Origin of the sequence: Hydrogenophaga sp. (assembly GCF_051858985.1) — a bacterium.
Classification (GTDB): domain Bacteria; phylum Pseudomonadota; class Gammaproteobacteria; order Burkholderiales; family Burkholderiaceae_C; genus Hydrogenophaga.
Map to the genome: position 1 here is coordinate 336,086 of NZ_JBHYGM010000003.1, position 55,377 is coordinate 391,462.

The window sequence follows — 55,377 nt, forward strand, 5'->3', positions numbered from 1 at the left end:
TGTCCTGCGTGCGCAGATCGCGGCGAAACCACATCAGGCCCTTGTCGTAATGGTTCATGGTCGAGTGTTGATCCCGCCTTGCGGCGCCCTGCAGAGTGGGCGGCTTAAAATCCCGCCATGTCCGCTGATTCTGCCTCCATCAATCTGACCAATCATTTCCTGATTGCGATGCCCAGCCTCAGCGACGAGCTTTTCGGCCGCAGCGTGGTGTTCATGTGCGAGCACAGCGAACGCGGCGCACTGGGGCTCGTGATCAACAAGCCCAGCGACATTCTCCTGCCCCGCCTGTTCGAGAAGGTGGACCTGCCCATGGGCCGCGACGACCTGGCTTCGCTGCCCGTGTTCCAGGGGGGTCCGGTCCAGACCGAGCGGGGTTTTGTGCTGCACGAGGCGGTCTCGGGCGAGGGCGAATCGGTCTATGCCTCCACGTTGTCCATTCCGGGTGGGCTGGAGATGACGACCTCCAAGGACGTGCTCGAGGCCATGGCGTCGGGCGCTGGTCCGCGCCGGGTGTTCGTGTCGCTGGGCTATGCCTCGTGGGGGCAGGGTCAGCTCGAATCGGAAATCACCGAGAACAGCTGGCTCACCGTGGAAGCCGACCCGAGCCTGATCTTCGATGCGCCGGTGGCCGAGCGCTACGAACGCGCCATGGGGTTGCTGGGGCTGCAACCGTGGATGCTGTCTCCCGACGCGGGGCATGCATAGGCATGGTGCCCCCACGCTCCGCCGCTGCGCGGGTCGCTGCCCCCCAAGGGGGCTCGGCCCGCCTTGGGAGCGGCCCGGCGGCGGGCCCCGTTTATGTCGACGTCCCGGCGCATTGCCAGATGTTCCTTGCATTCGACTTCGGTCTCAAACGAATCGGCGTGGCCACCGGCAACCGCCTCACCCGCAGCGCCACACCGCAGCCCACCATCGCCGCTGAAGGCGATGCCCGCTTCGAGCAGATCGCGCTGCGCCTGAAAGAGTGGCAGCCCGATGCACTGGTGTTCGGCGTGCCGTACCACCCGGATGGTGCGGCGCACGAGAACACCGCCCGCGCGCTGAAGTTCGCCCGTCAGTTGCGGGGCCGCCACGGTCTGCTGGTGTTCGAGGTGGACGAGCGCTACAGCACCACCGAAGCCCACAGCCTGGGCGCCAGGGACGCCGATGCGGCGTCCGCCTGCATCATCCTGGAACAGTTCCTGAGGAGCCTGCCTTGACACCGTCGCAGTCCCACCTGCCCGATGCCGAAACGCTGTACAGCGAACTGCTGGCGGCCGTGAAGTCATTGATGGGCGCGCCACCGGCGTCGACTGTGCTGGCGGGCATCACCTCCGGCGGTGCATGGCTGGCCGAGCGCCTGCAGCGCGACCTGGGGCTGCCGGGCCCTGCCGGCGTGATCTCGTCGAGCATGCACCGCGACGACTTCGCGCAGCGCGGCCTGGCCTCCAGCGCACAGACCGTGCTGCCCTTCGACGTGAACGGCGCGCACGTGCTGCTGGTGGACGACGTGCTCTACACCGGCCGCACGCTGCGCGCGGTGATCAACGAACTCTTCGACTACGGCCGCCCGGCCAGCGTGCGCCTGGCGGTGCTGGTGGACCGGGGCGGGCGCGAGCTGCCGATCGAGGCCACCGTGTGCGCTGCGCGCATCGACGTGCCGCCAGGGCAGTCGCTCGAACTCGCGCGCGACGACGGGGGTCGATTGAGCTTCGTGCTGGAAAACAAGGAAGCCTGAACGTGACGCAACGCAACCCCCAGCTCAACAAGAACGGCGAACTGGTTCACCTGCTCTCCACCGAGGGCCTCTCGCGAGAGATCCTCACGCAGATCCTGGACACGGCGGCCAACTTCGTGAGCGTGAGCAACCGTGAAGTGAAGAAGGTGCCGCTGCTGCGCGGAAAAAGCGTGTTCAACCTGTTCTTCGAGAACAGCACCCGCACCCGGACCACCTTCGAGATCGCCGCCACGCGCCTCTCCGCCGACGTGATCAACCTCGACATCGCGCGCAGCTCCACCGCCAAGGGCGAGTCGCTGCTCGACACCATCGCCAACCTCAGCGCCATGGCCGCCGACATCTTCGTGGTGCGCCACAGCGAGTCGGGCGCGCCCTACCTGATCGCGCAGCATGTGGCGCCGCACGTGCACGTGATCAACGCTGGCGATGGGCGGCACGCGCACCCCACGCAGGGGCTGCTGGACATGTACACGATCCGCCACTACAAGCAGGACTTCACCAGGCTGTCGGTGGCCATCGTGGGCGACGTGCTGCATTCGCGCGTGGCGCGCTCCGACATCCATGCCCTGACCACGCTGGGCTGCCCCGACGTGCGCGTGGTTGGCCCGCGCACGCTGGTGCCGAGCGATCTGTCGCAGATGGGGGTGCGTGTGTGCCACACACTGGAAGAGGGCATCAAGGGCTGCGACGTGGTGATCACGCTGCGGCTGCAGAACGAGCGCATGAGCGGCGCACTGCTGCCCTCCAGCCAGGAGTACTTCAAAAGCTTCGGCCTCACCCCGGAGCGCCTTCGCTGGGCCAGGCCCGACGCCATCGTCATGCATCCGGGGCCGATCAATCGCGGCGTCGAAATCGATTCGGCCGTGGTGGACGGGCCGCAGAGCGTGATCCTGCCGCAGGTCACTTACGGCATCGCGGTGCGCATGGCGGTGATGGGAATAGTCGCTGGCAACGAGGCATGACAAGATGAAGATCCTGATCCAGAACGGCCGTGTCATGGACCCGGCCACCGGCCGCGACGAGATGGCCGATGTGGCGATCGCCGCCGGCCGCATCATTGCCATCGGCAACGTGGCGCCCGACTTCCACGCCAACCGCACCATCGACGCCACGGGCTGCGTGGTGGCCCCCGGCCTGGTGGACCTGGCGGTGCGGCTGCGCGAGCCGGGCCAGGAACACGCCGGCATGCTCGAGAGCGAGATGGCCGCGGCCGTGGCCGGCGGCGTGACTTCGCTGGTCTGTCCGCCCGACACCGACCCCGTGCTCGACGAGCCCGGCCTGGTGGACATGCTCAAGTTCCGTGCCGAGAAACTGCACCTGGCGCGCGTGTTCCCGCTGGGTGCGCTCACGCGCGGCCTGCAGGGCGAAGTGCTCACCGAAATGGCCGAGCTGACCGAATCCGGCTGCATCGGCTTTGGCCAAGCCGAGGTGCCGATCGTCAACGTGCAGGTGCTGCAGCGTGCGCTGCAGTACGCCGCCACCTTCGGCTACACGGTGTGGCTGCGTCCGCAGGATTTCTGGCTGGGCAAGGGCGTGGCCGCCAGCGGTCCGCTGGCCACGCGCCTGGGCCTGGCCGGTATTCCGGTGGCGGCCGAAACGATTGCGCTGCACACCCTGTTCGAACTCATGCGCGGCGTGCAGGGCAAGACGCCCGGCAGCCCCAACGCGCGCGTGCACCTGTGCCGCATCAGCAGCGCCGCCGGCCTCGCGCTGGTGCGCCAGGCCAAGGCCGAAGGCCTGCCCGTGACCTGCGACGTGAGCGTGCACAACCTTCACCTGACCGACGTGGACATCGGGTTCTACGACAGCCGCCTGCGACTGCAACCCCCGGTGCGCCAGCAGCGCGACCGCGATGCGCTGCGCGCGGGCCTCGCCGAAGGCACCATCGACGCCCTCGTGTCCGACCACAACCCGGTGGACAGCGACGCCAAGACGCTTCCCTTCGCCGAGGCCGACCCCGGTGCCACGGCGGTGGAGCTGCTGCTCGGGCTGGCATGTACGTGGGCGCAGCAGGACGGGCTGGGTTTGATGCAGGCGCTGACCGTGGTCACCAGCGGCCCGCAGGCGGTGCTGGGTGCCAGCCTGGGCACGCTGGAGGCCAGCGTGGGGCGACTGGCGGTGGGCGGCGTGGCCGACGTCTGCATCTTCGACACCCACAGTCCCTGGACGGTGAGCCCGGCAGCGCTGCGCAGCCAGGGCAAGCACACGCCCTTCGGTGGCCACGAGCTGCCGGTGTCGGTGCGCGCCACGCTGGTGGGCGGTCAGGTCGCACATCAGGCCGAAGGGGTTGCGCCCCTGTGAAAGCGCTGCGCGCGCTCTGGCGCGTGTTGCGCGCCACAGGCCACGTGGTGCGCGGGCTTTGGATCATCCGCACCGAGTTCGGTCGCCTCACGCCGCCGCAGATCGAGTTGCTGGTGCGCGAATGGTCCCGCCAGATGCTGCGCATCATGGGCGTGGAACTGGTGGTGCGCGGCGATCCGCCCACCAGCGGCCCGCTGCTCCTCGTGGCCAACCACATGTCCTGGCTCGACATCCTGGTCATGAACGCCGGGCAGCCCGCCCGGTTTGTCTCCAAGTCGGACGCGAAACACTGGCCGCTGCTGGGCTCGCTCATCACCGGCGCCGGCACGCTCTACATTGAACGCGGCAACCGCCGCGATGCCATGCGCATGGTCCACCACATGGCCGAGCGACTGCGCGAGCGCGACATCCTCGCCATCTTTCCCGAAGGCACGACGGGCGATGGGCGTGCCCTGCTGCCCTTTCACGCCAACCTGTTCCAGGCCGCCATCTCGGCCAATGCGCCCGTGTTGCCCGTGGCGCTGCGCTTCGTCGACAGCCGCACCGGCGGCCCGCACGACGCGCCCGTGTTCGTGGGCGACACCACCTTGCTGGCCTCGATCTGGTCAACACTGTGCGCCGATGGCGTGAGGGTGGTGGTGCGCTATGGCGAAGCGCAGATGCCGCAAGGGAGGGACCGCCGCACCTGGGCGCGCGACATGCAGGACGAGGTGGCGCGCCTGCTGGCCTCCTAGTTCGCGCCGCTTTCCGCCCCACGGCCCTTCTGCAGCCGGCGGTACAGCATGCCGCGTGAAACACCCAGGGCGCGCGCCGCTTTGGCGATGTTGCCCCCGCATTGCGACAAGGTGGTCTCGATCAGGCGCTGGCTGTGGTCCACCAGAGTGGAGCGAGGCAGCGTGGTGTCCGGCTCAGCGGCCGGCATGGCCGCCTGCAGTTGCGGCTGGGTACCTGCGGGAATCTCTGGCCTGGAGACCGCCACCGCGTGCTTGAAGTCGGCGCCATCGCGTGCCGTCAACTGCCCCTTGATCCACACACCCAGTCCGTGCGGAAGGTGCAGGGTCTGAAGGGAAGTCTGCCGGGGCAGGCCGAGCAGCCAGCCCAGCGTGGTGCCGAACACGTCTTCCACCATGGGCTGGCCCTGCAGGGAACACCCGGTAAGGCGTCGGGCCACCGCGTTGAGCCACAGCACGCGCCCGCCGGCGTCGATGCCGGCCAGCGCTTCGAGCGGGGTGTCCAGCAGCGTTGGGCTGGCCTGGAAGTGCAGCACGAGGTGTTCGACCGACTGCAGCTGGAGCAGGCGGTTCTCGATCGTGGTGGCGTACAGCCCCACCACAGAGGCGGCGTCGAAGTGGAACGGGCCGCCCTCCACGGAAATGTCGAGTACGCCGGCGAGCTGGCCGTGGATGTCGTGGATGGGCGCCGCCGCGCAATGCAGGCCTTGCAGGCACTGGAAAAAGTGCTCGGCACCGGCCACCGTGCAGGCCTCGCCGCTGCGCACCACGATGCCTGGTGCGGTGGTTCCGATGTGCGTTTCCGCGATGTTCACGCCCACGCGGGACGCGGTCTTGAGCAACGGCTGTCCCGTGGCCGGCGCGAGTTCGGTGGCGTGGATGATCACTCCGTGAGCGTCGGTCAGCAGCACACGGCAGTCGGTCCCGCTGAGAGCGGCCTCCATGTGGTTGAGCTCGTGGTTGCCGGCCTGCATGAGCTGGCGGTTGCGGTTCAGCGTGGCATGCGCGCGGCTGCGCGTGACCTGTTCGAAACTCACGCGCTCCCTGGGGTCCTGGTGGGCCTTGCAACAGCGCAGCCACGACTGGATGACCGCCTCGCCCACCAGACCCGAAGGGCGCGCGCCTTCGTCGAAGAACTGCTGTCGCGCCAGCGCCGTGCGCTGCTCTGCGGTGTTGAAGAAAAGCTGGTGTGGCGCGTGCTGGCGTCCCGTCGATGTCTGGGGCATGGCGGTTTCCTCGCGGGGCTTTCGTTGTCTCCACGCGCAGTATCCGGCCCATCGAAACCGTCACACATGCGGGAAAGCCCTTGGCCTCCTCGGCAGGTGTTCCACGCCGGAACACATTCGCTTAGGGGAAATCCCGAAGGTGAAACGGCGGCGCCAGAAGGTGACGATCTGGCTGCCCTGCGCTGGGTTGCAGGGCACCCCACGCCAGGCCCGTTGCCATCGGGCCGCACCAGGAGACACCATGAAACCGATCCCATTCCACGGCACCGGGCGGCGCGCGCTGGCCTGCCTCCTCACCCTGCTGATCTTTGCCGGCAACGCGCTGGCGCAACAGGCCCCGGCCAAGGGTTCTGCGGCACACATCAGCACCACGGTGAACAAGGTCAACGCGACCTTCATGAAGAACAACGCGCGGCAGACCGCCGACTGGCCCAGCTACGGCCTGGACTACGCCGAGACTCGCCATTCGAAGCTGAACCAGATCAACGCTTCGAATGTGAAAGAGCTCGGCCTGGTGTGGTCCTACAACCTCGAGTCCTCGCGCGGCGTGGAGTCCACGCCGCTGGTGGTGGACGGCATCATGTACGTGACGGCGTCCTGGAGCGTCGTGCACGCAGTGAACGTGCGCACGGGCCAGCGAATCTGGACCTTTGATCCCCAGGTTTCGCGCGAAGCAGGCTACAAAGGGTGCTGCGATGTGGTCAACCGCGGCGTGGCGCTGCATGAAGGCAAGGTGTTCGTGGCCGCGTACGACGGCCGCCTGATCGCGCTGGACGCAGCGACCGGGGCCAAGGTGTGGGAGAAGGACACCATCGTCGACCGCAAGTTCAGCTACACCATCACCGGTGCGCCTCGCGTGTTCAAGGGCAAGGTGATCATCGGCAACGGCGGCGCCGAGTACGGCGTGCGCGGCTACATCACCGCCTATGACGCGAAGACCGGCGATCAGAAGTGGCGCTGGTTCACCGTGCCGGGTGACCCCAGCAAGCCGTTCGAAGACGAGTCGATGGCAAAAGCCGCCAAGACCTGGGACCCCGCTGGCAAGTGGTGGGAAGCGGGTGGCGGCGGCACCGCATGGGACGCCATGGCCTTCGATCCCGAACTCAACCTCATGTACATCGGTACCGGCAATGGCTCTCCCTGGGCGCAGAAGAAACGCAGCCCGGCCGGTGGTGACAACCTCTACCTGGCGTCCATCGTCGCGCTCAACCCCGACACCGGCAAGTACGTGTGGCACTACCAGGAGACCCCGGGCGACAACTGGGACTACACGTCCACGCAGCCCATGATTCTGGCGGACATCAAGGTGAACAACCAGCCGCGCAAGGTGATCCTGCATGCGCCCAAGAATGGCTTCTTCTTTGTCATCGATCGCGTCAACGGCCAGTTCATCTCGGCGAAGAATTTCGTGGAAGTGAACTGGGCCACGGGCTACGACAAGAACGGCCGCCCGATCGAGACGGCGGCCGCGCGCACCGCCGACCGCCCGCGCGAGATCATCCCCAGTGCCTTTGGCGCGCGCAACTGGCATTCCATGTCGTACAACCCGGCCACCGGCCTGGTCTACATGCCGGTGCAGGGCGTGCCGCTCACGCTCATGGACAACAAGGACTGGAAGTTCAACGCCGATCGACCCGGTGAACCACACGCCAACATGGGCTGGAACCTGGCCACCTTCGCCAACGTGGAGCCGCCCACCAGCAAGCCCTTCGGCCGGCTGGTCGCCTGGGACCCGATCAGGCAGGAAGCGCGCTGGACCAAGGAGCAGATCTCGCCGTGGAACGGTGGCACGCTCACCACCGCCGGCAACCTGGTGTTCCAGGGCACCGCAGACGGGCGCTTCATCGCCTACAACGCCGCCACCGGAGAGCAACTGTGGGAGACGCCTACCGGCACCGGCGTGATCGCCGCACCTTCCACCTACCTGGTGGATGGCAAGCAGTACGTGTCCATTGCGGTGGGCTGGGGCGGCGTGTACGGCCTGGCCCAGCGCGCCACCGACCGCCAGGGCCCCGGGACGGTCTACACCTTCGCGGTGGGCGGCAAGGCGCAACCCCCGGCGTTCGTGAACTACCAGCTCGGCAAGCTCGTGGCCGGCGTGAAGTACGACCCCGCCCATGTGCCCGCTGGCACCGGTCTCTATGTGAGCAACTGCGTGTTCTGCCATGGTGTCCCTGGTGTGGATCGAGGGGGTAACATCCCCAACCTCGGCTACATGGACGCCTCGTTCATCGAGAACCTCGACAAATTTGTCTTCAACGGCCCTGCCCAGGCACGCGGCATGCCGGACTTCACCGGAAAACTCACACCCGACGATGTCCAGAAAATCAAAGCCTTCATTCAAGGCACGGCCGATGCCATTCGGCCCAAGAACTAGTGCCCCCACGTTCCCTCTCTTCGCGGGTCGCTGCCCTCCAGGGGGGTTGGGCCTGCCCTGGGGCGGCCCAGCGGCTGGCCCGCTGCGCTGGCTCCGGCTGGGAATCGCGAGCGCTGCCCTGCTGACCACCGCTGCCTTTTCTCAGGAACGCCCGGACACCGCTGGCGCCCTCGCACCGGTGATCGTCACCGGAGAGAGCGCCTGGCAAAGCAGCTGGCGTTCGCCCGGGTCGGTGGAGGTGGTCGACGGCGAGGAGTTGCGCGCCGGGCAGTTGCAGATCAACCTCTCCGAGGGCCTGGGCCGCGTGCCCGGCCTCGTGGTGCGCAATCGCCAGAACTATGCGCAAGACCTGCAGATCTCCGTGCGCGGCTATGGGGCGCGCGCGCCGTTCGGTGTGCGCGGCGTGCGCCTGTACGTGGACGGCATTCCCGCCAGCGCCCCGGACGGGCAGGGCCAGGCAGCGAACTTCCCGCTGGGCAGCGCCGAACGCATCGAGGTGATCCGCGGCCCGTTCTCCGCGTTGTATGGCGCGTCGGCCGGTGGCGCCATCGCGCTCTACACGCAGGACGGCCAGCGGCCCGCCGAGTGGCGCACGGGCCTGGCCACGGGCGCCAACGGCTTGTGGCGCCTGTCCACCCAGCTCAGCGGCCAGACGGGCGGCGAGGCCGAGCCCGGCTGGGGCTACACGCTGGACGTGGGCAAGTTCGCCACCGGTGGCGAGCGCGCGCAATCGGCCGCCTCGCGCACCAGCGGCAACCTCAAGCTCACGCGGGCCCATGAAGGTGGGCGCAGCGTGCTGGTGTTCAACCGCCAGATCAGTGCGGCGCAGGACCCGCTGGGCCTCACCCGCGCCGAGTTCGACGCCGACCCGGGCCAGACCACGGCCGCAGCCACCCAGTTCGACACCCGCAAGACCGTCTCGCAGACCCAGCTTGGTCTGGCCTGGGAACAGGCGCTGGGCCAGGGCCACCGCATCGAGCTCATGGGCTATGGCGGCCAGCGCGGCGTGCGGCAGTTCCAGGCCATTCCCACCGGAGCGCAGATTCCACCGGGCAGCGCGGGTGGCGTGATCGACCTGGCGCGCGACTACTGGGGCTGGAACGCGCGCTGGCGGCTGGACCGCAGCTACGACAGCGGCCAGCGCCTCACCGTGAGCGCCGGCCTGGCGCTGGACCGCCAGAGCGAGGTTCGGCGTGGGTTTGAGAATTTCGTCGGTCCCACGCTCGGTGTGCTCGGCAACCTGCGGCGCGACGAAACCAACCGCGCCAGCACGCTCGATCCTTACGTGCAGGCCGAATGGCGCACCGACAGCACCACGCTGCTGGCGGGTTTGCGGCATTCCAGCGTGCGCTTCACCTCGGCAGATCGCTTCATCGCGCCCGGCAACCCGGACGACAGCGGCAGCGTGCGCTTCGATGGCTTCAGCCCGGTGCTGGGCGTGCGACGGGAGATCACACCGCAACTGCAGGCCTTCGCCAGCCTGGGCCGTGGTCTGGAGACGCCGACGTTGAACGAAGTGGCTTACCGCGCCTCGGGGCTCACCGGTCTCAATCCCGCGCTCAACGCGTCGCGCAGCCTGAGTGCGGAAGGCGGCCTGCGCGGCCGGCAGTCCTGGGGCACGTGGAGTGCCACGCTGTTCGAGACGCGCACGCGCGATGAGATCGTGGTGCTGTCCAACAGCGGCGGGCGGTCCACCTTCCAGAACGCTGGGCGCACGCGCCGCCACGGGCTGGAACTGTCCGGCGTGCTCGAATGGGGGCCTTTCACGGTGACGCCCGCGTACACGTGGATGGACGCGCGCTACCGGGATGGCTTCCTCACCTGCACCGCCACACCCTGCGCCACGCCCACCGTGCCGGTGGCCGGCGGCAACCGGATGCCGGGCCTGGCGCGGCAGCAGGCGTTTGTGCAGGTGGCCTGGAAGCCAGGCTGGGCCGGCAGCGTGTTCACATTGGATGCCACGCACACCGGTCGCATGGCGGTGAACGACCGCAATACCGACTTCGCCGAAGCCAGCACCTTGTTCAACCTCGGCGTGCGCTTCGAGCAGGACCGCGGCGACTGGACCTGGCGCCAGTTCCTGCGCATCGACAACCTCACCGACCGCGTGCACGCCGGATCGGTGATCGTCAACGAAGGCAACGGCCGCTTCTTCGAACCCGGCGCGCGCCGCTCGGTGTTCGTGGGCGTGGAGCTGGTGCGGCGCTTTCCCTGATCAGGCCTTCGCCTTGTCACGCGCTCTTGCCAGCATCAATTCGGTGTTCACCTTGCGGTCCGCGTTTACTTTCTGCACGGTGGCGCGCTCCCCCACGGTCTTCAGGTAGTCGCGCACCGGCAGGCCCGCCATGTAGTCGCGGCCGTAGATGATCTTGGTGGCGCTGGCCACCAGGGGCAGGTGCACGGCGGCGGCGCAATCGGCCAGTGTGAATTCGCTGCCGGCCACGTAGGGTGAGAATTTCGCGATCTGGCCGAAGGCGGCGATGTTCTTTTCCAGTTGCTGGCCGATCTTTTCCTTGGCGCTTTCGCTCACCTTGCCACCGAAGAAGGCTTCGGGGTAGAGGTTGCGCGCCACCAGTTCCAGGTGCAGTTCGATGTAGCGCAGCAGTTCGCGCACCTTGGCGGCCTGGAAGGCGTCTGCGGGCATCAGGGGTTTCTGCGGGTACGCGTCTTCCACGTACTCCAGGATCACGGTGGATTCGGACATGGGACCCTGCTCGGTCTTGAGGTAGGGCACCTTGCCCAGCGGGCTGCAGGCGACGTCGGTTTCGCCGACCCAATCCAGCTCTTCTTCAAAGGGCACGCCCTTTTCCAGCAGGGCGAGTTTGACTTTGTTGTAGTAGTTGCTGGCCGAAAAGCCGCAAAGCGTGAGCATGGGATGTCTCCTGGGTGGTGTTGTGGTTCCATCCTAGCCGCGCGCTGAGCGGGCCGACGTCCCGCAGTTGACGCGCTGATAAACTCCAGCGCTTCATGCCGATCTCCCGATTCACCCGCCGTTTTGCCGCCTGGCTCGCCATGTTCGCCATGCTGCTGGGCGCGCTGGCGCCCGCCGTGGCGCAGGCGGTGGTGGCCTCGAAGGGTGGCGACGGCTGGGTGCAGGTGTGCAGCGCCAGCGGCATGGTTTGGGTGAAATCCGATGGCCTGGAAGATCCGGCCGCCGGCAAACCCATGGTCGACGCCTCGCGTCACTGCCCGTGGTGCAGCCTGCAGGGTTCGGCCGGGCTTCCGCCCGAGCCCACGATGGCGGTTGCCCTGCAGCGCGATCCGGCTGCAACGCCTGCGGCGCGTTTCCTTTCGGCTGCGCCGGCCGCGCCGTGGCCCGCTGCGCTTTCCCGCGCACCGCCGCGCGCCTGAGGCCCTGCGCGGTGCCCGTCTGCACCGCGCCCCGCTTTTTGCGGACTTTCGGGTGTGTCTGCCCGGAGGCCGCCTTCCCTCATTCGCCGGATTCCGTCATGAAAAAAATTCTCATCGCTTCCCTGCTGGCCCTCACCGCCAGCGCCTGGGCCCAGGCCCCTGCCGCCAACGTCGAAGTCAAGGACGCCTGGGTGCGCGCCACCGTGGCACAACAGAAGGCCACGGGCGCCTTCATGCAGCTCACCGCCCGGGCCGACACGCGGCTGGTGGAGTTGAATTCACCGGTGGCCGGCGTGGTCGAGCTCCACGAAATGGCCATGGAAAAAGACGTCATGAAGATGCGCGCAATTCCCGGTCTGCCGCTCTCCGCTGGCAAGACGGTCGAGCTCAAGCCCGGCAGCTACCACGTGATGCTGATGGACCTGAAGGGTCCGGTGAAGGCGGGTGACGTGGTGCCGTTGAGGCTGGTGTTTGAAGGCCGGGGCGGTCAGCGCGAGACGCTGGAGGTGAAGGCCACTGCGCGTCCGCTGGGCAACGCCGCAGCCGGGGCAGCGCCGGCAGCCGCTGCCGACCACGGCAAGCACAAGCACTGAGGCCCATGGCTTCCCTTGAACGCGCGTCCCCTCGGGACGCGAGCGGCAGGCCGTCTGCCGGCACGGGTTTTCACGCCATGGCCTGGCGCTGGCACTTCTACGCCGGGCTCTATGTGGTGCCCTTCCTGCTCATGCTGGCGGTCACTGGCGCTGTCATGGTGTTCTTCACCGGCTTCCAGACGCGGCTCGGTCCCGTGGTGCACGTGACGCCGCAGGCAGTGGCCCAGCCGGTGGCTGCCCAGGCGCAGGCCGTGATGGAGCTGCGCTCGCAGGCCGCCTTGCTCGAATACGTGGCCCCGCGCAAAGCCGATGAGGCGAGCTGGTTCGTCGTGGCGCGCGATGGCCTCACGGAGGCGGTGGCGGTGGACCCTTACACCGCGCGCGTGCTTCACCTGGTGGACAAGGACGACACCGTCTTCGCTTGGGCGCAACGCATCCACGGCACCCTGCTCATCGGCGACGTGGGCGATCGCCTCATCGAGATCGCCGCCGGCTTCGGCGTGGTGATGATCGTCACCGGACTCTACCTGTGGTGGCCGCGTGGCGGCACGCGCTGGGCGCAGGTGCTGGTGCCGGACCTGCGGTTGAAGGGCCGCCTGTGGTGGCGCTCGCTGCACGGCAGCGTGGGCTTCTGGATCGGTGCGGTGCTGCTGGTGTTTCTGCTCACGGGGCTCTCATGGGCGGGCATCTGGGGTGGAAAGTTCGTTCAACCCTGGGGTTCGTTTCCCGCCGGGAAATGGGGCGACGCCTTCAAGTCGGACGCCACGCACGGCAGCCTCGATCCGAAGGGCCAGCACGAAGTGCCCTGGGGGCTGGAGCAGACGCCACTGCCGGCTTCAGGATCGGGCAGAGGTACGCTGGGCGTGCCCGCCGGCCAGCCCGTGAACCTGGAGACCGTGTCTACCCTCGCCAGGCAACTGGGCTTCGAAGGCCAGCACCACATCCGGTTGCCCCAGGCCGAGACAGGCGTGTTCACCATCTCGGCCGACACCATGAGCGGCGACCTGCGACAGCCGACGCGCGACCGCACCGTGCACGTGGACCGGTTCAGCGGCCGCGTGATCGCCGAGGTGGGCTTTGCCGACTATTCGCCGATGGCCAAGGCCATGGCGGTGGGCATCGCGTTTCACCAGGGCGACATGGGACTCTGGAACGCCGCCCTCAACCTGCTGTTCTGCGCGGCCGTGGCTTTCCTTTGCGTGAGTGGCATCGCGATGTGGTGGAAGCGCCGGCCCGCCGGCAGCGGCTGGCGCGTGGTGGCGCCACCTGCACCGCGCAACCTGCCGCTGTGGAAGGGCGGCGCGCTGGTGATGTGTGCGGTGGCGCTGGCGTTTCCGCTCAGTGGCGCGGTGCTGCTGGCGGTGTGCCTGCTGGACTGGCTGGTGGCCTTGCGCCGGCCGGCGCGGGTGGCGAGTTAGCGCCGGATCCGCGCTCGAAGGTGACCACGTGCTCCACTTCGGCGCGGATGCCGATCCACTCGCCCACCGCGTGGTTGTGGTGCGAAGGCACGTGCGTCATGAGCACCTCGCCGCTGGCCAGTCGCAGGGTGTAGAGGAACTCGGAACCCCGGAACGCTTTTCGAAGGATCTGCGCCTTCACCGGCGCGTCGTCGTCGTGAACGATGTCGTCGGCCCGCAGCAGCACATCGCACAGGCCCGCTTCGTAGGCGGTGGGCAGCGGGCACTCTTCCACATCGTGCAGTGCGCCCAGCGGTGTCTGCACCGTCACGTCGTTGCCGTCCATGCGAATCTGCGCCGGCGCGAACACCCCGTGTCCGATGAACTCGGCCACGAAGCGCGTGGCCGGGCGGTGGTAGAGCGCGTAGGCGTCTTCCCACTGGTGCAGGTGGCCTTCGTGCATGACGCCGATCACATCACCGATGGCAAAGGCCTCCAGCTGGTCGTGCGTGACGAAGAGGGCGGTGGCACCGGCCGCCTTGAGGATGCCCCGCACCTCGTGCGCCAGGCGCTCGCGCAGGTCCACATCGAGATTGGAAAATGGCTCGTCCAGCAGCAGCAGGCGAGGGCGGGGGGCCAGCGCACGCGCCAGCGCCACCCGCTGCTGCTGCCCGCCCGAAAGTTCATGCGGGTAGCGAGCCTGCATGCCGGCCAGCCCCACCAGCCGCAACACCTCGGCCACGCGCTCGTCGCGCTCGGCACGCGGCAGCTTCTCGATGCCGAAGGCGATGTTGCGGCCGACGTCGAGGTGCGGGAACAGCGCGTAGTCCTGGAACACCATGCCGATGCGACGCTGCTCGGCCGGCATGTGGTGCTGGCCGTCGCTCACGGTCTCGCCGTCCAGCACGATGCTGCCGCTGCTCGCACGCTCCAGGCCCGCCACGGCGCGCAGCAACGTCGTCTTGCCGCAGCCTGAGGGGCCGATCAGCACGCCGATGTCGCCTGCGCGCAGCCCGAGCGTGACGCCGTCGACGGCCGCCTGGGGCAAGCCGGCGTATCGCACGCTGAGCTGTGTGAGATTCAGGAACATGGGTGGGGCATTGTAGATAACTACAATTCTCATTTGTGTTGACGTGGGTCATCGGCCCTTCCATTCCGTCCCCTGCCCATGCCCCGCTGGTTCTCCACGCTCCTCCTGGTCCTGTTGGCACTGCTGCTCACGCTGCCGGTGCTGGCCCTGGGGGGCTCGTGGTTCCAGTTCGATGCGCTGGCGCGCGACGTGCTCGTGCAGATGGCGCAGACGGTGCTTCCGGAGTATGCGCTCACCACCTTGCTGCTCTGCGTGAGCGTGGCCGTGGGCGTTGCGGTGGTGGGCATGGCCACCGCCAGCACGGTCACTCTGTTTGACTTCCCTGGCCGCCGCTTCTTTGAATGGGCATTGCTGCTGCCGCTGGCCATGCCGGCGTACGTCGTGGCCTATGCCTACACCGACTTCCTCCAGTTCAGCGGCCCCCTTCAGGTGTGGATGCGAGAGAGTTTTGGGCTGACCGGCCGCGTGTTCCCCGAGATCCGCAACACGCCCGGCGCGGTCTGGGTGTTCACCTTCTCGCTGTATCCCTATGTGTATCTGCTGGCCCGCACGGCACTGGCCGAGAGGGCCGCGCAATTGATGGAAGCTGCGCGGCTGCTGGGCGCACCGCTGGCGCGCCGCATCCGGGAAGTGGCGCTGCCGCTGGCGCGCCCGGCCGTGGCCGCGGGTGTGGCCCTCGCCCTCATGGAGGCGCTGGCCGATTTCGGCGTGGTCAGCTACTTTGGCGTGCAGACCTTCACCGCCGGCATCTACAAGGCCTGGCTGGCCATGGACAACCGCGCAGCAGCGGCGCAACTGGCCACCATGCTGCTGGCCGTGGTGGCGTTGCTGCTTTGGCTGGAATTCCGCGCGCAGCGCCGCATGCGCTTTGCCACCCTGCGCGGCCAGCGCGCGGGAAGTGCCGAGGCACAACCCGTGCGCTTGCATGGTGGCCGTGCGGTGGCCGCGGTGGGGGTGTGCGCGTTGCCCGTCCTCTTCGGATTCATATTGCCGGTGCTGTTCATGCTGCGGCCGTTGATCGGAGGCTGGGATTCGCTCCCGTGGACCGCGTTCCTGCAGTGGTCTCGCAACAGTGTGTGGCTGGCGGGCCTGGCCGCCACGCTGGCCACCGGCATTGCGCTGGCGCTGGCGTTCGCGCTGCGCGCGCGACCGGGTGCGCTCACGCGCGGCGTGGTGCAGCTGGCCAGCCTGGGCTATGCGGTGCCCGGCGCGGTGATCGTGGTCGGCTTGCTGCTGCCGGTGGGCTGGCTGCAGGCGGTCAAGCCCGACACCACGGTGGGCTACTTCGTCACCGCCACCGTGCTCGGCATCGTGTGGGCCTACCTCGTGCGGTTCACGGCGGTGGCGCTGCAATCGGTACAGAGCGGTTACACGCGCATCCCGTCCAGCCTCGACGACTCCGCCCGCATGCTCGGCACCACCGGCCTGGGACTGGCCACTCGCGTGCACTGGCCGCTGCTCAAGCGCTCCACCGCCGCGGCCGCGCTGCTGGTGTTCGTGGACGTCATGAAGGAACTGCCTGCCACGCTGGTGCTGCGGCCCTTCAACAGCGACACCCTGGCCGTGGTGACCTACCAGCTCGCGCGCGACGAGCGACTGGGCGAGGCGGCGCTGCCCGCGCTCACCCTGGTGCTCGTGGGCCTGGTGCCGGTGATCCTGCTCAGCCGCACCTTGCGACAGCGGTAAGCGGGTGTTGCGCCGCTTGTGGCGCTGAGGGCGGGCTGTTGTAATGCCCGCCATGACAACACCCATCCCCTCACGCCGCCGGCTGCTCTCGCTGGCCACGGTCTCCGGCATGTCCGCCATGCTGGCTGCGTGCTCCGTCCGTCCTCCGCTGCCGGGCCAGGCACCGGCCAGTCCGGCCTACAAGCGCGAAGCCGCCACCCACCTCTACCGCAAGTACCCCGACCGCATCCACCAGGGCAAGCTGCCCCCGATGCTCTACGCCATCGGCGTGCTGGAGATCGAGGTCCTGCCGGGCGGGCGCGTGGGTGCCACCCGCTGGCTGCGCGGACCCAGCCACGCGCCCGAGGTGATGGCCGAGATCGAGCGCCTCGTGCGCGCGGCCGCGCCGTTTCCATCGCCCGGCGGCTTCGGGCGCGTCCAGTACGTGGACACCTGGCTGTGGGATCGCAGCGGCCGCTTCCAGCTCGATACGCTGACCGAAGGCCAGCTCTGAGTCTCACCGCGCGATGGCGACGGGATCGCCCAGGGCGGCGTTGAGTGCGGCGGCCTGCTGGGTCAGTTCGAGCACCGTGGCGCGGTCCAGGGGCGTGTCGGGCCGCAGTTCCAGCGTGGCCATCTCGTACTTGCCTCCCGGCTTGAGTCGCGGTTCGACGGCACGCAGTCGCTGGCCGCGCCAGAAGCCCAGCAGCACGCGCTGCTCTTCTGCGCGGATCAGCAGCACCGGGCCGTTGGCGACATACACGAGGTGGCCCCACTTGATGGTTTCGTGCAGCGCAACCACCGCCTCCCGCACGGCCGCGCGCAGGCTTCGGACCTGATCGGCCTGCCAGCCGTCCAGCGAATCCACATACGCATCGGGGCTGGCGGGTGCGGGGGTCTTTTTCATGGGCCTGTTTATTTTGCAGGCATCTCTCTCGGCCCGCCGTTCACGCCCCAGGGCGTGCCGAAGCGGTCGGTGACCATGCCGAAGGTGTCGGCCCAGAAAGTCTCGGCCAATGGCATGCCCACCTTGCCGCCCTCGGCGAGCGCGTTGAAGACGCGCGTGGCCTCGGCCGCAGTGGGGTAGGTGATGGCCATCATGCAGCCCTGGATGCCCTGGAAGGGCACGCCCGGCGGGGCGTCGCCGGCCATGATCGCGAAGTCCGGGTGCACGAGGTAGGCGTGCATGATGCGACCCGCCTGGTCGGCGGGCACTGGATCGCCGCCGGGCATTGCGCCGTAGGTGATGAGCGCTTCCAGTTTGGCGCCGAGCACCTCGGCGTAGAACTTCATGGCCTCGGCGCAGTTGCCGTCGTAGGACAGGTAGGCAGCAAGTTGAACGGACATGGACATCTCCTGAGAATGGAATGAAGGGACGGACGCGGTGGCGTCCGGTTGCTCTGGCGGCATGGACACGACGAAGCAGGCGCTGGCATTTCGACATCGTTGCCCAGGTCGTCGACGAATGGCGCTCGGGTGCAGCGGCTACCATCGCACCCCATGGCGCTGAACTGGGTCTGGATCGGTTTCTTCACCGTGGCGTTCGCCACCGCCGTGGTGCGCTGGCTGCTCGGCGAGCACGGCATCCTGCAGGCGCTGATGACCGCCATGTTCGACGGCGCGCGTTCCGGCTTCGAGATCTCGCTCGGGCTGGCCGGCATCATGGCGCTGTGGCTGGGGCTCATGCGCGTGGGGGAACGCGCCGGCATGATCGAGCTGCTCGCGCGGCTGGCCGGGCCTCTGCTGCGCCGCCTGTTCCCCGAAGTGCCGCAGGGCCACCCCGCGCAGGGCGCCATGACCATGAACATGTCGGCCAACCTGCTGGGCCTGGACAACGCCGCCACCCCGCTGGGCCTGAAGGCCATGCGCGAGCTGCAGACTCTCAACACCGAACCGACGGGCACGGCCAGCCACGCACAGATCATGTTCGTGGTGATGAACACCGCCGGCCTCACGCTGATCCCGACCTCGGTGATCGCCATCCGGCAGAGCATCGCGCTCAAGCAGGGCCTGGGGGCGGAGTTCAACGCCGCCGACATCTTTCTGCCGACCTTGCTCGTCACGTTCACTGCGCTGCTGGCCGGCGTGCTGGCGGTGGCGGTGTGCCAGCGACTGCCGCTGTGGCGCGCGCGATTCCTGCTGCCGGTGCTGGCGGTGGGCGGCCTGCTGGCGGCGGCCGTGACCGCGCTCTCTCAACTGCCCGCCGAGCAGGCGGCGCGCGTGGCCGGCACCACGGGTGCGGCGGTGATCCTGGGTGTGGTGATGCTGTTCGTGCTGGCGGGCGCGTGGCGCCGCATCAACGTGTACGACGCCTTCATTGAAGGCGCCAAGGAAGGCTTCGGTGTGGCGATCCAGATCGTGCCCTACCTCATCGCGATCCTCATTGCCATCGGCGTGTTCCGCGCCGCCGGCTGCATGGACTTTCTGCTCTCCGGCATTGGCGCGGCCGTGGCGGCCATGGGCTGGAACACCGACTTCCTGCCGGCGCTGCCCGTGGGGCTGATGAAGATCCTGTCCGGCGCCGGCGCGCGAGGCCTGATGATCGACGTGATGCAGACGCACGGCGTGGATTCGTTCGCCGGGCGCCTGGCCGCCATCGTTCAGGGCTCGACCGAAACCACGTTCTACGTGCTCGCGGTGTACTTCGGCAGCGTGGGTGTGCAGCACGCGCGTTATGCACTGGCCTGTGCGCTGTTTGCCGACGCCGTGGGACTGGCGGCCGCGATCGGCGTGGGTTACGCCATGCTGCGCTGAAGCGCCGGGCGCATCGCTTCCACCCAATCTTCGAAACCCGGCGCGCCCGACTCGGCCCGGCGCAGCACCGCAGCCGGGTGGTGCACGACCCACACCGGCACCCCATCGGCCCGAGCCCACCAGCTGCCCAGGCTCTGCGCCACACCCGCGCTGCGCCCGAGCACGCTGGACGCGGCCGTGCCGCCCAACGCCAGAATGGCCTGCGGCGCGACGAGCCGGATCTCGGCCTCCAGCCATTGCTCACACGCCTCTGCCTCGCGCTGCCCCGGGGTCTTGTGCATGCGGCGTTTGCCGCGCGGCTGGAAATGGAAATGCTTCACCGCGTTGGTGAGGTAGAGCTGTTCGGCAGGCCAGCCGAGTTCCTGGAGGGCGCGGCGCAGCAGCTGGCCCGCAGGCCCCACGAAAGGACGGCCCGCCAGGTCTTCCTGGTCGCCGGGCTGTTCGCCCACGATCATGAGCGCCGCACCCACCGGCCCTTCGCCCCACACCATCTGCGTGGCGGCCGACGCCATCGGGCAGTCGGTGCAGTGGCGCGCGCGCCGTCCCAGGTCGGCCAGCTGTTCCTGTGGCGTGCGCGGCGTCCGCGCGACCACGCGCGGCACGCTGATGGGCATGCGGCGCTGTGATTCGCTGGCCTGTTCCACCATGCGCGCGCTGCGCGCGGGCGCTTCCTGCAGCAGGCCGGTGATGGCCTGCGTTTCCGGCAGGTTGTGCCAGTAGCGGCGCGGCATCTCGCGCAGCATGGCGGCGGTCTTGACGCGCGACGGGTTGAAGATGCTGCGGTAGTAGTCCAGCCACAGGGCTTCGCCGGCGTCGGGCGGGGGGGCCCGGGATCGGTCCACGCCCGGCGTGAACGCCAGCCCCTCGCGGTTCCAGTGCACGCACAGCGCGGGGGTGAGGATGGCCCAGCGCATGGCGGCGAAACGCTGGGCGAAGAACGGCGCGGCCGCATGCACGATGTGGTGCACCGGTTCGAACCACGCCACGTAGCGCACCTCGCCATCGCCTTCTTCGAGCTGGCGGAATCGCACGAAGGCGTGCATCTTGTGAATCTCGCGCCGCACTTCGCGCGCGGTGCGCTCCAGCGCCAGCCGTCGCGGGTCCAGCGCGTCGCGCCAGCGGCGCGGATCGGCGGCGAGATCGACGGCCAGTTCGTGCAGCGAGCGAAAGCGTTCCGGGTGCGCGTGCATGGCCACGGTTTCGGCCAGTGGCAAGAAGCCGGCGGGCAACCGGCGCAGGGCGCGCAGCGGCACGGCTTCAACAGGCGGCGAGAGCAACGCCGCTTCACCCAGCAGGTCGCCTTGCATCCCTGCGCCTTCCGACCACACCACGTCGCCCGGCGCTGCCCCGCAGGCGAGCAGGCTGGAGAGCGCGCGCATGGCGTGCGCGACGTCGTTGGGGAACACCTCGACCTGCCAGCGCATGGCGAATCCTCAGGCGCTCGCGGTGTCGAACAGGTCGGGCTGCGCCATCGTCGACGGCACCACGGACGCCACCGGGTTGAGCAACGCGGCGCCGGGGCGATGGTCGGGCAGGTGCACGAAGTCCAGCGCCTTTCGCCCGGCGGTGCCCAGGCGCTCCATGTCGGCGCGACGCAGGCGGCGCACGCGGCGCGCGTCCAGCAGGCGCTGCACCGAACGCACACCCAGCCCCGGAACGCGCAGCAGCGTCTCGCGCGGTGCGCGGTTCACATCCACGGGAAACAGTTCGGGATGCGCCAGCGCCCACGCGAGCTTCGGGTCCATGGCCATCGACAGCATGCCGCCCGGGAGCACCAGCTCCGTGGCGTCGAAACCGTAGAAGCGCATCAGCCAGTCGGCCTGGTAGAGCCGGTGTTCGCGCACCAGGGGTGCGGCCTGGCCGGGCAGTTTGGCGCTGGCGTGCGGAATCGGGCTGAACGCCGAGTAGTACACGCGCTTCAAGCGGTACCCGGCGTAGAGCGACGCGCTGGTCTGCAGGATGCAGCGGTCGTCAGAGTCGTCGGCGCCGATGATCATCTGCGTGCTCTGGCCGGCCGGTGCAAAGCGCGGCGGCGCGGCGCCCGTGCCCTTCTGGCCGGGCAGCGAGCGAATCTGTTGCGACTGCGTCTTCTGTTCGCGCGCGTCGTCCAGCCGCAGCCGGATGCCCGCCATCGACTGGCGGATCTGCTGGCTGCTCTTGCCGGGCGCCAGCGCATCGAGCGAGGCCTGGCTGGGCAACTCGATGTTGATGCTCAGGCGGTCTGCGTACCGCCCGGCCTGCGCCAGCAGGGCTTCGTCCGCGTCGGGAATCGTCTTCAGGTGGATGTAGCCGCGAAAGGCATGCACTTCGCGCAACTGGCGCGCCACTTCCACCAGCTGCTCCATGGTGTAGTCGGGCGAGCGGATGATGCCGGAGCTGAGGAAGAGGCCTTCGATGACGTTGCGGCGGTAGAAATCCAGCGTGAGGTTCACCACCTCTTCCACCGAGAAACGCGCGCGCTCCACATCGCTGGAGATGCGGTTGACGCAGTACAGGCAGTCGTAGACGCACCAGTTGGTGAGCAGGATTTTCAGGAGCGAAATGCAGCGGCCATCCGGCGCGTAGCTGTGGCAGATGCCCATGCCTTCGTTCGAACCCAGGCCCTTCTGGTCGCTGGAGTTGCGGCGCGTACCCCCGCTGGACGCGCACGACGCGTCGTATTTCGCGGCATCGGCGAGGATGCGGATCTTGCGGGCCACGGTGCTCATGCTGTAAGGATATACAGTATTCGGGCGTCCCAGGTCACCCCTGTGCAAACCGCACCGCGCCCGTGGGTCTTTCAGCGGAAACGCGCTTCCAGCCAGGCCTTGCCGTACGACACGATGTCCTGCGCATCGAACAGGTGGCACTGGGCCTGGCCCACGCGACCGGTGCGGTGCCGGCCCTCTGCCGCGTAGGCCCTGGCGATGGTTTCCACGGCATCCATCGCGCCTTCTTCGGCGAAACAGTCGAGGATGCCGTTGGAATCCAGCTCATCGGCGCGGCGCCAGACCTTGCGGCCGTGTTCATCCAGCACCGGTTGTTCATAGCTCACGCGGCGCTTGCCGGGCAGGTCGGCGATGGCCTCTGCGTAGTGCAACACGGTGATCGCGTCCAGAGGTGCTCCGAGCATCAACACCTGTCCGCCACTTTGCACGAAGCGTTCCAGTGGTGACCCGACACCGTAAGCCTCGCCGAGCGCGTGTTCGCTCACGAGTTCTTGCGCCCTGGCGCCGATGGCAGCCATGTTGGCATCGGGGTGTGCGCTGCGCACGGCGCCCGGCAGCTGGCAGAGAAACGCATTGAGCAAGCCGAATTCCCGGTAGGTGCCCGACGTCTTCGGATCGAATGCAGGCCAGGCCTCGCGTTCGGCGGCGCCGAGGTGCGCGCCGTTGAGCGTCTCTTCGTAGGGGGAACGGTCCCAAGACACGTATGCCATCAGCGTGCCATCTGGGCTCACGCTCTCGAGCAGGGCGCGCGCCACCTCGGCAGCACCCCCTTGCACCGGGCCCAGGGCCTTGAGCGATGCGTGGACCATGACGGTGTGGCCAGGACCCACGCCGAGCGCGTGCAGTTGTTCGACGAGCTGATGGCGTGTCAGCGGGGCGTGCATGGGAAGGTGGGGCTGGTACCACCAACAGGAATCGAACCTGTATCTAGCGCTTAGGAGGCGCTCGTTCTATCCATTGAACTATGGCGGCGAAAAAGAGCCCGCATTGTACGGTGGGGTCCCAAGCGCTCTCCTGCTCACGCGGGCGCCGCCGACGGTCCCGGCACGAACACGTCGGCGTGGAAGTCCTCGGGAGCGAGGCCTTTCTCTGCCGCCGCCGAGCGCACCGCCGACACCATGGGCGGCGAGCCGCAGCAGTAGACGACGTGTCCTCCGAGGGCCGCACAACACTGGCGCAAGGCGTCGTCCGCGCGGCCGGCAAAGGCGTCGTCCGACGGCACGTCGCTCAGCGCGGCAATGAATCGAAAATCCGGCCACTGCTTCTGCCAGCGCTCCACCGCCGAACGCAGGTACAGGCCGGCTGGCTCGCGGGCGCCCCAGATCAGCGTGATGTCGCGCTGCACGCGCTTCTTCAGCATGTCATCCAGGATGGACTTGACCGGTGCGAAGCCGGTGCCGCCGGCCACGAACACGATGGGTCGTGTGTCTTCGCTCGCCAGGGCCACGTTGCCAAAAGGCAGTTCGATGCGGAGCGGGTCCCCCGGCGCGAGTTGCGCCACGCGTTGGCTGAACTGGCCGCCAGCCACGTGGCGGATGTGCAGCGTGGCACCATCGCTCTCGTGAGGCGGATTGGCCATGGAATAGCACCGCGCGCTGCCGTCTTCCAACAGGATCTGCAGGTATTGGCCGGCCTGGAACTTCGCGCGCTGGCCGGCAGGCAGGCGCAAGCGCAGCACCGAGACATCGGGTGCGGCCAACTGGTTGCTGTAGACCTTGGCGGTCAAGGTCTTTCGCGCGGAAGGATCGACGCGTTTCCACGACGCGGGCTGCAGCACCACGTCCGTGGTGGGTTCGCACAGGCAGTAGAGCACCTGGTCCGGTCCGCAGGTGTCGTTGCGGATGGCTGCGCCGTTGAGGCCGCGGACCTCGCCCGATGCGATGCTGCCCACGCAGCTGCCGCACACGCCTTTGCGGCAGGAGTAGGGCAACTCGATGCCGGCGCGCAGGGCAGCATCGAGCAGGCTCTGGCCGGGCGGGTTGTCGAACGTGACTTCGGTGGCCTCGATGGCGATGGAATGGTTCATGGGATGGCTGGCGAGGGCGTCTGGCCGGACAGCAGGGCGATGGTGCGCAGCAGCGCAGTCGGGTCCGCGATGCCGCGCCCCGCGATGTCCATGGCGCTGCCGTGGCCCACGCTGGAGAGCAGCGCGTCGGCACCGATGCTGAGTGCGCTCGCTGCGTTGGGCGCGAGCAACTTGATGGGAATGTGGCCCTGGTCGTGCAACATCGCCACGTACAGGTCGTGGCGGCGTTGCGACAGCACCATGTCGGCACCGTGGGGTCCGTCCACTCGGTAGCCTTCGGCGCGCAGGGTTGCCATGGCGGGCACCACGATGCCTTGGTCTTCAGGGCCGAACAGCGTGCCTTCAGAGGCATGCGGGTTGATGCCGAACACACCGATGTGGGGGTCGTTCACGCCCAGCAGGGCGCAGGCGCGCACGGCGGAGCGCACCGCCCGCTCGATCAGCGCAGGCGTGAGGCGGTCCAGCGCGGTGCGCACGCTTTCGTGCAGGGTCACGTGCACGATGCGCAGGCCACCGCCCACCAGCAAGAGGAACACCTCGTCCTCGGGCACGCCGCAGACGCGTGCCACGAGCGATGGATAGCCGCTGAAGGCCATGCCGGCCTGGTGGATGGCGGTCTCATGGTGCGGGCAGGCGATCACGGCGTCGAAATCACCTGCTCGCACGGCTTGCAACGCGGCGGTGGCGCTGGCGATGGTGGACGCGCCGGCGGCGGCATCGACGCGGCCCGGCACGGCAGCGCTGGTGGGCAGTGTTCCGGCCTCCACATGCCGCAACGTCGACCACAACGCAGACAGGTCACAAACCTGGGCGGCGCGCTGCAGCACCTCGCCGGGCCCGAACACCGTGATGCGATCTCGCGCCGTGTCGTCGAGCGCGGCCAGGGCCTTCAGTGCAATCTCCGGCCCGATGCCGTTGGGGTCGCCACTGGACAGTGCCAGGCGGCGCGGGGGAGGCGTGACCATCACAGCGGCAACGCCATCAGCGTGTCGGTCACGGTGCTGTCGCAGATCGCCACGCGTTCGGCCAGCAGCAGTCGGTCCGCGTCGCGCACGAAGCGGTCGCGGTACTCGCCGGTGGCGAACACCTCGCTCTGGCCAGTGGCCATGATGCGCACCACCACGAAAGACGTGCGTGCCCGTGCCGACGCGTCATCGGCCGACTCCACCATCGGCAGGCCCAGCAGATGCCGGTAGCGCTGGCGCTCGTAGATGTTGGCTTCGCGCAGCGCGGCGATGCGGTCTTCGAGCATGGCGCGAGAGTCGGCGTACACGATGCCGGCGGCCAGGCCTTCCTGTTCGTTCTCCACATGGGTGATGCGGTAGTGGCAGTCTTCGGTGAAGAAGGCGGGCCAGGCTTCAAGGGCGTCGCTGTCGATGGTGTGGCCGTAGCGCGCGTTGAAGGCGGCAATGCTGAGCAGATCGATCACGGCGTGGCCTCCATGTGGGCGCGGTACGCCTTCCAGAACCCGCGCACCGAGGTTTCGGTGGCCCGACCCTCGCTGGAACCGGATTCGTCGCCCCCCATTTCCACCACGGCTTCCATGCCGCTCGCGCCCGCAATGCCGCGTTGCACGAACCCGCCTACCGCACCGTCTTCCATCGAGATGAAGCCGGCCGGCCCCACGAGGTTGGACTGCTTGAGGCGCACCTTGCGCTGCTCGGGCGTGTCGTCGGTGTAGCCGAAGTAGGTCCAGTTCAACTCGGTGCGGTCCACGCCCTTCGGCAGAACCTGTCGCACCGCCAGGCAGTTCTGGATCTGCTGGAGCACGAAGCCGGGGAACACGGACAGGATCTGGAGCGTGACGCCGTCGTCGTATTCGTGAAAGCCCGCGAGCACCGACGGATCCTTCAGCCGGTAGCGGTCGTTGTCGGAGCGCAGCGCCTGGTCCTTGTACGACGAATCCTTCTCCGCCGTGGTGTCGATCATCGAGTAGCTCACGTGGTGGCCACCGGATTCGTCGACGATCACGCCGCCCTTCTGCGACAGGCGGTTCAGCTCGAAGGTGGTGAAGAACATGTGCAGCAGGCTGGCGTGGTAGCTGTCCTTGACGTTCTCCACGTACAGCTTCCAGTTGTTGGGCAGTGCCTGCGTGAAGCGGCCGATGACCTCCACCGGCTTGTGCATCACGCGCTCGATGCGTTGGCAGATGTCCTCACCGAGGTAGTCCTCGATGTCGGGCACGTCTTCGGAGAAGCTGCCGAACACCAGGCCGCAGTACACGGCGACGCGCAGCTTGCGCGGCCCATGCTCTTCCTTGCAGAAATCGGGCGGCATGCCACCCTGGCCCTTGACGCCCTTTTCGAATGCCACGCCGGTCAGGTCGCCCTGGCGGTTGTAGCTCCACGCGTGGTAGACACACTGGAAGTTCTCGGCCTTGCCCGATTTCTCCAGCGCGATCAGCGCGCCACGGTGGGCGCAGCGGTTCTCGAAGGCGTAGATCTCGTCGTCGCCATCGCGCACCACCACCACCGGCGTGGTGCCGGCAAACGTGGTGCGGTAGCTCCCGGCTTCAGGAATGTCGGCGTCGAGGCACAGGAAGTTCCAGGTGTTGCCACGAAAGATCCGCTCCTGTTCCTGCTCGGGCACCCGAGCGTCACTGTAGAGCGCGTAGGGGATGCGCGTGAGCGCGTCGCTGCGCCAGTGGATGGTCTGTTCCTGCATGTCGGTTTCTCTTACTCCAGCGTCACATTGGCGCTCTTGATGACTTTGTTCCACTTCGCGGACTCGGCCTGGATGAAGCGGCCGGTCTGCTCGGTGGACCAGCCGCGGGGCTCGGCACCCTGCTCGGCAAAGCGGGCCTTGACATCGGGCATGGCCATGGCGTCGGCCAGTTGCTTCTGCAACACGGTGGCGGTGGCCGCAGGCGTGCCGGGTGGCGCTACCACGGCAAAGAAGGTCACGGCATTCATGCCGGCGACTTTCGACTCTTCAAACGTGGGGATCTGCGGCAGCGCAGCCGAGCGAGCCGCGTCGGCCACGGCCAGGATGCGCAGCTTGCCCGTGTTGTGGAACTGTGCCGACGAACTCAGGTTGTCGAAGAACACATCGACCTGCCCACCGACGAGGTCGACCAGCGCGGGTGCGGTGCCGCGGTAGGGGATGTGCGTCATCTCGGTGCCGGTCAGCTGCATGAACAGGCTGGCCGTGAGGTGCGATGTAGAGCCATTGCCCTGAGACGCGTACGTCACCTTGCCTGGATTCGCTTTCAGGTAGGCGATGAACTCGGCCACGTTCTGCGCCGGCACCTTGGTGCTGACGGCCAGCACATTCGGCACCGTGGCCATCACGGTGACCGGCACCCACTGCGTGGGATCGAACGAGAGCTTCTTGTAGAGGTGGTGGTTGATGGCGATCGGACCGGGAGGCGACGCGAGCAGCGTGGTGCCATCCGGGGTGGAGCGGAACACCGATTCGGCACCGATGTTGCCGCCCGCGCCGGTTCGGTTCTCCACCACCACGCCGGCCGGGTAATGCGTGCGCAGCTTCTCGGCCAGGATGCGAGGCAGCACGTCGGCGGTCCCACCAGCGGGGAACGGCACGATGAGTTTCAGGGGCTGGTTGTTCGATTGGGCAAACGCACTGCCGACCAGGCAGGAGGCGAGTGCGATCGCAGCGCCGAGGCGGCGAGAGAAGAGTCGTGGCATGGGTGGTCTCCGCGGTTCACTGTGGGGCCGGCCAGTGTCATTGCACGGGACCCCGGGAACAAGCTAGATTTGCGCCATGCGCAAGAATGAATCCACTGCATTGATAGAGGTCAATGCACCCGACCGCCATTTCGTCACATCCCTGCAGAAGGGTATGGACGTGTTGACGTGCTTTGGCCGTCAGCACAGCCGCCTCACGCTCTCCGAGGTCGCGCGGCTGACCGGCATGTCGCCAGCGTCCGCACGGCGTTCCTTGCTGACGCTTCATCAGCTCGGCTATCTGGACAGCGATGGCAAGCGCTTCTGGATGTTGCCGCGCGCCCTGCTGGTGGCCCATGCCTACCTGTCCTCGCGTCCCATGCCATCGCTGGCGCAGCCCTTGCTGGACGCGTTGTCCGAGCGCACCCGCGAGTCCGCGTCGCTCGGCCAGTTGCTCGACAACGACGCGATCATCGTGGCGCGATCGACAGCCCGACGAAGCCTGAGCACCGGGCTGGGCATCGGCTCGCGGCTGCCGGCGTATTGCTCCGCGCTGGGACGCGCTTTGCTGGCTGGCTTGCCGCCGGCCGAAGCGCTGGCCCGCGTGCGCGGCATGAAGCGCGTGGCGCTCACGCCGCAGACGGTGCACAGCGTGCCACGCGTCATGGAACTTCTGGAGCGCTGCCGCGCAGAAGGCTTCGCCACCAACGATGGCGAACTGGAGATCGGTGTGCGGTCGATGGCGGTGCCTGTGCGCGACCAACAGGGCCAGGTGGTCGCGGCCATGAGCATTGCCGTGCGGGTGGAACGCATGAACATGAGCGAGCTGCGCGAAGCGTTCCTGCCCATGCTCCACCGCGCGCGCGACACATTGGCTGCGCGGCTTTTTCCTGTGTGAGCGCGCTCAGGCCAGGCTGCCCCGGCGCAGCAGGTTGCCGCAGACGGGCACGTATTCACCGAGAAAGTCGAGAAAGCTGCGCACCGCGGGCGACAGGCCCCGACGCGAGGGAAACACCGCGTGCACCACGCCCACCGGTCGGGTCCATTCGGGCAGCAACTGCACCAGGCGCCCGTCGCGCAGTTCGTCCTCGCACATGTAGTCGGGCAGGGAACACATGCCGGTGCCGCCGAGCACGGCGAGCTTGAGGGTGAGCAGGTCGTCGGCAATCAGGCGCGGGCGCTGATGCAGCACGGCCTCGCGGCCATCGGTGTGCGTGAGAGGGATGCTGACGTGGCCGTCCGTGGCCGACATCGCCACGCTGTCGAGCCGGCTGGCTTCTTCCACCGTGGCGGGCGTGCCCTGGCGTTCGAGCAGCCTGGGGCTGGCCACCAGCACCGAGCGCGCCTCGTCCAGCCGCTTGATCACCAGGCTGCCGCTTTCCTCCAGCGTGAGGCGCACGCGCAGCGCCACGTCCACGCCTTCTTCCACCAGGTCCACCACGCGGTTGTTGACCTCCATGTCCACCTGCACCTGCGGGTGACGCTCCAGATAGATCGGCAGCACATCGCCCAGCACGGTCTGCGCCAGCGTCACCGGGCAGACCACGCGGATGGTGCCGCGCGGTTCGGTCTGCACCTCGGCCACGGCGTCGGCGGCGGCCTGCGCCGATTCGCGCAGCGCGAGGCAGTGGCGCAGGTAGGTCTCGCCGATGGCCGTGAGCGAGAGCTTGCGGGTGGTGCGCTGCAGCAGCCGGACGCCGAGCTGCGCTTCGAGCTCGGCCACGCGGCGCGACAGCCGCGACTTGGGCACGCCCAGGGCGCGGCCCGCCGCCGCAAACCCGCCGCGCTCGACCACCTCGGCGAAGAAGAGCATGTCGTTCAGATCCTGCATGGGGCCTCCTGATTGTCCTGCCAGTGGAACGATGTGGCGCAATTTTGCCGTCTTATCACGCAATCGATCTGAAAAGACAATCTATCCATGGCCACGGATGTGGCTTTCAACTTCAGGAGCCTTTTCATGAAACTGCTGCACATCGACTCTTCCATCACCGGCGACCAGTCGGTCTCCCGCGAACTGACCGCCCGCACGGTGGCGGCCTGGGTGGCCGCCCACCCGGGCACGCAGGTCGAATACCTGGACCTGGCCACCGCCGTGGTACCCCACCTGGGTGCCGATGCGCTGGGTTTTCGCACCGGCCAGGCCGCTGCGACCGACGCGCAACGCCGGGAGAATGCGCTGTCTGAAGCGCTGGTGAGCCAGTTCCTCGCGGCCGATGTGGTCGTGATCGGTGCTCCGCTCTACAACTTCACCATCCCCACCCAGCTCAAGGCCTGGATCGATCGCATCGCCCAGGCAGGCCGCACCTTCACGTACACCGACAAGGGCGCCGTCGGCCTGGCCGGTGGCAAGACCGTGATCGTGGGCTTGAGCCGCGGCGGCGTGTATTCCACCAGCGAAGGTGGACGCGCCATGGAACACCAGGAAACCTACCTGCAGACGGTGCTGGGGTTCTTCGGCATCACCGACGTGCGTTTCGTGCGCGCCGAAGGCGTGGCCATGGGCCCGGAGCCGAAAGCGAAGGCGCTGGCTGCCGCAGAGGGTGAGATTCGGGCGCAGACGGCCGTGGCGGCCAATCAGCCAGAAGTTGCTCAAGTCGCCTGAGCGAAGTGACGTGATCCAGAACACCGTGACGCGCCGCAGGCGCGGCGCGGGGTTCAGTCATATGTGTGCGTGAAGATCAGATCGATCGCGTTCTCTTCCCCGGCTCTTGCGCGCACCGTGACGCGGCGTGAGAGGTCGTAGAACATCGACACCGTGCCCATGGCGCCGGCCAGGCTGCTCTCGTAGCTGAGGTACAGGCGGTTGGACAGCCGCTTGCCCAGCGTGAGCGCGGCAGAAGCCGTGGAGCCGTCGGCGTTGGTGGAACTGCCCGCGAACGACAGCTCGTCCAGGCCCAGCGCACCGGCCAGGCCACCGTCGAGCCGGCCGCCGCTGCGCGCCAGCAGCGCCAGCGCGGCCTGCTGCAGCACCGCGGCTTCAGCCCCGGCGCCGCTGGCCGGGCGGCCCAGCACCAGCCAGGCCAGCTTCTCGCTGTCAGGCAACTCAGGATCGGAGAACAGGCGCACGCGCGGAACCTGCGCCGTGCCGCTGATGATCACGCCCACCCGCTGCGTGGTGTTGGGGCGCACGGCGGTGATGTCCAGCGTGGGGTTGTCGTACGGCCCGGTGAAGCGCAGCACACCGGTTTCAATGTTCAGTGCCTGCCCGTAGGCGCGGTAGGTGCCCCGCACCGTGCGCACCTCGCCCAGGACCCGCGGCGTGGGTTGGGCGGGTGTGCTGCGCAGGTTGATGTTGCCGGTCAGGCGCGTCTGCAGGCCCTGGCCGCGCACCTCGAAGTTGTTGCCCAGGTCCAGGTCCACCAGCACGTCGGGCTGCACGCGAAAGGCGTTCGGGTCCTCCAGCGGGATCTCGGTGCCACGCACCACCACGTCGTCGCCGAGCGTGGGCGTGGTTTCGTCCGGCAGGATGAAGAGCGCCTCGTCCGCGGTGAGCTGGCCGCGCAGCTTGAGCGCCGGGCCAGCGAGCTCGGCCTGCAGTTCGCCCGAGAGCGTGAGCCGGCGGTCCGGCCGCGTCGACACGCGCAGCCGGGTGGCGGTGGCCTGCAGGTTGATGTAGGGCTGGCGGCGCTCGGTGCCGTCCACCATCACGTTGCGCCACTCGGTGGTGCCGCTGGCCAGCAGCGTGCCGCCGTTTTCCACGCCACCGCGTCCCTGCAGGTAGAAGCGGTCGATGGTGATGCGTTCGCCCGCCAGCGTGGCGCGCAACTGTCCGCGCGAGAACGAGATGCCGTTGACCAGCGAGCGCAGCGCCAGGTCGTCGGCGTTGAGCTTGCCGCTGAGCAGCGGTGCCGCGCGCGTGCCAGCCACCGTGAGGTCGGCCGAGAGCGATCCGCGCACGCGCCAGCCCGGTGGCGCCAGCGCCGACCACACGCCGACCTGCGGCAGACTGGCCTGCACCGTGCCGCGCAGCGGTGCCTGCGCCGGCCAGTGCCAGGCGGTCTCGTCCGCGCCCGGCGGGCTCAGGGTGGTGGACAGGTCGGCCGTGGCCAGGCCCAGGCGTTCGCTGTCCCAGCGCAGGCGGGCCTGCACGTTGCTGCCCTGCGTGTCGATGTTCAGGCGCGCCTCGCGGATGCCGGTCTGGAGGCGTTGCGTGGACGTGGTGTTCTCGTCGAAGGCGCCGTCGGTCTGCACCGACAGGTCGCCGCTGCGTCGCTGAAGTTGTGCCGACAGGCGCGGCGGCGTTGCGGCATCGGCGGGCAGGAACAGGTCCCAAGAACCGTCGAAGACCACATCGCCACCCAGGCCGGCCTGGCTCAGCGGCCCGTAGCGCGCCCCTTCGGCGGTGGCCAGCGCATCGACCCACGACAGGGGCAGCCCGGTGAGCTGGCCGCGGGTGTCCAGCGCGCCGGCCTTCCACGTGAGGCGTTCCCAGGCGAGCGTCATGGGGCTGGCGTCGGTCGGCGTGGTGGCGGCCGCCGCCATGGCCACGGTGTCGCCGCGCGAGGGCGTGGGGGCCGCGGAGCGGCGGTTGAAGGAAGGCTGCAGCCGCAGCCGTCCCGGGTCGGCCTGCAGGCTGAGCGCTGTGCTGCGCGCACCCTGCCACTGGAGGCCGAGCGCCGCCGCGCTCTCCAGCGTCCAGGTCACGCTGCGGTCGGCACGGGCGCTGTCGGTGGCCTGCAACCGGAAACGGCTGAGGTCCAGACGCCCGGTGTCGATGTCGGGCTGGCGCGCGCCGCCCAGTTGCACGGTGCCCTCTGTGGCCAGGAGGCCGCGCCACGGTCCCTGCTCGGCGCTGGCGGCAAGCTCCAGCGCCAGACGATCGGGCGTGCCGCTGGCCTGCAGCTTGAGCGCGCTCAGGTCGACCGTTTGCGGGGTGGTGGGGCTGGTCTGGTTGCCAGTCGCCACGTCGCGCGTGACGCGCAAGCGGGGCGAATCCAGGTTCAGGCTCAGGCGTGGCGCTGCGACAGCCTTCGCACCCTTTGGCGGGGCCGGGTAACCGAAAGCGCCCAGGCCGCCCTGCCAGCCGGCGCGCAGGCGTGCGCTGCCCTCGAGCGCCAGGCCGGGCTGGACTTCCAGCGCGGTGCGGATCGGCGGCCCCACCACGGGCAGTGTCTGCAGGCTGCGCACCCACTCGAGCAGCCGGCTCGCGTCGGCGAGCTGAAGGTCCAGATCGCCGCCACCCTGGGCGTGCGCCGCCTGGCCTTTCCAGTCGGCCTGCGCACCCGGCAGCTGCAACGCCAGCTGGCCGTCGAAACTGAGCGCGGCGGTGTCGACGCTGCCACGGCCCTCCAGCGTGGCGTCGGCCGCGTTCAGCCGCACCTCTCGCAGATCGAGCACCCCTTGCGCCGCGTTGCCGGCCGACGGGCGCCACAGGCCCTGAACATCCAGCTCGCGAAGGCGCAGGCCGGCCAGGGCGCTCGCCCGGGGTTGCGTGCCCGAAGGGCGCACGCGGGCCACGAGGTCGATCGCCGCGCGCTCGGTGTTGGCGTCCACTGCGCGCGCGGTGAACTGGCCATCCAGCGCGGCGGGTGCGATCGCGCTCCAGAGCAGGGCGGGATTGATGCGGGCGGCCTTGAATTCGCCCTGCCACTGGCCGAGCGGTGACGCCTGCGCGCCCGTGGCCGGCTCCCACCAGCCCTCGCCCTGCAGGGTGCCGCCACCGAGCTGCGCGTCGACGCGGGTGAGCGTCCAGCGCGCGCCGCGCTGCTCCAGATCGGCGTTCAGGCGCTCCAGCGGCAGCCGTTGCCGGTCGGCCGGGCCGCTGGCGGCATTGGCCAGCCGCAGTTCGGCGCGCCAGGCGTCGCCATCGGGTCGGGCCTGCACCGTGCCGCTGAGCAGGGTGGCAGGTGCCTGCGGCCAGAGCGCGGCGAGATCCAGCCGGTTCATCGTGGCGTCGGCCGACTCGATGGGCTGCGGCAGCCAGGGTCGCAGTCGGGCCCTGGCGTCCAGCGTGGTCGCCTCGGTGCCGACGGCCCCGCCGGTGGTGCGCAGGCTGGCGGTGGCGTCGAGCGCGGCGTCCACCGTGGCCAGCGTGCCCGTGATGCGGGCGACCGCGCTCAGTGTGACGGCCTCGCCGCCGCCGGGCACCGTGGCCTGCACCTCGCCCTGGGCGTCCAGGCGCAAAGGCATGGGGGCTTGCGCGCCCAGCACCGCCTGCACCTGGTAGCGCCCGCCGGCCACCTGCAGGTTTTCCAGATCGATCTGGTGCGCATCGGCCACGTCCAGGCTCCAGACGCTGTCGGCCGGGCGGTAGCGGTACTGGCCCTTGAGGCCGCTGAGGGTGAGCGGGTCTTGGCCCTGCATCACCAGTTCGCCGATGGACCAGGGCAGGGTGACGGGCAGCGGCAGCGTGATGGGCTGGAGCGGCTCCAGCGGACTCGGCGGACGCTGGTCGTCGATCTCCAGGCGGCCGATGTCGAGCTGCGACAGGCGCACGCCGCGCCCGAGCAGCGCGTCGGCCCAGAACCAGCCGCTCAGGCCGATGCGCGTTTCGGTGGCCTGCACGTTCAGGCCGTCGCGTCGCCAGCTCAGGTGCCCGATGCGTCCGCCGCGCAGCAGGCTGCCCTCCACCTCGGCGACCTCGATGGTGCCGGCCTCGATGCCCTGCCGGGCCATGAAAGCCTGGCCCCAGCGGATGGATTGCGCCAGCGAGCCCGACGAACTGGCCCACAGGCCGAAACCGAGCAGCACCAGCACCACCAGCGCGGCGGTGGTGCCAACCACCCAGCGCACCACCCGGCCCGTGCGCGAGGGTGGTGGCGGGGTCGTGTCGGGCGAAGTGCTCATCCGGTTCAGAACGTGAAGCCCACGTTCAGGTGGATGCGAAAACGCTGGGTCTTCAGGCCGTAGGCCAGGTCCAGCTGCAGCGGTCCCACCGGGCTGTTGAAGCGGATGCCGGTGCCCACGCCCCACACCGGGTCGAGGTCGCCGGCCTTGTTGGCCACCGCGCCGCCGTCGATGAAGATCACGTTCTCCCAGTTGGAGCGGTTGTCGCTGTTGAAGATCGGGCGCTGCCATTCCAGGCTCACCACCGCCTTGTAGCGACCGGGCCCGATGGTGCCGTCCGGGCGCTGCACGCCGATGTCGCGCAGGCCGTAACCGCGCACGGTGTTGTCGCCGCCGGTGATGAAAAGCTGGGTGTCGGGAATGGGCGCCGCGTCGCGCGCCATGATGGCGCCGCCTTCCACACGCAGTGCCAGGCGGCCCAGTTCCGTGCGGCGCGCCGCCGGCGTGCTCACTTCCCGCGCCTGCCCTGGCACCGGTGTGGCCACCGGTGCCGGCCTGCCGAGCGGCCAGTAGGTGAGCCATCGGGCGTGCGTGCGACCAAAGGGCAGGCGGGTGGTGCCCAGCGTGTAGCCGGCGCCCAGTTCCACGGCCAGCCCGTAGCCGCTCTGCGGAAAGATCAGGTCGTCGAAGCGCCTGCGTGTCCAGGCGTAGTTGGCGGTGATGGACGAGTCGGCCACCTCGGTGGCCGGATTGCGCGCCGCTTCGTTCACCACCCGCGCGCGGTCGTACTGAAGGTAGTAGGCCCGGTCGTACTCCACCCCCAGCTGCGTCTGGCCCACGCGCATGCGCTGGCTGCTGGTGATGGTGGTTTCGTCAAGTTGCCTGGCCAGTTGGGCGCCCACGATCTTGCGCCATCCATCGCCGTCGGGTGGCGAACTCAGCTCGGTGGCGGCCAGCTGGTCGATGCGCTCGAGCTGCAGCTTGCTCAATGCGCGCCAGCCGATGCCCGGCACGCTGTTGTGCGTGTGTTCGAGCGACAGGCGCGCGCCGTTGTCGGTGCTGCCACCCACGCCGATCACCACCTTCTGCTTCTTGCTCTCCCGCAACTGCACCATCACCGGCAGCGTCTGGCCATCCAGCGTGGGCTCCACATAGACGAACACCGAGTCGTAGTACCCGCTCTCGGCGATGCGGCGCTGGGCATCCTGGAGGCGCGACAGGTCGTAGTCGCTCCCGGGCGTGAGGCCCGAGAGCCGCACCAGGCGTTCGGCGGTTTCAGCGTCGTAACGCTCTGCGCCCTGAACCACCACGTCGCCGATGCGCATGGCCTGTCCGGAGTCGAGTTCGATGTAGAGATTGGCCACCCGCTGGTTGTTGTCGATGTCGGCCAGGCTGTTCTGGATGCGGCCGTTGGGATAGCGCTCGGCTATCAGGCGGCGCAGCGAGGCGGACTTGGTGCGGTCCCAGTCGGCCTGCGAGAACGGAAGGCCCTGGCTCAACGCGGCTTCGCGCTGGATGTCGGCACGCTGATCCGCTGCTTCGGGTGCGTTCGCAATGTCGCCCACAAAGGACACATTGACACTGGCGATCTGCGTCACCGGACCCGGATCGACGCGCACCGTGACCGTTCCCAGCGGCTGCGGCGCGGCGGCTCCGTTCTGAGGTGCCGTGGCTTCGCCCAGGCCCGGCGGTGCCGTCACTTCGACCACCGGCGTGAAGTGCCCGAGCGTGGCCAGCAGTTCGCGCAGGTTGTCCGGCGCCTGCGCGAGCAGCCGGCCCAGTTCGTTGGCATCGAGGTTGCGCTGTTCGCGGTAGCGCTGCAACTCCATGTGGCGCAGCAGGAAATCGCGCTGGGCTTCTGGCGCCTGCATGTCGATCTCGAAGCGCGGCCCGGCGGGTGGGCGCGCAGCCCGCGCGCGCCGCGCCTGTTCACGAGTCTGTTGTTCGTCCGCGGCGTCTTCGCCGCTCGCCTCGGCAGGGGCGGCCACGGGCGCTGACGGCGCTTGCGAGAGCGCCGTCAGGGGTGAGAGCAGCAACCCGCAAAGCAGGTAGAAGCAGACCAGGCCAGCCCGGTCCGCAGAGGCCAGTTTCATTCAGGGGTTATTTCGAGAGCAAACGCATCGTGTCCTCCAGCCCCTTCAGGGTCAGCGGGTACATGCGCTGGCTCATGAGTTGCTGGATCACGCTGATGCTCTGTCGATACTGCCACACGCCCTGAGGTTCCGGATTGACCCATGCGAATTTCGGAAATGCGTGGGTGAGGCGCTGCAGCCACTCGGCACCCGCCTCCTCGTTGTTGTATTCCACGCTGCCGCCAGGTTGCAATATTTCGTAAGGACTCATGGTGGCGTCGCCCACGAAGATGAGTTTGTAGTCCTTGTTGTATTTGCGGATGATGTCCCAGGTCGGGAATTTCTCGGCATAGCGCCGCCGGTTGTTCTTCCACATGAAGTCGTAGACGCAGTTGTGGAAGTAGTAGAACTCGAGGTGCTTGAACTCGCTCTTGACGGCGGAGAAGAGCTCCTCCACCCGCTGGATGTGCTCGTCCATGGTGCCGCCCACGTCCATGAGCAGCAGCACTTTCACGTTGTTGTGCCGCTCCGGGATCATCTTGATGTCGAGGTAGCCGGCGTTGGCGGCGGTGGCGCGGATGGTGTCGGGCAGGTCGAGCTCGAAATCGTTGCCCTCGCGCGCGAACTTGCGCAGCCGGCGCAGGGCCACCTTGATGTTGCGCGTGCCGAGCTCCTGGGTGTCGTCGTAGTCGCGGTAGGCGCGCTGCTCCCACACCTTCACGCCGCTCTTGCCACCCCCCTTGCCGCCGATGCGCACGCCCTGAGGATTCACGCCGCCGTTGCCGAACGGCGAGGTGCCACCTGTGCCGATCCACTTGCTGCCGCCCTCATGGCGTTCCTTCTGCTCTTCCAGACGCTTCCTCAGCGTCTCCATGAGCTCGTCCCAGTCCATCTTCGGCGCGTTGGCCTTCTGCTCCTCCGACAGGATGCGTTCCATTTCCTGGCGCAGCCAGTCCGCCGGGATCGGCTTGGTGAAGTCCGCGATCATCTCCACGCCCTTGAAGTAGGCGGCGAAGGCCCGGTCGAACTTGTCGTAGTGCTTCTCGTCCTTCACCAGCGCGGTGCGCGCGAGGAAGTAGAAATCGTCCATGGAGCAGGCTTCCGGGTTGCGCGGGCCGACCACGTCGGCCTGCAGCGCTTCCAGCAGCATCAGGTATTCCTTCACCGACACCGGCAGCTTGGCCGAGCGCAGCGTGTAGAAGAAGTCGATCAGCACGGTGCGATCTCCTGGAGATGTTCGCTCAGCCCCGCGGCTTGTTGAGCTGCCAGCGCAGGTGGGCCTTCACCGTGGGCCACTCGCTGGCGATGATGCTGAAGACGACCGTGTCGCGCAGCGTGCCGTTCGGGCTGATCTGGTGGTTGCGCAGTACGCCGTCCTGCTTGGCGCCCAGGCGGGCGATGGCTTCGCGGCTGTCAAAGTTGAACCAGTGGGTTCGGAACTCCACCGCCACGCAATCCAGCTTTTCGAACGCGTGCTTGAGCAGGATGAGCTTGGCTTCGGTGTTCAGCCCGGTGCGTTGCACGCTGCGGCTGTACCAGGTGTGGCCGATCTCCAGGCGCCGGTTCTTCGCATCCACGTTGAAATAGCGCGTGGAGCCGACGATCCTGCCGTCCGACTTGCGGCGCACCACGAACGGCATGGCGCCCAGTTCGTCGCGCATCTTCATGGCGGCATCCATGTAGCCCACCACAGCGTCGGGCGTGGCCACGCCCGTGTACCAGAGGTTCCAGAGCTCGCCGTCCCTGGCCGCTTCCAGCAACTCGTCGGCGTGGCGACGCTCCATGGGCTCGAGCACGACCCAGTTGCGCCCGGTCAGGGTGACGGGATCGATGAAGCGGCTCATCGGTTTCTCTGGTTCATGAACACGAGCTTTTCAAACAAGGTCGTGTCCTGCTCGTTCTTCAGCAGCGCACCCACCAGCGGTGGCACGCTCACCTTGCTGTCGGCACTTTGCAAGGCTTCCAGCGGAATGTCCTCGGCCATCAGCAGCTTGAGCCAGTCCAGCAGCTCGGAGGTCGACGGCTTCTTCTTGAGGCCAGGCAGGTTGCGCACGTCGTAGAAGGTCTTCATGGCCGCGGCCAGCAGTTCCTTCTTGAGCTTGGGGAAGTGCACGTCGACGATGCGTTGCATGGTCTCGGCGTCCGGGAACTTGATGTAGTGGAAGAAGCAGCGGCGCAGAAAGGCATCGGGCAGCTCTTTTTCGTTGTTGGAGGTGATGAACACCAGCGGGCGGTGCTTGGCGCGGATCAGCTCGTGGGTCTCATAGCAGTAGAACTCCATGCGGTCGAGCTCGCGCAGCAGGTCGTTCGGGAATTCGATGTCGGCCTTGTCGATCTCGTCGATCAGCAGGGCCACCGGCTGATCGGCCGTGAAGGCCTGCCAGAGCACGCCCTTGACGATGTAGTTGTGGATGTCCTTGACCCGCTCATCGCCCAGCTGGGAGTCGCGCAAACGGCTCACCGCGTCGTATTCGTACAGACCTTGCTGCGCCTTGGTGGTGCTCTTGATGTGCCACTGCAGCAAAGGCAGGTTCAGCGATTGCGCCACTTCCTCGGCCAGCATGGTCTTGCCGGTGCCGGGCTCTCCCTTGACGAGCAGCGGGCGCTGCAGGGTGATGGCGGCGTTCACGGCCAGCATCAGGTCCTGCGTGGCGACGTAGTTCTCGGAGCCTTTGAATTTCATGAGGAGCTTCGTGCAAGGGGTTGGGGGTAGGGTGGCGTTCGCCCAGTCTATATAATCAGCGGTTGATTTTTCATCGCCCGTCCCATTCATTGTGCTTGCAAAATGATCCAAACGTTGTCCACGATCGCCCGTACCCTTGTCGCCGCTGCGACGCTCTCCGTGGTGACCATCTCCGCCCAGGCCCAGGGCGTGACGGGTGATGTGCAGGCCGGCCAGAAGAAGGCCGAAATGTGCATTGGTTGCCATGGCATCCAGGGTTACCAGAACAGCTTTCCCGAAATTCACAAGGTGCCCAAGATCTCGGGCCAATCGGGCGCCTACATCGTTTCTGCGCTCAACGCCTACAAGAAGGGCGACCGCAAGCACCCCACCATGCGCGGCATTGCCGCATCGCTGAGCGAGCAGGACATGGCCGACCTGGCCAGTTTCTATGCCTCGCATGCCGACAAGACCGCACCGGAGGCCCCCAAGTCGGCCAGCACCAAGGCCGCTGCCCTGATCGAGAAGGGCGCCTGCGCTTCCTGTCACGGTGCCAACTTCAGCAAGCCCATCGACCCCAGCTACCCGAAGATCGGCGGCCAGCATGCCGACTACCTGTTCTTCGCGCTCAAGGCCTACACGGTCGAAGGCAACCACGTCATCGGCCGTTCCAACGGCATCATGGCCGGCATCGCCAAGCAGTACACGCCCGCCGAAATGCGCGAGATCGCGAAGTACCTGGCGTCGGTCGAAGGCGAACTCAAGATCGTGCCGCAGCCGCGCTTCAAGTAAGCCGGGCTCCACCCGATCAAAAAGCCGCTCTGAGAGCGGCTTTTTTTTGTTTCAGTCGCGGGTCGCTCGCTGGCGCACGGCCTCGATGTAGGCCTGCCCATCGGGTGGCCGGCCGGCGCGCTGGCTCTCCCACAGCATGGTGCCCAGGCACTCCATCACCTCGTGGTGCGCCGCGTGCAGGTCGCCGCGCCGAGCGGCCAGCAGCTCGACGGCCTGGCGGATGCCCGGGGGCTGGTCGATGCTGCACTGCTCGCTGATGGACAGGTGCATGGACAGGTGCAGGAAGGGGTTGTCGCGCCCGGCGTCGGCCTCGCCGAGCCGGGCCAGGGCCGCCTCCACGTCGGAAAGTTCGGCGTGGTGTTCGGGGTGCTCGTCGATCCACTGGGCGGCCAGCGTTTCAATGGCCTCCATGGTTTCGCTGGCGCGCGACTTGGCGTAGACGGAACAGTAGAAACGCCGGACGTCGGCCTGGGACGGATTGAACATGGCCTCAGCGTAGCACGCAGGATTTCAGGCGTTCGCGGCCCCGGACTGCTGGGCAATCTCGGCGGCGGCGGCGCGGGTGACGCGGATCACCTGCGCGAGTTCGGCATCGCTCACGCGGCGCAGCGGCATGATGGTCGTCAGGCTGCCTTCGACCTCGCCGCCTGCGCGCAGGATGGGCACGCCGATGCCCATCAGGTCGGCGTCGATCTCCCCCAGGCCGATGTAGTGGCCCTGGTTGCGGATGGTCTTGAGCTTCTGGCGGAACTCGGTCCAGTTCTCGCCCAGGCCGGCCTCGCGGATCTCGTGCGCGTGCAGCAGCATCAGGTTGCGCAACCGGCTCTCGGGCAGCCAGGCGAGGATCGCGCGCGAGGGAGAACCCCGGAACATCGGAAAAGGCCGGCCGCGTTCCATGCTGGAGCGGATGCGAGGGTCCACGCGTTCCTGGTGGATGCACAGCACTTCGTCCGCAAAGTGGGTGCACAGCAGTTGGGCGCTGCCCAGCTCGGCGCAGGCGCGCTGCATCACCGCAGGCCCGTGGCGCGAAAGCGGGTCCGACAGGCGGATCTGCCGGTCCAGCACGACGAAGCGCGGCCCCAGGCGGTAGCGGCCGTCGCCCGCCGGGGCCAGCAGGCCCGCGTTCATCAGGTTCTTGATGTACCGGTACTGCGTCGCGCGCGACACCGCCATCACCTCACCAATGCGGTCGGCCGTCCACTGGGGTTGTTCGGGCGTGAACAGGTCGATCACGCGCAGCAGCCGTTCCAGGCTGCTCGGGGGCGTGGCGCTCAAAGCAGCTGGGTCATGAGCCGGTTGCTCATGGACTGGATCATGGGTCGCACCTCGCCCAGGTAGGCCTGCCAGCCCGGTTCTGCGGCGAGCTCGGCCCGGCGTTTGGCCCGCTCTTCAAAGGACTCGTAGCGCCAGATGCTGACGATGGCGTTGAGCTCGCCGATTTCGGTGGCGTAGTAGCCCACCAGGCCACCCAGGATGCGGGTCTGCAGTTCCATGCCGCCGCTGCGGTGGTAAGCCGCCATGAAATCGGCGGGCGACGAGGTGGCATGCAGGACGTAGCAGCGTTCTTCGATCAGCACGGGTTCTCCTTGAGGGTGGCTGCGTATCTTACGGGCAATGCACTTCCAGAATCTCAGGGTAAAACTGGATAAAAAATCTCGTATTAAGAGACCATAGGTGAAAAACCGCTTGTTAAACTAACGGACGTAAGTTAAAAACGATCCCATGGCACTCCACCTTCCCGACATCCACACCACCCCCCAGGGCCGCGTCCTGGTGTTCGACTCGGCCACTCACGTCGAGACTTTCGTGGCCCACGCCCCCTGCCAGGGCGAGGTGGTGGTGGCCGCGTCGTACGCCGGCGTTCTGTGTGCTCGCATGGTCATGTCGGCACGGCCGCGGGCGGCCATCGGACTGGACTGCGCCATCGGCAAGGACGGCGCCGGCATCGCGGGGCTCTGGTATTACGAAGCGCTGAATGTGCCCGCCGCCGCGGTGGACACGCTGACCGCCGAGATGGGCAACGGGCGCGACATGTACGAGCACGGCGTCGTCAGCCGGGTGAACGACTGCGCGCAGCGCCTGGGCCTGGCACCCGGCATGAGCACGCGCGAAGCCGTGCAGGCCGTGCTGACCGGCGAGCGCAAGCCCGCGGTGTTCGACCCCGCACGTCGCCTGACGGTGCACACCGCTGCCAGCGGCCGCAGCATCGTCTGCACCGATTCCATCGCCTTCGCCCTGCCAGAGGACCGCGAGCGCAACGTGCTCTGCACAGCCGGGCACACCGGCCGCAGCGTGGTCGACTACTTCCGCGGCTTCCGGCCCTGGGCCTTCATCTGCTCGGATGGCGGCATCGGCAAGAACGACAGCGGCATTTCCGCGCTGGCCGTGGTGGACGCCGACGGCATCGCCGGCGCGTCGGTGAGCGCGCTCAGCGCGCGCATGGGCGACGGGCAGAGCACCTATTTCGACGGCGTGATCAGCGCCTGCAACGCCACCGCCGCCGCCAAGGGCGTGCGCGTCGGGCAGACGGCGAAGGAAGCCGCCCTGCTGCTGCTGGATTGAACCGGACCCGAGGAGACAAGACACCATGAACGCCATCACCCCCTTTCATCCGCAGCACGACCAGCTGGGCGATGACGAGTCCCGTTACGTGGACGTGCAGAGCATTCCCTGGAAGCCCACGCCCACCCCCGGCATCGACATGAAGGTGTTGATGCAGGACGAGAGCAGCGGCTTGCTCACCGCGCTGTTCCGCTGGCAGCCCGGCACGCAGCTGCCGCTGCACGAGCACGTGGAGATCGAGCAGACCTACGTGCTCTCGGGCAGTATCGTGGACGACGAAGGCGAGGCGCGCGAAGGCGACTACGTGTGGCGACCCAAGGGCAACCGGCACCTCGCGCGCTCGCCCAACGGGGCGCTGGTGATTTCCTTCTTCCTCAAGCCCAACAAGTTCCTGGAAGGCGAACTCGCCGGCAAGGAACTGAAATGAAGGACCAGTACGACGTCGTGGTGGCGGGCTCCGGCGCGGGTGCGCTGGCGGCGGCCGTGACCGCCGCCAAGGCCGGCCTGAGTGTGCTGGTGCTCGAGAAGGAGCCGCTGTTTGGCGGCACCACGGCGCGATCCGGTGGCGTGTTGTGGATCCCGGGCAACCCGATGTCGAAGGCGCTGGGCATCGACGATCCGCTGGACGCGGTGCGCACCTACCTGCGGCACGAAACCGGCGCGCATTTTGATGAGAAGCGCATCGAGGCTTTCCTGGACGCGGGACCGAAAGCGGTGGCGTTCTTCCAGAGCGAGACTGCACTGCAGTTCGTCGCCGTGCCGGAGTTCTCCGACTACCACCCGGATGCCCCGGGCGGACGACCTGGCGGCCGGGCCATCCTGGCCGCGCCCTACGACGCCGGCCAGCTCGGCGCAGACGCCCGGCGGCTGCGCCCGCCGCTGAAGGAAATCACCTTCGTCGGCATGATGTTCAACGCCAGCCAGGAAGTTCAGCACTTCTTCAACGTGACGCGCTCCTGGACCTCCGCGAAATACGTGGCGCGCCGACTCCTCACCCATGCAAAGGAAATGCTGGTGCACGGGCGCGCACAACGCCTGACCAACGGCAACGCGCTGGCTGCACGTCTCGCGCGCAGCGCCACGGACGCGGGCGTGGAGATCGCGACGAGCGCGCCGGTGCGCGAGCTGGTGATCGAGGCGGGCGTGGTGCGCGGTGTGGTGGTCGAGGTGGACGGCCAGCGCCGCACGGTCCGCGCGGGGCGCGGTGTGGTGCTGGGCACCGGCGGTTTCCCGCAAGACCCGGCGCTGCGCAAGCAACTCTTCCCGCACGCCCCCACGGGCGCGGAGCACTGGTCGCCCGCGCCTCCCGGCAACACCGGCGATGGCTGGCGCATGGCCGAGGCCGCCGGTGCGGCCACGCAGGGCGACCTTCCCAACAACGCGGCGTGGATTCCGGTCTCGCGCGTGCCGCGATCCGACGGCAGCTTCGGTGTGTTCCCGCACCTGATCGATCGCTACAAGCCCGGGGTGATCGCCGTCGGCCGCAACGGCCGTCGCTTTGTGAACGAGGCGAACTCGTACCACGACTTCGGCCAGGCCATGCAGCGCCTCGGACGCGAGCAGGGCGAAACGGCCGCGTGGCTCGTGGCCGACCACCGCGCCTTGCGCCGCTACGGCCTGGGCTTCGTCAAGCCGTTTCCGCTGCCGCTCTGGCCGCACCTGCGCAACGGTTACCTGCTGCGCGGAGGCACGCCGGCGGAACTGGCCCGCAAGGCCGGGCTGGACCCCGCCGGACTCGAACAGACGATCGCCGAGTTCAACGGCCCCGCCGAACGCGGGCTGGACCCGGCGTTCGGCAAAGGCACCACCGCCTACAACCGCTACCTGGGCGACGCGAAGCACCCCATCAGCCACTGCGTGGCGCCGCTGGACCAGGGACCGTGGTACGCCATCAAGCTGCTGCCCGGTGACCTGGGTACTTTCGCCGGCATCCGCACCGACGAATTCGCGCGCGCGCTGGCGACCGACGGCACGCCGGTGCCTGGCCTGTACGCCGTGGGCAACGACGCGCTCAGCGTGATGGGCGGCAACTACCCCGGGGGCGGCATCACGCTCGGGCCCGCGCTGGCTTTCGGCTGGATCGCCGGTCGCCATCTGGCGGGAATATCAACGCAGGACGCGGCCGCGCCAGCGCGCGCGGTCCACAGGCAGGGGGATGCGGTGGCGGCCTGAGCGGCGGGGTCGTCGGTTCGCAGAGTGTTTCTTCGTCAGTCAGTCAGTCAGTTTGTTCGTTCATCAATCGAAACCGTCCCAGCCGGGGCATCAGGAGACAAGAACCATGTTCAAGACCGTGAAGATCGCGAAGGCTTTCGTGGCCGTTGCGGCGCTGGCCACCGCCTTTGGCGCTGCCGCGCAGACCTTTCCCAACAAGCCGATCCGCGTGATCGTGTCCTACGCCGCCGGCGGCGCCACGGACAACCTGACGCGCCAGACCGGCCAGGTGCTGGCCGAGAAGCTGGGCCAGCCCATCGTGGTCGACAACAAGCCCGGGGGCAGCACCGTCATCGGTGCGCAGGCGCTGATCGCCGCGCCACCCGATGGCTACACCATGGCCATCTTCGATCCGTCCACCGTGGCGATGAACCAGTTCCTGTTCAAGAAGCCGCCCTACGACCCGGTGAAGTCGTTCCAGCCGGTCACCGTGCTGACGCGCATTCCGTTCGCGATCATGGTGCGCGCCGACCACCCGGCCAAAGACCTCAAGGATTTCGTGGCGCAGATGAAGGCCAAGCCGGGCCAGAGCTTTGGCCATTCGGGTGCCGGCAACCCGGTGCACCTGGCCATGGAATCCTTCAAGGCCGCAGCCGGCCTGGATCTCCAGCACGTGCCGTACCGTGGCGGCGCACCGGCACTGGCCGACCTCCTGGGCGGCCAGATTCCGATCCTCATGATGGACGTGCCCAGCGTCATCCAGCACATCAAGGCCGGCAAGGTGCGCGTGATCGCCCTGACCAGCGCACAACGCTCCGACCTGCTGCCCGACGTTCCCACCATCGCCGAGTCCGGCTACCCCGGGTTCGAGGCCAGCAGCTGGTTTGGTGCCTTCGTGCCCGTGGGCACGCCTGCGCCCGTGGTGGCCCGCCTGAACGCCGCGCTGCGCGAGACCATCGCCACGCCGCACATGCAGACCTGGATCAAGGCGCAGACGCTGGAAGCCGTGACGTCGACGCCTGAGGAATTCGGTGCACTGGTCAAGAGCGATGCCGACAAGTACGGCAAGCTCATCAAGCAGCTCAACCTGTCGCTCGACTGAACCGTGGCGCAGACCAGCGAGCCGTCGCTGCAGTACCTGCTGGATCGCCAGGCCATCCTGGACTGCATCCACCGGTACTGCCTGGGCGTCGACCGGCACGATGCGGCCATGATCGAGAGTGCGTTCCACCTTGACGCGATCGACGAGCACGGCCCGTTTTCCGGTGGTCCCGGCGCGCTGGCCGACTGGGCCAACTCGTTCCATGCCGAACATTTCATGGCTCACACGCACCACATCACCACGCACGGCTGCGAGATCGACGGCGAGGTGGCGCACGCGCAGAGCCACTGCCTGTATGGCTTGCGTCGCAAGGACGGCCAGACGGTGGCGCTGGGCGCGGCGCGCTACATCGACCGGCTGGAACGCCGCGCCGGTGAATGGCGCATCGCGCACCGCCGCACCCTGATCGAGTGGCGCGGCGAGCTCCCGGCGAACATGCCGGAAGGTTATGCGCAAGGCACCTGGGATCGCAGCGATCCCTCTTACGAACGACCCCTGGCCGCTTCGGCCACCCACCACCAGCCCCCATGACCTCTCCCGTTTTGCAGAATGCCCTGTTCGAGCCCGGGCGGCTCGGTACGCTCGTGGTGAAGAACCGCGTGGCCATGGCGCCCATGACGCGTTCGCGCGCCACCGACGATGGCACGCCCACCGCGCTGATGGCGGAGTACTACGGGCAGCGCGCGGGTGCGGGCCTGATCGTGTCCGAGGGCGTGAACATCTCGCCCGGCGCGCAGGGATTCCTCAATGTGCCGGGCATCTGGACCGATGCCCATGTGGCCGGCTGGCGCGAGATCACGCGCCGTGTGCATGCAGACGGCAGCACCTTCTTCATGCAGCTCTGGCACACCGGGCGCATTGGCCACCCGGACAACATGCAGCCCGGCCTGCACCCGGTCGGGCCGAGCGCGCTCAAGCACGAACGAACGCTCGTCACGCCCAGCGGCCTGCAACCGTCGGTGGTGCCGCGCGAGCTCAGCAATGCAGAGATCGAACAGGTGATCGCCGACTACGCGCAGGCCGCGCGGCGCGCGCTGGAAGCGGGCTGCGACGGCGTGGAAATCCATGCCGCCAACGGCTACCTGCCGAGCCAGTTCCTGCACGAAAGCTCGAACCGACGCACCGACGCCTGGGGCGGCAGCATCCCGGCGCGGGCGCGATTCCTCGTGGAAGTGGCGCGGGCGTGTGCCCAGGCCATCGGGGCGGAACGCGTGATCGTCCGGCTCACCCCGTTCTCCGAATTCAACGGCGCCAGGAGCGCCGACGACGCACCGGTGTACGACCACCTCATCGCCGAGCTGGCGAAGCTCTCGCTGGGTGCCCTGCACGTGGTGGGCGCCGAGGTGTCGGGCAACCAGACGGTGCAGCGCGGCGAGGGTGAGCGTGCGCCCGATGTGCTGGGCTTCGTGCGGCCGCGCTGGCCCGGCACGCTCATGGCCGCCGGCAACTACGACCTGGCGCGCGCCACGCGCGACATCGACGAACAGCGTGCGGACCTGATTGCGTTCGGGCGCGACTTCATCGGCAACCCGGACCTCGTGGAGCGCCTTCGCGATGGCCACCCGTTGGTGGAGCGGGTGCCGGCCGACTGGTACGGGCCGTCCGCCCAGGGCTACACCGACTACCCCCGCTGGCAAGCCGCCGCGAACTGAACAAGCTCTTCTACTTTCCATGACTTCCTTTTCTACAGATGCGCTGGCAGGCCGCACGGCCGTGGTGACGGGCGCCGGGGGCGGCCTGGGTGGTGCCATCGTGGCGCAGCTCGCGGCCATGGGCGCGCGCGTTCTGTCGCTCGATCTGCATGCACCCGTTGCCGACACGGCCGCTGGCCACCACGCGCTGGCTTGCGACATCGGCCGCGAGGACGAGGTGGCCGAAGCCGCGCGCCAATGGGAGACCATCGCAGGCGGTTGCGACATCCTGGTCAACAACGCGGCGGTGATGCCGCCGCCCAGACCGTTGGCCGAGATGGTCGACGCCGACTGGGACCGGGTGTTCGCCGTCAATCTCAAGGGCGCGTACTTCTGCGCCAAGCATTTCGGAGCGGCCATGCGGCGCGCCGGGCGAGGCAGCATCGTCAACCTCGCGTCGATTGCCGCCAGCGTGCCCAACGCGATCGGCGCCTACGGCCCGAGCAAGGCGGCCGTTCTGGCGCTCACGCGGCAGATGGCTGTGGAGTGGGGCCCGCTGGGGCTGCGCGCCAACGCGGTGAGCCCGGGCCTGGTGCGCACGCCGATGTCCGAACCGTTCTATGCCCAACCGGCCAACCTGGCCGCGCGCGAGGCGGTGGTGGCGTCGCGCCGCATCGGTGTGCCGCAAGACATCGCCTCGGTGGTGGGCTTCCTGGCCTCGGACGCCTCGGCTTATGTGAACGGCCAGGAGATCACCGTCGACGGTGGCTTCATGGCCACGCCCTTGATGAACATCCAGAAGCGGGACTGAGCATGACCACCATCACCGTCCAGGACCTGCTCAAGGACCGCATCGCCGTCATCACCGGCGGTGGCGGCGGCATCGGTGCGGGCCTGGCGCTCGGGCTCGCAGCGCACGGCGCCACCGTGGTCGTCACCGGTCGCACCGAAAGTTCGCTCGAACACACCGTGGCGGCGGTGCGCGCCGCCGGTGGCCGCGCGCACGCGGTGGCCATGGACGTGACCGACACCTCCTCTTGTGCGGCAGCAGCGGCGCGCATTGCCGCCGAGATCGGCGAGGTGTCCATCCTCGTCAACAACGCCGGCGTCATCGAATACGTGCCCATGGAAGACGAGGCCGTCGGCGAGGCCTGGAAACACACCATCGAGACCAACCTCAACGGCCCCTTCAACACCGCAAGGGCTTTCCTTGCGCCGCTCAAGGCCACGCGGGGGTCCATCGTGAACATCGGCTCCATCGCCGCCACGGTCTACACCGGCAACACGGTGGGCTACTCGGCGTCCAAGGGCGGCGTGCACATGCTCACGGTGGCTTTGGCTCGCGAGCTGGGCAAGGACGGCGTGCGCGTGAACACCGTGGCGCCGGGCGCCATTGCCACGCCCATGTCGCCATCGGCCGGGGACGAGACGCGCATGGCCAACCTGATGCGCCGCGTGCCGCTGGGCCGCATCGGCCAGCCCGAGGACCTCGTGGGGCCGGTGGTGTTCCTCGCCTCCCCGCTGGCCGCGTACGTGACCGGCGCCACGCTGCGCGCCGACGGCGGCTACCTCACGAACTGATCCATGAGCCTCTCCAGCACCCTGCCCACGGTCGACCGGCGCGACCTCGACTTCCAGCTGTTCGAAGTGCTCCAGGCGCTCGACCTCACGCAACGCCCCGAACACGCCGACCACGACGCCACCAGCTTTGCCGCCGTGCTCGACGTGGCGCAGACGCTGGCGGCCGACAAATTCCAGACGCACTACCGCGAATCCGACTTGGACGAACCGCGCGTGGAAAACGGACAGGTGCGGGTGGTGCCGCAAGTGCGCGAAGCCCTGCGCGCGTTTGCCCAGGCCGGCTTCATGGCCGCCGACCGCCCGTTCGACGAAGGCGGCCAGCAATTGCCCTACACGCTGCTGCTGGCGTGCCTGGCGTGTTTCCAGGCCGCCAACATCGGCACCTCCAGCTACAACTTCCTCACCATGTCGGGCGCGGCGGTGATCCGCGCCTTCGGCACCGAGGCTCAGCGCGCGAAATATGTGCAACCCATGCTGGACGCGCGCTTCCTCGGCACCATGTGCCTGAGCGAGCCGCACGCGGGTTCGGGCCTGGCGGACCTGCGCACGCGCGCCATTCCCCAGCCCGACGGCACCTACCACCTCAAGGGCACGAAGATGTGGATCTCTGCCGGCGAGCACGAGTTGTCGGAGAACATCGTGCACCTGGTGCTCGCGCGCATCGACGGCGCGCCGGCCGGAACGCGCGGCATCTCGCTGTTCATCGTGCCGCGCAAGCGACTGGATGAACAAGGCCGGCCGGCGGAGTCCAACGGCGTCACGCTGGTCGGCCTGAACCACAAGATGGGCTACCGCGGCACCGTCAACACGCTGCTGAACTTTGGCGAGAGCGAGGCCTGCGTCGGCGAACTGGTGGGCGAGCCGCACCAGGGCCTGCGCTGCATGTTCCACATGATGAACGAGGCGCGCATCTCGGTGGGCGCCGGTGCGGCGATGCTGGGCGTGGCCGGCTACCTCTACAGCCTGGACTACGCGCGCGGACGGCCGCAAGGCCGGTTGCCCGGCGCCAAGGACCCGAGCACGCCGCCGGTGGCCATCATCGAGCACGCCGACGTGCGCCGCATGCTGCTCACGCAGAAGGCTTACGCCGAAGGCGGGCTGGCGCTGTGCCTGTACGCCGCGCGGCTGGTGGACGACGTGCGCAGTGGCGAAACCCCGGCCGCCAGGGAGCGCGCCAACCTGCTGCTGGAAATCCTCACACCGCTGGTGAAGAGCTGGCCCAGTGAGTTCTGCCTGGAAGCCAACAAGCTGGCGATGCAGGTGCTGGGCGGCTACGGCTACACCCGCGACTATCCGGTGGAACAGTTCTACCGCGACAACCGGCTGAACCTGATTCACGAAGGCACACACGGCATCCAGGCGATGGACCTGGTGGGCCGCAAGATCCGCATGAACGATGGTGCCGCTTTCGCCCTGCTGTTGGGCGCCATGCGCGAGGACATCGCTGCCTGGCGCGGCGACGGGCAGGCGGGTGCCTTTGCGACGCAGCTCGAACACGCCCTGGGCCAGGTGGAAACGGCCACCCGTGCGATGCAGGATCACACCGCAGATGAACGCCGATACACCGCCAACGCCACCCTGTATCTCGACATGCTGGGCCATGTGGCCGTGGCCTGGATGTGGCTGCGCCAGGCGGGAGCGGCATCGCGCGGCCTGGCCGCCGGTGCGTCGGGCGATCGGCAGGCGTTCTACGAGGGCAAGCTGGCTGCCGCCCGCTACTTCTACCGCTACGAGTTGACCCGACTGGCGCACTGGCTCCCGATCCTCGGTGCCGCCGACCCGTTGTTCGTCGAACTCGACGTGGCCACGCTGTAATGGCCATCGATCACGCCGCGCTGATGCGGCTCCGATTTCCCGAGCGCGAGTTCCACTGGACCGAGCGCGACACCCTGCTCTACAACCTGAGCGTGGGCATGGGCCGCGAGATGCCCGCCGACCTGCCGTTCGTGTTCGAGCGCGGTCTGCAGAGCATGCCCACGCAGGCGGCGGTGGTCGCCTGGGAAGACACGTGGCAGGAGCGCGCGGGACTGGACATCACGAAGATCGTGCACGGCGAACAGCGCGTCACGCTGCACCGGCGGCTGCCGGCGTCGGGCACCGTGCGCTCGGCTTTCCGCATCGCGGCCTGCTACGACAAGGGCCCCGGGCGGGGCGCCGTGCTGCTGGCCGAAACCGTGTTGCGCGAGTCGGGCATCGACGCGCCTCTGGCCACATTGCTGTCCACGGTGTTCGCGCGCGGCGACGGCGGTTTCGGCGGTCCCCCCGGGCGCGGACCCGATCCGCACCCTGTGCCCCAGCGCGCGCCGGATCGCACGGTCGAGATCGACGTGCGGCCCGAGCAGGCCATGTTCTACCGGCTCACCGGCGACCGAAATCCGCTGCACGTCGACCCCGCGTTTGCCACGGCGGCGGGTTTCGATCGCCCCATCCTGCACGGCCTGTGCACCTGGGGCATGGCCGCTGCGGCCGTGGTGCGTGAGGCCTGCGATCGCGATGCCTCGCGCCTGGCGCACTTCGAGGCCCGCTTCACCGCACCGGTCTACCCCGGTGAGACGCTGGCCTTTGACCTGTGGTTCGACGGCGCGGCGGTTTCACTCCGGGCTCGCGTGCCGCAGCGCGGCGCGACTGTGCTCGACCACGGACTTGCGCAACTGCAGGTTCCTTCCCATTCCCACTCATGAAGTCAGAAAGCAGGTGATTCAAATGGCAAGCCAGGCCCATGCCCACATCGTGGGTGCCTACGAGCATCCCACCCGCAAGGCCGACGACAAGTCGCTTGCACAACTCCACGCCGAAGTCGCCAAGGGCGCGCTCGAAGACGCGGGCCTCTCCAAGGACGACATCGACGGCTACTTCTGCGACACCGAAGCGCCGGGCCTGGGCGCGTTGTCAATGGTGGACTACCTCGGCCTGAGGGTGCGCTACATGGACAACACCGACACCGGTGGTTCGGCCTACCTGCTGCATGTGGCCCACGCGGCGCAAGCGATCGCGCAGGGCAAGTGCAGCGTGGCACTGATCACGCTGGCCGGCCGCCCGCGCGCTGCCGGGCTGAATGCCGAACCCGTGGTCGACTGGAACATCCCCGACATGCCGTTCGAGCAACCTTATGGCCCCACCGTGGTGAACACCTACGGCCTGTGCGCCATGCGCCACATGCACGAGTACGGCACCACCAGCGAGCAGCTGGCCTGGATCAAGGTGGCCGCCTCGCACCACGCGCAACACAACCCCCACGCCATGCTGAAGAAGGTGGTCACGGTGGAAGAGGTGGTGAACTCGCCCATGATCTCCGACCCCCTGCACCGGCTCGACTGCTGCGTGGTGAGCGACGGTGGTGGTGCGCTGATCGTCACCAGCGCCGAGATCGCCAAGACGCTCAAGCGCAAGAGCGTGCGGGTGATCGGCACCGGCGAAGCTGCCAAGCACCCCAGCGGCGGACAGATCGACCTGAGCTACTCGGCGGCGGCCTGGGCAGGCCAGCAGGCGTTCGAGCAGGCGCGCGTGAAGGCATCGGACATCAAGTACGCCTCCATCTACGACAGCTTCACCATCACCGCGCTGATGCAGATCGAGGACCTGGGTTTCTGCCGCAAGGGCGAGGGTGGCAGGTTCGTGGCCGACGGCGGCCTGATATCCGGTGTGGGCAAACTGCCGTTCAACACCGACGGTGGTGGCCTGTGCAACAACCATCCTGCCAACCGCGGTGGCATGACCAAGGTGATCGAGGCCGTGCGCCAGTTGCGCGGAGAAGCGCACCCAGCGGTGCAGGTGAAGAACTGCGACCTGGCCCTGGCCAGCGGCATGGGCGGCTGGATGGGCAGCCGCCACGGCGCCGGGGTCCTCATCATGGAAGGGGTTTGAAGTCATGACCACAGAACAACGCACGCCGGTGTGTCCCGGCACCCACATCGAGAACCAGCCCTTCTTCGACGCGGCGGCCGACGGCCGCCTCACCCTCAAGCACTGCGAGGACTGCGGCCGGTTCCACCACTACCCGCGCGCCATCTGCCCGCACTGCTTCAGCGACAAGACGACCTGGAAGGACAGTGCCGGCAACGGCACGATCTATTCCTTCAGCGTGATGCGGCGCGTGCCGCAGCCCTATGCGCTGGCGTATGTGACGCTGGACGAAGGCGTGACGCTGATGACCAACGTGGTCGATGCGGACCTGGACGCACTGGCCATCGGCCAGCGGGTGAAGGTGGCTTTTCGCAAGACCGACGGCGACGTGACGGTGCCGGTGTTCGTGCCGGCCTGAGGCCCATGTCGACCGCTGTCCTCAACGCCTTGCCACGGCGCCGCGAGCGCCATTTCGGCGATCGGGTCGTCTGGTGCTTCGCGGAGCGCACGCGCAACGTGTTCGCCGGCTTTTCGGCGGCGGTGCGCGCGCAGGGCGAACGCACCGCCCTGGTGTTCGGCGATCACCGCTGGACCTACCGCGAGCTCGATGGCGAGATCGCACGCCTGGCCGCCGGCCTGCATGCCCGGGGCATCGCACCGGGTGAGCGCGTGGCCATGCAGGTGCGCAACCGCGCCGAGTTCGTCACGCTCTTCTATGCCATCCAGCGTCTGGGTGCGGTGGCCGTGCCGATCGACGTTCGCCTGCAGGGCGCCGAGGTGGGCCATGTGGTGGCCGACGCCGGTGCCCGGCTGCTGCTGCACGACGCCGATCTGGCCGATCGCGCGCAGACCGCACGTGCGCAGGTGACGACGCTGGCCGTGGTGGCGCTGCCCGAACCCGGCGACGGCCGGCTGTTCCCCAGCGCCGATGGCTTGCTCGCGCCGCCGCCGCACGAAGACATGGCCGAGGACGACGTGGCCATGATCCTCTACACCTCGGGCACCACCGGCAAGCCCAAGGGCGCGGCCATCGCCCATCTCAATGTCGCTCATTCGGTGATCCACCACGCCGGCAACCTGGGCCTGGGGCCGGACGACCAGTCGGTGGTCGCTGTGCCCATCAGCCACGTGACGGGCCTGCTGTGCGGGGTGATCGCGCCGCTGTGGACCGGTGGCACCCTGACGCTGCTGCCGCACTTCAAGGCGAAAGAGTTCCTGCCCCTGGCCGCTGCCGCGCGCATGACCTACACCATCATGGTGCCCGCCATGTACAACCTGTGCCTGCGGGTGGAGGGGTTCGACTGGTCCACGCTGTCTGCCTGGCGACTGGGCCACTTCGGCGGTGCGCCCATGCCGGGCGCGACCATCGAGGCGCTGGCGCAAAGGCTGCCGGGCCTCACGCTGGTCAATGGCTATGGCGCCACTGAAACCTGCTCGCCGGCGATCATGCTGCCGGTCGGCGCCGGACCCTCGAACCTGGCCTCGGTGGGTCGCCCGCTGGCCTGTGTGGAAATCCTCATTGCCGATCCCGAAACGGGCGTGGAGATGCCCGCTGGCGAATCCGGCGAGATCTGGTTGCGCGGCCCGATGGTGATTGCGCGCTACTGGAACGACGCCGCCGCCACGGCCAGGGGCCTGGTCGCGGGCTGGTGGCGCTCCGGCGACATCGGCAGCGTGGACGCTGAAGGCAACGTGTTCGTGCTCGACCGCCTGAAAGACCTCATCAACCGGGGCGGCTACAAGATCTACAGCGCCGAGGTGGAAGCCGTGCTGGCGCGCTGCCCGGGCGTGATCGAATCTGCCATCGTGGCGCGCGCCGACCCTGTGCTGGGCGAGCGCGTGCACGCCTTCGTGTGCGTGACAGAGGGCACCACACATGAAGCGTTGTCCAGTTTCTGCGCGGCACAACTGGGCGACTACAAGGTGCCGGAGAGCTGGACGCTGAGCACCGAGCCCTTGCCGCGCAACCCCACCGGCAAGCTGGACAAGAAATCGCTGCGCGAACGCGCGGCAGAAATTCAAACAGGAGTGAAACCGACATGACGATCCGATTCGACAACCGAGTGGCCATCGTGACCGGCGCTGGCGCCGGCCTGGGACGCAGCCACGCGCTGCTGCTGGCCGAGCGCGGCGCCAGCGTGGTGGTGAACGACCTGGGCCGCTCGCGCGAGCCCGGGCGCGAGCAGGAGCGCGTGGCCGACCAGGTCGTCGCAGAGATCCGCGCCGCCGGCGGAAAGGCCGTCGCCAATTTCGATTCGATCGCCGAGTTCGAAGGTGCCCAACGGCTCGTGGACCAGGCGGTGAGCGAGTTCGGACGGCTGGACATCCTCGTCAACAACGCCGGCTCGCTGCGCGACAAGACCTTTGGCAAGATGGACATGGCCGACTGGGACTTCGTGCTCAAGGTGCACCTCTCCGGCACGGCCTATTGCACACGCGCCGCCTGGCCGGTGATGCAGAAGAACGGCTACGGCCGCGTGGTGTTCACCACCTCCAATTCCGGCCTGTATGGCTCGTTCGGCCAGTCCAACTACGCAGCCGGCAAGATGGGCATGATCGGCCTGATGAACACGCTCAAGCAGGAGGGCGGCAAGTACGGCATCCTGGTCAACACCATCGCGCCGGTGGCGGCCACGAACATGACCGAAGGCGTCCTGCCGGCCGACATCGTGCCGCACTTCAACCCGGCCCAT

General features: G+C 68.2%; 54 protein-coding genes and 1 tRNA gene (2 of these 55 only partly in view). 31 read left to right on the plus strand and 24 right to left on the minus strand.

What is annotated here, in order from left to right:
• A protein-coding gene (locus tag ACTIEY_RS13965; protein ID WP_439519738.1) for a cryptochrome/photolyase family protein crosses the window boundary here: on the minus strand, positions 1–58 show its beginning. Its footprint begins 1,427 nt before the window's first position; the window shows 58 of its 1,485 coding nt (coding positions 1–58); its start codon is at positions 56–58; the stop codon falls past the left edge of the window.
• A gap of 59 nt (positions 59–117) precedes the next feature.
• Here ACTIEY_RS13965 and ACTIEY_RS13970 point away from each other — a divergent pair, with 59 nt between their 5' ends.
• The 6 genes from ACTIEY_RS13970 to ACTIEY_RS13995 all read left to right on the plus strand — a co-directional run bounded on the left by ACTIEY_RS13970 (position 118) and on the right by ACTIEY_RS13995 (position 4,752).
• Positions 118–705 (plus strand): YqgE/AlgH family protein, encoded by a 588-nt coding sequence (locus ACTIEY_RS13970; RefSeq protein ID WP_439519739.1) that lies wholly within the window; start codon positions 118–120, stop codon positions 703–705.
• A gap of 119 nt (positions 706–824) precedes the next feature.
• The gene (gene ruvX, locus ACTIEY_RS13975; protein WP_439519740.1) at positions 825–1,199 is read left to right on the plus strand and encodes a Holliday junction resolvase RuvX; all 375 of its coding nucleotides are present in this window, start codon (positions 825–827) and stop codon (positions 1,197–1,199) included.
• Entirely contained in the window at positions 1,196–1,717 is a 522-nt protein-coding gene (pyrR, locus tag ACTIEY_RS13980; protein WP_439519741.1) for a bifunctional pyr operon transcriptional regulator/uracil phosphoribosyltransferase PyrR, read from the plus strand. Before ruvX ends, pyrR begins: the two co-directional genes overlap by 4 nt.
• A 2-nt stretch (positions 1,718–1,719) precedes the next feature.
• Positions 1,720–2,679 carry an aspartate carbamoyltransferase catalytic subunit gene (locus ACTIEY_RS13985; RefSeq protein ID WP_439519742.1) on the plus strand — a complete coding sequence of 320 codons (960 nt, stop codon included), beginning with the start codon at positions 1,720–1,722 and terminating at the stop codon, positions 2,677–2,679.
• Between the two features lie 4 nt (positions 2,680–2,683).
• The gene (locus ACTIEY_RS13990; RefSeq protein ID WP_439519743.1) at positions 2,684–4,018 is read left to right on the plus strand and encodes a dihydroorotase; all 1,335 of its coding nucleotides are present in this window, start codon (positions 2,684–2,686) and stop codon (positions 4,016–4,018) included.
• On the plus strand, positions 4,015–4,752 hold the full coding sequence (locus ACTIEY_RS13995) for a lysophospholipid acyltransferase family protein (RefSeq protein ID WP_439519744.1): 738 nt from the start codon (positions 4,015–4,017) through the stop codon (positions 4,750–4,752). The genes ACTIEY_RS13990 and ACTIEY_RS13995 overlap by 4 nt, the downstream gene beginning before the upstream one ends.
• Here the strand turns inward: ACTIEY_RS13995 and ACTIEY_RS14000 are convergent.
• Positions 4,749–5,975, minus strand: coding sequence for a helix-turn-helix domain-containing protein (locus ACTIEY_RS14000; RefSeq protein WP_439519745.1), 1,227 nt, complete (start codon positions 5,973–5,975; stop codon positions 4,749–4,751). The genes ACTIEY_RS13995 and ACTIEY_RS14000 overlap by 4 nt on opposite strands.
• 241 nt (positions 5,976–6,216) lie before the next feature.
• Here ACTIEY_RS14000 and ACTIEY_RS14005 point away from each other — a divergent pair, with 241 nt between their 5' ends.
• Both ACTIEY_RS14005 and ACTIEY_RS14010 read left to right on the plus strand, forming a co-directional pair.
• Entirely contained in the window at positions 6,217–8,352 is a 2,136-nt protein-coding gene (locus ACTIEY_RS14005) for a PQQ-dependent dehydrogenase, methanol/ethanol family (protein ID WP_439519746.1), read from the plus strand.
• Positions 8,353–8,398: 46 nt separating this feature from the next.
• Entirely contained in the window at positions 8,399–10,567 is a 2,169-nt protein-coding gene (locus ACTIEY_RS14010; protein WP_439519747.1) for a TonB-dependent receptor family protein, read from the plus strand.
• Here the strand turns inward: ACTIEY_RS14010 and ACTIEY_RS14015 are convergent, their stop codons facing one another.
• Positions 10,568–11,224 carry a glutathione S-transferase gene (locus ACTIEY_RS14015; protein ID WP_439519748.1) on the minus strand — a complete coding sequence of 219 codons (657 nt, stop codon included), beginning with the start codon at positions 11,222–11,224 and terminating at the stop codon, positions 10,568–10,570.
• Positions 11,225–11,319: 95 nt separating this feature from the next.
• Here ACTIEY_RS14015 and ACTIEY_RS14020 point away from each other — a divergent pair, with 95 nt between their 5' ends.
• The 3 genes from ACTIEY_RS14020 (at position 11,320) to ACTIEY_RS14030 (ending at position 13,714) form a co-directional block, all read left to right on the plus strand.
• Positions 11,320–11,703 (plus strand): DUF2946 family protein, encoded by a 384-nt coding sequence (locus ACTIEY_RS14020; protein ID WP_439519749.1) that lies wholly within the window; start codon positions 11,320–11,322, stop codon positions 11,701–11,703.
• A gap of 98 nt (positions 11,704–11,801) precedes the next feature.
• Positions 11,802–12,296 carry a copper chaperone PCu(A)C gene (locus ACTIEY_RS14025; protein ID WP_439519750.1) on the plus strand — a complete coding sequence of 165 codons (495 nt, stop codon included), beginning with the start codon at positions 11,802–11,804 and terminating at the stop codon, positions 12,294–12,296.
• 5 nt (positions 12,297–12,301) lie between these two features.
• On the plus strand, positions 12,302–13,714 hold the full coding sequence (locus tag ACTIEY_RS14030) for a PepSY-associated TM helix domain-containing protein (protein ID WP_439519751.1): 1,413 nt from the start codon (positions 12,302–12,304) through the stop codon (positions 13,712–13,714).
• Here ACTIEY_RS14030 and ACTIEY_RS14035 read toward each other — a convergent pair.
• On the minus strand, positions 13,635–14,783 hold the full coding sequence (locus ACTIEY_RS14035; protein ID WP_439519752.1) for an ABC transporter ATP-binding protein: 1,149 nt from the start codon (positions 14,781–14,783) through the stop codon (positions 13,635–13,637). The two genes, ACTIEY_RS14030 and ACTIEY_RS14035, sit on opposite strands and share 80 nt — an antisense overlap.
• A gap of 78 nt (positions 14,784–14,861) precedes the next feature.
• On the opposite strand from ACTIEY_RS14035, the gene ACTIEY_RS14040 reads away from it, so the two are divergent.
• Entirely contained in the window at positions 14,862–16,469 is a 1,608-nt protein-coding gene (locus tag ACTIEY_RS14040; RefSeq protein WP_439519753.1) for an ABC transporter permease, read from the plus strand.
• A 43-nt stretch (positions 16,470–16,512) separates the two neighbouring features.
• Positions 16,513–16,962: a hypothetical protein gene (locus ACTIEY_RS14045; protein WP_439519754.1), complete on the plus strand. Its 450-nt coding sequence runs from the start codon at positions 16,513–16,515 to the stop codon at positions 16,960–16,962.
• A 3-nt stretch (positions 16,963–16,965) separates the two neighbouring features.
• Here the strand turns inward: ACTIEY_RS14045 and ACTIEY_RS14050 are convergent, their stop codons facing one another.
• Both ACTIEY_RS14050 and ACTIEY_RS14055 read right to left on the minus strand, forming a co-directional pair.
• Entirely contained in the window at positions 16,966–17,355 is a 390-nt protein-coding gene (locus tag ACTIEY_RS14050) for a DUF1801 domain-containing protein (RefSeq protein ID WP_439519755.1), read from the minus strand.
• 8 nt (positions 17,356–17,363) lie between these two features.
• Positions 17,364–17,795 (minus strand): VOC family protein, encoded by a 432-nt coding sequence (locus ACTIEY_RS14055; RefSeq protein WP_439519756.1) that lies wholly within the window; start codon positions 17,793–17,795, stop codon positions 17,364–17,366.
• 153 nt (positions 17,796–17,948) lie between these two features.
• Here ACTIEY_RS14055 and ACTIEY_RS14060 point away from each other — a divergent pair, with 153 nt between their 5' ends.
• Positions 17,949–19,202, plus strand: a complete 1,254-nt coding sequence (locus ACTIEY_RS14060) for a nucleoside recognition domain-containing protein (RefSeq protein WP_439519757.1) — start codon at positions 17,949–17,951, stop codon at positions 19,200–19,202.
• Here the strand turns inward: ACTIEY_RS14060 and ACTIEY_RS14065 are convergent.
• From ACTIEY_RS14065 to ACTIEY_RS14105, 9 genes are all read right to left on the minus strand, one after another.
• Entirely contained in the window at positions 19,184–20,626 is a 1,443-nt protein-coding gene (locus ACTIEY_RS14065; protein WP_439519758.1) for a UdgX family uracil-DNA binding protein, read from the minus strand. The two genes, ACTIEY_RS14060 and ACTIEY_RS14065, sit on opposite strands and share 19 nt — an antisense overlap.
• A gap of 9 nt (positions 20,627–20,635) precedes the next feature.
• Positions 20,636–21,910 carry a putative DNA modification/repair radical SAM protein gene (locus tag ACTIEY_RS14070; protein ID WP_439519759.1) on the minus strand — a complete coding sequence of 425 codons (1,275 nt, stop codon included), beginning with the start codon at positions 21,908–21,910 and terminating at the stop codon, positions 20,636–20,638.
• A 71-nt stretch (positions 21,911–21,981) separates the two neighbouring features.
• Positions 21,982–22,794 (minus strand): aminoglycoside 3-N-acetyltransferase, encoded by an 813-nt coding sequence (gene aac(3) / locus ACTIEY_RS14075; RefSeq protein WP_439519760.1) that lies wholly within the window; start codon positions 22,792–22,794, stop codon positions 21,982–21,984.
• Positions 22,795–22,807: 13 nt separating this feature from the next.
• Positions 22,808–22,882 (minus strand) — tRNA-Arg (locus tag ACTIEY_RS14080).
• Positions 22,883–22,928: 46 nt separating this feature from the next.
• Positions 22,929–23,936, minus strand: coding sequence for a 2Fe-2S iron-sulfur cluster-binding protein (locus ACTIEY_RS14085; protein ID WP_439519761.1), 1,008 nt, complete (start codon positions 23,934–23,936; stop codon positions 22,929–22,931).
• A complete protein-coding gene (locus tag ACTIEY_RS14090; RefSeq protein ID WP_439519762.1) occupies positions 23,933–24,901 on the minus strand; it encodes a PdxA family dehydrogenase in 969 nt (322 codons plus the stop codon). The genes ACTIEY_RS14085 and ACTIEY_RS14090 overlap by 4 nt, the downstream gene beginning before the upstream one ends.
• Positions 24,901–25,365 (minus strand): aromatic-ring-hydroxylating dioxygenase subunit beta, encoded by a 465-nt coding sequence (locus ACTIEY_RS14095; RefSeq protein WP_439519763.1) that lies wholly within the window; start codon positions 25,363–25,365, stop codon positions 24,901–24,903. Before ACTIEY_RS14095 ends, ACTIEY_RS14090 begins: the two co-directional genes overlap by 1 nt.
• Complete coding sequence (locus ACTIEY_RS14100; protein WP_439519764.1) at positions 25,362–26,600, minus strand: aromatic ring-hydroxylating dioxygenase subunit alpha; 1,239 nt, start codon at positions 26,598–26,600, stop codon at positions 25,362–25,364. The genes ACTIEY_RS14095 and ACTIEY_RS14100 overlap by 4 nt, the downstream gene beginning before the upstream one ends.
• An 11-nt stretch (positions 26,601–26,611) precedes the next feature.
• A complete protein-coding gene (locus tag ACTIEY_RS14105) occupies positions 26,612–27,583 on the minus strand; it encodes a Bug family tripartite tricarboxylate transporter substrate binding protein (RefSeq protein ID WP_439519765.1) in 972 nt (323 codons plus the stop codon).
• 76 nt (positions 27,584–27,659) lie between these two features.
• On the opposite strand from ACTIEY_RS14105, the gene ACTIEY_RS14110 reads away from it, so the two are divergent.
• The gene (locus ACTIEY_RS14110) at positions 27,660–28,460 is read left to right on the plus strand and encodes an IclR family transcriptional regulator domain-containing protein (RefSeq protein ID WP_439519766.1); all 801 of its coding nucleotides are present in this window, start codon (positions 27,660–27,662) and stop codon (positions 28,458–28,460) included.
• 6 nt (positions 28,461–28,466) lie between these two features.
• Here ACTIEY_RS14110 and ACTIEY_RS14115 read toward each other — a convergent pair whose 3' ends face one another.
• Entirely contained in the window at positions 28,467–29,393 is a 927-nt protein-coding gene (locus ACTIEY_RS14115; protein ID WP_439519767.1) for a LysR family transcriptional regulator, read from the minus strand.
• 126 nt (positions 29,394–29,519) lie between these two features.
• Between ACTIEY_RS14115 and ACTIEY_RS14120 the strand changes: the two genes are divergently transcribed.
• Positions 29,520–30,164 carry an FMN-dependent NADH-azoreductase gene (locus ACTIEY_RS14120; RefSeq protein ID WP_439519768.1) on the plus strand — a complete coding sequence of 215 codons (645 nt, stop codon included), beginning with the start codon at positions 29,520–29,522 and terminating at the stop codon, positions 30,162–30,164.
• Positions 30,165–30,217: 53 nt separating this feature from the next.
• On the opposite strand, the gene ACTIEY_RS14125 is transcribed toward ACTIEY_RS14120, so the two are convergent.
• From ACTIEY_RS14125 to ACTIEY_RS14145, 5 genes are read right to left on the minus strand one after another with little or no spacing between them, the layout of a single operon-like run.
• Positions 30,218–34,348, minus strand: coding sequence for a translocation/assembly module TamB domain-containing protein (locus tag ACTIEY_RS14125; RefSeq protein WP_439519769.1), 4,131 nt, complete (start codon positions 34,346–34,348; stop codon positions 30,218–30,220).
• 5 nt (positions 34,349–34,353) lie between these two features.
• Entirely contained in the window at positions 34,354–36,381 is a 2,028-nt protein-coding gene (locus ACTIEY_RS14130; RefSeq protein ID WP_439519770.1) for an autotransporter assembly complex protein TamA, read from the minus strand.
• A gap of 7 nt (positions 36,382–36,388) precedes the next feature.
• Positions 36,389–37,576, minus strand: a complete 1,188-nt coding sequence (locus tag ACTIEY_RS14135; RefSeq protein WP_439519771.1) for a vWA domain-containing protein — start codon at positions 37,574–37,576, stop codon at positions 36,389–36,391.
• Between the two features lie 25 nt (positions 37,577–37,601).
• On the minus strand, positions 37,602–38,204 hold the full coding sequence (locus ACTIEY_RS14140; RefSeq protein WP_439519772.1) for a GNAT family N-acetyltransferase: 603 nt from the start codon (positions 38,202–38,204) through the stop codon (positions 37,602–37,604).
• The gene (locus ACTIEY_RS14145) at positions 38,201–39,043 is read right to left on the minus strand and encodes an AAA family ATPase (protein ID WP_439519773.1); all 843 of its coding nucleotides are present in this window, start codon (positions 39,041–39,043) and stop codon (positions 38,201–38,203) included. The genes ACTIEY_RS14140 and ACTIEY_RS14145 overlap by 4 nt, the downstream gene beginning before the upstream one ends.
• 102 nt (positions 39,044–39,145) lie before the next feature.
• On the opposite strand from ACTIEY_RS14145, the gene ACTIEY_RS14150 reads away from it, so the two are divergent.
• On the plus strand, positions 39,146–39,814 hold the full coding sequence (locus tag ACTIEY_RS14150; RefSeq protein WP_439519774.1) for a c-type cytochrome: 669 nt from the start codon (positions 39,146–39,148) through the stop codon (positions 39,812–39,814).
• Between the two features lie 51 nt (positions 39,815–39,865).
• On the opposite strand, the gene ACTIEY_RS14155 is transcribed toward ACTIEY_RS14150, so the two are convergent.
• The 3 genes from ACTIEY_RS14155 to ACTIEY_RS14165 are packed head-to-tail and all read right to left on the minus strand — an operon-like array spanning position 39,866 to position 41,391.
• Positions 39,866–40,300 (minus strand): DUF1841 family protein, encoded by a 435-nt coding sequence (locus ACTIEY_RS14155; RefSeq protein WP_439519775.1) that lies wholly within the window; start codon positions 40,298–40,300, stop codon positions 39,866–39,868.
• Between the two features lie 24 nt (positions 40,301–40,324).
• Complete coding sequence (locus ACTIEY_RS14160) at positions 40,325–41,089, minus strand: IclR family transcriptional regulator (RefSeq protein ID WP_439519776.1); 765 nt, start codon at positions 41,087–41,089, stop codon at positions 40,325–40,327.
• Positions 41,086–41,391, minus strand: coding sequence for an NIPSNAP family protein (locus ACTIEY_RS14165; RefSeq protein ID WP_439519777.1), 306 nt, complete (start codon positions 41,389–41,391; stop codon positions 41,086–41,088). Before ACTIEY_RS14165 ends, ACTIEY_RS14160 begins: the two co-directional genes overlap by 4 nt.
• A 145-nt stretch (positions 41,392–41,536) precedes the next feature.
• Here ACTIEY_RS14165 and ACTIEY_RS14170 point away from each other — a divergent pair, with 145 nt between their 5' ends.
• The 14 genes from ACTIEY_RS14170 to ACTIEY_RS14235 form a co-directional block, all read left to right on the plus strand.
• Positions 41,537–42,376 (plus strand): hypothetical protein, encoded by an 840-nt coding sequence (locus tag ACTIEY_RS14170; protein WP_439519778.1) that lies wholly within the window; start codon positions 41,537–41,539, stop codon positions 42,374–42,376.
• Positions 42,377–42,401: 25 nt separating this feature from the next.
• Entirely contained in the window at positions 42,402–42,803 is a 402-nt protein-coding gene (locus ACTIEY_RS14175) for a cupin domain-containing protein (RefSeq protein ID WP_439519779.1), read from the plus strand.
• A complete protein-coding gene (locus tag ACTIEY_RS14180; protein WP_439519780.1) occupies positions 42,800–44,548 on the plus strand; it encodes an FAD-dependent oxidoreductase in 1,749 nt (582 codons plus the stop codon). The genes ACTIEY_RS14175 and ACTIEY_RS14180 overlap by 4 nt, the downstream gene beginning before the upstream one ends.
• 106 nt (positions 44,549–44,654) lie before the next feature.
• On the plus strand, positions 44,655–45,629 hold the full coding sequence (locus tag ACTIEY_RS14185; RefSeq protein WP_439519781.1) for a Bug family tripartite tricarboxylate transporter substrate binding protein: 975 nt from the start codon (positions 44,655–44,657) through the stop codon (positions 45,627–45,629).
• Positions 45,630–45,632: 3 nt separating this feature from the next.
• On the plus strand, positions 45,633–46,160 hold the full coding sequence (locus tag ACTIEY_RS14190; RefSeq protein WP_439519782.1) for a nuclear transport factor 2 family protein: 528 nt from the start codon (positions 45,633–45,635) through the stop codon (positions 46,158–46,160).
• Positions 46,157–47,281 carry an alkene reductase gene (locus tag ACTIEY_RS14195; RefSeq protein ID WP_439519783.1) on the plus strand — a complete coding sequence of 375 codons (1,125 nt, stop codon included), beginning with the start codon at positions 46,157–46,159 and terminating at the stop codon, positions 47,279–47,281. The genes ACTIEY_RS14190 and ACTIEY_RS14195 overlap by 4 nt, the downstream gene beginning before the upstream one ends.
• Before the next feature lie 19 nt (positions 47,282–47,300).
• The gene (locus tag ACTIEY_RS14200) at positions 47,301–48,071 is read left to right on the plus strand and encodes an SDR family NAD(P)-dependent oxidoreductase (RefSeq protein WP_439519784.1); all 771 of its coding nucleotides are present in this window, start codon (positions 47,301–47,303) and stop codon (positions 48,069–48,071) included.
• 2 nt (positions 48,072–48,073) lie between these two features.
• A complete protein-coding gene (locus ACTIEY_RS14205; protein WP_439519785.1) occupies positions 48,074–48,841 on the plus strand; it encodes an SDR family NAD(P)-dependent oxidoreductase in 768 nt (255 codons plus the stop codon).
• Positions 48,842–48,844: 3 nt separating this feature from the next.
• Positions 48,845–50,656 (plus strand): acyl-CoA dehydrogenase, encoded by a 1,812-nt coding sequence (locus tag ACTIEY_RS14210; protein WP_439519786.1) that lies wholly within the window; start codon positions 48,845–48,847, stop codon positions 50,654–50,656.
• Positions 50,656–51,522: a MaoC/PaaZ C-terminal domain-containing protein gene (locus tag ACTIEY_RS14215; protein ID WP_439519787.1), complete on the plus strand. Its 867-nt coding sequence runs from the start codon at positions 50,656–50,658 to the stop codon at positions 51,520–51,522. The genes ACTIEY_RS14210 and ACTIEY_RS14215 overlap by 1 nt, the downstream gene beginning before the upstream one ends.
• A 22-nt stretch (positions 51,523–51,544) precedes the next feature.
• Positions 51,545–52,705, plus strand: coding sequence for a thiolase domain-containing protein (locus tag ACTIEY_RS14220; protein WP_439519788.1), 1,161 nt, complete (start codon positions 51,545–51,547; stop codon positions 52,703–52,705).
• A 4-nt stretch (positions 52,706–52,709) separates the two neighbouring features.
• Positions 52,710–53,102, plus strand: coding sequence for a Zn-ribbon domain-containing OB-fold protein (locus tag ACTIEY_RS14225; protein WP_439519789.1), 393 nt, complete (start codon positions 52,710–52,712; stop codon positions 53,100–53,102).
• 5 nt (positions 53,103–53,107) lie between these two features.
• Positions 53,108–54,727 (plus strand): class I adenylate-forming enzyme family protein, encoded by a 1,620-nt coding sequence (locus tag ACTIEY_RS14230; protein WP_439519790.1) that lies wholly within the window; start codon positions 53,108–53,110, stop codon positions 54,725–54,727.
• Positions 54,724–55,377 carry the 5' portion of an SDR family NAD(P)-dependent oxidoreductase gene (locus ACTIEY_RS14235; RefSeq protein ID WP_439519791.1) on the plus strand. It continues 273 nt past the right edge of the window, so the window shows 654 of its 927 coding nt (coding positions 1–654); its start codon is at positions 54,724–54,726; the stop codon falls past the right edge of the window. Before ACTIEY_RS14230 ends, ACTIEY_RS14235 begins: the two co-directional genes overlap by 4 nt.

Coding starts and splice junctions, on each gene's coding strand:
- ACTIEY_RS14180 (WP_439519780.1), top strand. CDS start 42,800: ATGAAGGACCAGTACGACGTCGTGGTGGCGGGCTCCGGCGCGGGTGCG.
- ACTIEY_RS14030 (WP_439519751.1), top strand. CDS start 12,302: ATGGCTTCCCTTGAACGCGCGTCCCCTCGGGACGCGAGCGGCAGGCCG.
- ACTIEY_RS14020 (WP_439519749.1), top strand. CDS start 11,320: ATGCCGATCTCCCGATTCACCCGCCGTTTTGCCGCCTGGCTCGCCATG.
- ACTIEY_RS13990 (WP_439519743.1), top strand. CDS start 2,684: ATGAAGATCCTGATCCAGAACGGCCGTGTCATGGACCCGGCCACCGGC.
- ACTIEY_RS14150 (WP_439519774.1), top strand. CDS start 39,146: ATGATCCAAACGTTGTCCACGATCGCCCGTACCCTTGTCGCCGCTGCG.
- ACTIEY_RS14045 (WP_439519754.1), top strand. CDS start 16,513: ATGCCCGCCATGACAACACCCATCCCCTCACGCCGCCGGCTGCTCTCG.
- ACTIEY_RS14040 (WP_439519753.1), top strand. CDS start 14,862: ATGCCCCGCTGGTTCTCCACGCTCCTCCTGGTCCTGTTGGCACTGCTG.
- ACTIEY_RS14130 (WP_439519770.1), bottom strand. CDS start 36,381: ATGAAACTGGCCTCTGCGGACCGGGCTGGCCTGGTCTGCTTCTACCTG.
- ACTIEY_RS14115 (WP_439519767.1), bottom strand. CDS start 29,393: ATGCAGGATCTGAACGACATGCTCTTCTTCGCCGAGGTGGTCGAGCGC.
- ACTIEY_RS14175 (WP_439519779.1), top strand. CDS start 42,402: ATGAACGCCATCACCCCCTTTCATCCGCAGCACGACCAGCTGGGCGAT.
- ACTIEY_RS14055 (WP_439519756.1), bottom strand. CDS start 17,795: ATGTCCGTTCAACTTGCTGCCTACCTGTCCTACGACGGCAACTGCGCC.
- ACTIEY_RS14185 (WP_439519781.1), top strand. CDS start 44,655: ATGTTCAAGACCGTGAAGATCGCGAAGGCTTTCGTGGCCGTTGCGGCG.
- ACTIEY_RS14005 (WP_439519746.1), top strand. CDS start 6,217: ATGAAACCGATCCCATTCCACGGCACCGGGCGGCGCGCGCTGGCCTGC.
- ACTIEY_RS14065 (WP_439519758.1), bottom strand. CDS start 20,626: ATGCGCTGGCAGGTCGAGGTGTTCCCCAACGACGTCGCGCACGCCATG.
- ACTIEY_RS14200 (WP_439519784.1), top strand. CDS start 47,301: ATGACTTCCTTTTCTACAGATGCGCTGGCAGGCCGCACGGCCGTGGTG.
- ACTIEY_RS13970 (WP_439519739.1), top strand. CDS start 118: ATGTCCGCTGATTCTGCCTCCATCAATCTGACCAATCATTTCCTGATT.
- ACTIEY_RS14070 (WP_439519759.1), bottom strand. CDS start 21,910: ATGAGCACCGTGGCCCGCAAGATCCGCATCCTCGCCGATGCCGCGAAA.
- ACTIEY_RS14000 (WP_439519745.1), bottom strand. CDS start 5,975: ATGCCCCAGACATCGACGGGACGCCAGCACGCGCCACACCAGCTTTTC.
- ACTIEY_RS14225 (WP_439519789.1), top strand. CDS start 52,710: ATGACCACAGAACAACGCACGCCGGTGTGTCCCGGCACCCACATCGAG.
- ACTIEY_RS14105 (WP_439519765.1), bottom strand. CDS start 27,583: ATGCCACGACTCTTCTCTCGCCGCCTCGGCGCTGCGATCGCACTCGCC.
- ACTIEY_RS14205 (WP_439519785.1), top strand. CDS start 48,074: ATGACCACCATCACCGTCCAGGACCTGCTCAAGGACCGCATCGCCGTC.
- ACTIEY_RS14100 (WP_439519764.1), bottom strand. CDS start 26,600: ATGCAGGAACAGACCATCCACTGGCGCAGCGACGCGCTCACGCGCATC.
- ACTIEY_RS14025 (WP_439519750.1), top strand. CDS start 11,802: ATGAAAAAAATTCTCATCGCTTCCCTGCTGGCCCTCACCGCCAGCGCC.
- ACTIEY_RS14120 (WP_439519768.1), top strand. CDS start 29,520: ATGAAACTGCTGCACATCGACTCTTCCATCACCGGCGACCAGTCGGTC.
- ACTIEY_RS14230 (WP_439519790.1), top strand. CDS start 53,108: ATGTCGACCGCTGTCCTCAACGCCTTGCCACGGCGCCGCGAGCGCCAT.
- ACTIEY_RS14140 (WP_439519772.1), bottom strand. CDS start 38,204: ATGAGCCGCTTCATCGATCCCGTCACCCTGACCGGGCGCAACTGGGTC.
- ACTIEY_RS14060 (WP_439519757.1), top strand. CDS start 17,949: ATGGCGCTGAACTGGGTCTGGATCGGTTTCTTCACCGTGGCGTTCGCC.
- ACTIEY_RS14090 (WP_439519762.1), bottom strand. CDS start 24,901: ATGGTCACGCCTCCCCCGCGCCGCCTGGCACTGTCCAGTGGCGACCCC.
- ACTIEY_RS14110 (WP_439519766.1), top strand. CDS start 27,660: ATGCGCAAGAATGAATCCACTGCATTGATAGAGGTCAATGCACCCGAC.
- ACTIEY_RS14195 (WP_439519783.1), top strand. CDS start 46,157: ATGACCTCTCCCGTTTTGCAGAATGCCCTGTTCGAGCCCGGGCGGCTC.
- ACTIEY_RS14155 (WP_439519775.1), bottom strand. CDS start 40,300: ATGTTCAATCCGTCCCAGGCCGACGTCCGGCGTTTCTACTGTTCCGTC.
- ACTIEY_RS14035 (WP_439519752.1), bottom strand. CDS start 14,783: ATGTTCCTGAATCTCACACAGCTCAGCGTGCGATACGCCGGCTTGCCC.
- ruvX (WP_439519740.1), top strand. CDS start 825: ATGTTCCTTGCATTCGACTTCGGTCTCAAACGAATCGGCGTGGCCACC.
- ACTIEY_RS14085 (WP_439519761.1), bottom strand. CDS start 23,936: ATGAACCATTCCATCGCCATCGAGGCCACCGAAGTCACGTTCGACAAC.
- ACTIEY_RS14215 (WP_439519787.1), top strand. CDS start 50,656: ATGGCCATCGATCACGCCGCGCTGATGCGGCTCCGATTTCCCGAGCGC.
- ACTIEY_RS14220 (WP_439519788.1), top strand. CDS start 51,545: ATGGCAAGCCAGGCCCATGCCCACATCGTGGGTGCCTACGAGCATCCC.
- ACTIEY_RS14015 (WP_439519748.1), bottom strand. CDS start 11,224: ATGCTCACGCTTTGCGGCTTTTCGGCCAGCAACTACTACAACAAAGTC.
- ACTIEY_RS14145 (WP_439519773.1), bottom strand. CDS start 39,043: ATGAAATTCAAAGGCTCCGAGAACTACGTCGCCACGCAGGACCTGATG.
- ACTIEY_RS14210 (WP_439519786.1), top strand. CDS start 48,845: ATGAGCCTCTCCAGCACCCTGCCCACGGTCGACCGGCGCGACCTCGAC.
- ACTIEY_RS14050 (WP_439519755.1), bottom strand. CDS start 17,355: ATGAAAAAGACCCCCGCACCCGCCAGCCCCGATGCGTATGTGGATTCG.
- ACTIEY_RS14125 (WP_439519769.1), bottom strand. CDS start 34,348: ATGAGCACTTCGCCCGACACGACCCCGCCACCACCCTCGCGCACGGGC.
- ACTIEY_RS14170 (WP_439519778.1), top strand. CDS start 41,537: ATGGCACTCCACCTTCCCGACATCCACACCACCCCCCAGGGCCGCGTC.